General features: G+C 35.5%; 51 protein-coding genes (2 of these 51 only partly in view). 11 read left to right on the top strand and 40 right to left on the bottom strand.

The window, feature by feature from the left end; translation table 11 throughout:
• The 3 genes from BP17_RS02090 to BP17_RS02080 all read right to left on the bottom strand — a co-directional run.
• A protein-coding gene (locus BP17_RS02090; RefSeq protein WP_035051257.1) for an SOS response-associated peptidase crosses the window boundary here: on the bottom strand, nt 1–218 show its start. 343 nt of this gene lie to the left of the window's left edge; 218 of the gene's 561 nt are visible here — the first part of the coding sequence; the start codon lies at nt 216–218; its stop codon lies beyond the left edge, outside the window.
• Between the two features lie 180 nt (nt 219–398).
• Entirely contained in the window at nt 399–1,415 is a 1,017-nt protein-coding gene (locus BP17_RS02085) for a tRNA dihydrouridine synthase (protein WP_035051256.1), read from the bottom strand.
• Nucleotides 1,416–3,107: 1,692 nt separating this feature from the next.
• Nucleotides 3,108–4,541: a SulP family inorganic anion transporter gene (locus BP17_RS02080; protein ID WP_035051255.1), complete on the bottom strand. Its 1,434-nt coding sequence runs from the start codon at nt 4,539–4,541 to the stop codon at nt 3,108–3,110.
• Between the two features lie 191 nt (nt 4,542–4,732).
• Between BP17_RS02080 and BP17_RS02075 the strand changes: the two genes are divergently transcribed.
• Nucleotides 4,733–5,023 (top strand): helix-turn-helix domain-containing protein, encoded by a 291-nt coding sequence (locus tag BP17_RS02075; RefSeq protein ID WP_035051254.1) that lies wholly within the window; start codon nt 4,733–4,735, stop codon nt 5,021–5,023.
• 187 nt (nt 5,024–5,210) lie between these two features.
• On the opposite strand, the gene BP17_RS02070 is transcribed toward BP17_RS02075, so the two are convergent.
• The 25 genes from BP17_RS02070 to BP17_RS01950 all read right to left on the bottom strand — a co-directional run bounded on the left by BP17_RS02070 (nt 5,211) and on the right by BP17_RS01950 (nt 31,320).
• Nucleotides 5,211–6,875, bottom strand: a complete 1,665-nt coding sequence (locus tag BP17_RS02070; protein ID WP_035051253.1) for an FAD-dependent oxidoreductase — start codon at nt 6,873–6,875, stop codon at nt 5,211–5,213.
• 45 nt (nt 6,876–6,920) lie between these two features.
• Nucleotides 6,921–8,000 carry an ACR3 family arsenite efflux transporter gene (gene arsB / locus BP17_RS02065; protein WP_035051252.1) on the bottom strand — a complete coding sequence of 360 codons (1,080 nt, stop codon included), beginning with the start codon at nt 7,998–8,000 and terminating at the stop codon, nt 6,921–6,923.
• Nucleotides 8,001–8,024: 24 nt separating this feature from the next.
• Entirely contained in the window at nt 8,025–8,369 is a 345-nt protein-coding gene (locus tag BP17_RS02060) for an ArsR/SmtB family transcription factor (RefSeq protein ID WP_035051251.1), read from the bottom strand.
• Nucleotides 8,370–8,389: 20 nt separating this feature from the next.
• Nucleotides 8,390–8,725: an arsenite efflux transporter metallochaperone ArsD gene (gene arsD / locus BP17_RS02055; RefSeq protein ID WP_035051250.1), complete on the bottom strand. Its 336-nt coding sequence runs from the start codon at nt 8,723–8,725 to the stop codon at nt 8,390–8,392.
• 177 nt (nt 8,726–8,902) lie between these two features.
• A complete protein-coding gene (locus tag BP17_RS02050) occupies nt 8,903–9,139 on the bottom strand; it encodes a thioredoxin family protein (RefSeq protein ID WP_035051249.1) in 237 nt (78 codons plus the stop codon).
• A gap of 33 nt (nt 9,140–9,172) precedes the next feature.
• Nucleotides 9,173–10,177, bottom strand: coding sequence for a permease (locus BP17_RS02045; protein WP_035051248.1), 1,005 nt, complete (start codon nt 10,175–10,177; stop codon nt 9,173–9,175).
• Nucleotides 10,178–10,198: 21 nt separating this feature from the next.
• Nucleotides 10,199–10,486: an ArsR/SmtB family transcription factor gene (locus BP17_RS02040; protein WP_035051247.1), complete on the bottom strand. Its 288-nt coding sequence runs from the start codon at nt 10,484–10,486 to the stop codon at nt 10,199–10,201.
• Nucleotides 10,487–10,729: 243 nt separating this feature from the next.
• On the bottom strand, nt 10,730–11,332 hold the full coding sequence (locus tag BP17_RS02035; RefSeq protein ID WP_035051246.1) for a cob(I)yrinic acid a,c-diamide adenosyltransferase: 603 nt from the start codon (nt 11,330–11,332) through the stop codon (nt 10,730–10,732).
• 70 nt (nt 11,333–11,402) lie between these two features.
• On the bottom strand, nt 11,403–11,819 hold the full coding sequence (locus BP17_RS02030) for a pyridoxamine 5'-phosphate oxidase family protein (protein ID WP_035051245.1): 417 nt from the start codon (nt 11,817–11,819) through the stop codon (nt 11,403–11,405).
• Nucleotides 11,820–11,960: 141 nt separating this feature from the next.
• On the bottom strand, nt 11,961–12,464 hold the full coding sequence (gene lepB, locus BP17_RS02025; RefSeq protein ID WP_035051244.1) for a signal peptidase I: 504 nt from the start codon (nt 12,462–12,464) through the stop codon (nt 11,961–11,963).
• Between the two features lie 71 nt (nt 12,465–12,535).
• Nucleotides 12,536–13,279 (bottom strand): DUF6448 family protein, encoded by a 744-nt coding sequence (locus BP17_RS13615; RefSeq protein WP_232219586.1) that lies wholly within the window; start codon nt 13,277–13,279, stop codon nt 12,536–12,538.
• Nucleotides 13,272–13,859, bottom strand: a complete 588-nt coding sequence (locus BP17_RS02015) for a Dps family protein (protein WP_035051243.1) — start codon at nt 13,857–13,859, stop codon at nt 13,272–13,274. Before BP17_RS02015 ends, BP17_RS13615 begins: the two co-directional genes overlap by 8 nt.
• A 114-nt stretch (nt 13,860–13,973) precedes the next feature.
• The gene (locus BP17_RS02010; RefSeq protein ID WP_035051242.1) at nt 13,974–15,881 is read right to left on the bottom strand and encodes a heavy metal translocating P-type ATPase; all 1,908 of its coding nucleotides are present in this window, start codon (nt 15,879–15,881) and stop codon (nt 13,974–13,976) included.
• Nucleotides 15,882–15,901: 20 nt separating this feature from the next.
• A complete protein-coding gene (locus BP17_RS02005) occupies nt 15,902–16,123 on the bottom strand; it encodes a heavy-metal-associated domain-containing protein (RefSeq protein ID WP_035051241.1) in 222 nt (73 codons plus the stop codon).
• A 156-nt stretch (nt 16,124–16,279) separates the two neighbouring features.
• Complete coding sequence (locus BP17_RS02000; protein ID WP_035051239.1) at nt 16,280–16,501, bottom strand: heavy-metal-associated domain-containing protein; 222 nt, start codon at nt 16,499–16,501, stop codon at nt 16,280–16,282.
• A gap of 253 nt (nt 16,502–16,754) precedes the next feature.
• On the bottom strand, nt 16,755–18,545 hold the full coding sequence (locus BP17_RS01995; protein ID WP_035051237.1) for an ABC transporter ATP-binding protein: 1,791 nt from the start codon (nt 18,543–18,545) through the stop codon (nt 16,755–16,757).
• Nucleotides 18,545–20,299, bottom strand: coding sequence for an ABC transporter ATP-binding protein (locus tag BP17_RS01990; RefSeq protein ID WP_035051236.1), 1,755 nt, complete (start codon nt 20,297–20,299; stop codon nt 18,545–18,547). Before BP17_RS01990 ends, BP17_RS01995 begins: the two co-directional genes overlap by 1 nt.
• Before the next feature lie 410 nt (nt 20,300–20,709).
• A complete protein-coding gene (locus BP17_RS01985; RefSeq protein ID WP_035051234.1) occupies nt 20,710–22,830 on the bottom strand; it encodes a type IA DNA topoisomerase in 2,121 nt (706 codons plus the stop codon).
• A 582-nt stretch (nt 22,831–23,412) separates the two neighbouring features.
• Nucleotides 23,413–24,237 carry a MetQ/NlpA family ABC transporter substrate-binding protein gene (locus tag BP17_RS01980; protein WP_232219585.1) on the bottom strand — a complete coding sequence of 275 codons (825 nt, stop codon included), beginning with the start codon at nt 24,235–24,237 and terminating at the stop codon, nt 23,413–23,415.
• 119 nt (nt 24,238–24,356) lie between these two features.
• Entirely contained in the window at nt 24,357–25,475 is a 1,119-nt protein-coding gene (locus BP17_RS01975; protein ID WP_198022498.1) for a 5-methyltetrahydropteroyltriglutamate--homocysteine S-methyltransferase, read from the bottom strand.
• A 478-nt stretch (nt 25,476–25,953) separates the two neighbouring features.
• Complete coding sequence (locus BP17_RS01970) at nt 25,954–26,457, bottom strand: cupin domain-containing protein (protein ID WP_035051231.1); 504 nt, start codon at nt 26,455–26,457, stop codon at nt 25,954–25,956.
• Nucleotides 26,458–26,494: 37 nt separating this feature from the next.
• A complete protein-coding gene (locus BP17_RS01965) occupies nt 26,495–27,343 on the bottom strand; it encodes an aldo/keto reductase (protein ID WP_035051230.1) in 849 nt (282 codons plus the stop codon).
• A 724-nt stretch (nt 27,344–28,067) separates the two neighbouring features.
• On the bottom strand, nt 28,068–29,435 hold the full coding sequence (locus BP17_RS01960; protein ID WP_035051229.1) for a D-serine ammonia-lyase: 1,368 nt from the start codon (nt 29,433–29,435) through the stop codon (nt 28,068–28,070).
• Nucleotides 29,436–29,853: 418 nt separating this feature from the next.
• Nucleotides 29,854–30,909, bottom strand: coding sequence for a PTS sugar transporter subunit IIC (locus BP17_RS01955; RefSeq protein ID WP_035051228.1), 1,056 nt, complete (start codon nt 30,907–30,909; stop codon nt 29,854–29,856).
• 51 nt (nt 30,910–30,960) lie between these two features.
• Nucleotides 30,961–31,320, bottom strand: coding sequence for a RidA family protein (locus BP17_RS01950; protein WP_035051227.1), 360 nt, complete (start codon nt 31,318–31,320; stop codon nt 30,961–30,963).
• 184 nt (nt 31,321–31,504) lie between these two features.
• Here BP17_RS01950 and BP17_RS01945 point away from each other — a divergent pair, with 184 nt between their 5' ends.
• The gene (locus tag BP17_RS01945) at nt 31,505–32,209 is read left to right on the top strand and encodes a helix-turn-helix transcriptional regulator (protein WP_035051225.1); all 705 of its coding nucleotides are present in this window, start codon (nt 31,505–31,507) and stop codon (nt 32,207–32,209) included.
• 207 nt (nt 32,210–32,416) lie between these two features.
• Here the strand turns inward: BP17_RS01945 and BP17_RS01940 are convergent, their stop codons facing one another.
• Genes BP17_RS01940 through BP17_RS01930 form a run of 3 tightly spaced genes read right to left on the bottom strand, consistent with a single transcriptional unit; the run spans nt 32,417 to nt 37,627 of the window.
• Nucleotides 32,417–34,498 (bottom strand): DEAD/DEAH box helicase, encoded by a 2,082-nt coding sequence (locus tag BP17_RS01940; RefSeq protein WP_035051224.1) that lies wholly within the window; start codon nt 34,496–34,498, stop codon nt 32,417–32,419.
• On the bottom strand, nt 34,498–35,826 hold the full coding sequence (locus tag BP17_RS01935) for a BREX system ATP-binding domain-containing protein (protein WP_035051223.1): 1,329 nt from the start codon (nt 35,824–35,826) through the stop codon (nt 34,498–34,500). Before BP17_RS01935 ends, BP17_RS01940 begins: the two co-directional genes overlap by 1 nt.
• Nucleotides 35,819–37,627: a tellurite resistance TerB C-terminal domain-containing protein gene (locus tag BP17_RS01930; RefSeq protein ID WP_035051222.1), complete on the bottom strand. Its 1,809-nt coding sequence runs from the start codon at nt 37,625–37,627 to the stop codon at nt 35,819–35,821. The genes BP17_RS01935 and BP17_RS01930 overlap by 8 nt, the downstream gene beginning before the upstream one ends.
• A gap of 268 nt (nt 37,628–37,895) precedes the next feature.
• On the opposite strand from BP17_RS01930, the gene BP17_RS01925 reads away from it, so the two are divergent.
• From BP17_RS01925 to BP17_RS01885, 9 genes are all read left to right on the top strand, one after another.
• Nucleotides 37,896–38,750 carry a DegV family protein gene (locus tag BP17_RS01925; protein ID WP_035051221.1) on the top strand — a complete coding sequence of 285 codons (855 nt, stop codon included), beginning with the start codon at nt 37,896–37,898 and terminating at the stop codon, nt 38,748–38,750.
• A 220-nt stretch (nt 38,751–38,970) separates the two neighbouring features.
• Nucleotides 38,971–39,939 carry a metal-binding protein ZinT gene (locus tag BP17_RS01920; RefSeq protein WP_035051220.1) on the top strand — a complete coding sequence of 323 codons (969 nt, stop codon included), beginning with the start codon at nt 38,971–38,973 and terminating at the stop codon, nt 39,937–39,939.
• A 93-nt stretch (nt 39,940–40,032) separates the two neighbouring features.
• Nucleotides 40,033–41,283 (top strand): metal ABC transporter solute-binding protein, Zn/Mn family, encoded by a 1,251-nt coding sequence (locus tag BP17_RS01915; protein WP_035051219.1) that lies wholly within the window; start codon nt 40,033–40,035, stop codon nt 41,281–41,283.
• Nucleotides 41,284–41,450: 167 nt separating this feature from the next.
• On the top strand, nt 41,451–42,194 hold the full coding sequence (locus tag BP17_RS01910; protein WP_035051218.1) for a hypothetical protein: 744 nt from the start codon (nt 41,451–41,453) through the stop codon (nt 42,192–42,194).
• Nucleotides 42,195–42,362: 168 nt separating this feature from the next.
• On the top strand, nt 42,363–43,541 hold the full coding sequence (locus BP17_RS01905) for a galactokinase (protein WP_035051217.1): 1,179 nt from the start codon (nt 42,363–42,365) through the stop codon (nt 43,539–43,541).
• Nucleotides 43,538–44,539, top strand: coding sequence for a UDP-glucose 4-epimerase GalE (gene galE / locus BP17_RS01900; RefSeq protein WP_035051216.1), 1,002 nt, complete (start codon nt 43,538–43,540; stop codon nt 44,537–44,539). The genes BP17_RS01905 and galE overlap by 4 nt, the downstream gene beginning before the upstream one ends.
• A gap of 14 nt (nt 44,540–44,553) precedes the next feature.
• A complete protein-coding gene (gene galT, locus BP17_RS01895; RefSeq protein WP_035051215.1) occupies nt 44,554–46,074 on the top strand; it encodes a UDP-glucose--hexose-1-phosphate uridylyltransferase in 1,521 nt (506 codons plus the stop codon).
• On the top strand, nt 46,058–47,107 hold the full coding sequence (locus BP17_RS01890) for an aldose epimerase family protein (RefSeq protein WP_035051213.1): 1,050 nt from the start codon (nt 46,058–46,060) through the stop codon (nt 47,105–47,107). Before galT ends, BP17_RS01890 begins: the two co-directional genes overlap by 17 nt.
• Nucleotides 47,108–47,139: 32 nt before the next feature.
• Complete coding sequence (locus BP17_RS01885) at nt 47,140–48,141, top strand: LacI family DNA-binding transcriptional regulator (protein ID WP_035051212.1); 1,002 nt, start codon at nt 47,140–47,142, stop codon at nt 48,139–48,141.
• Nucleotides 48,142–48,202: 61 nt separating this feature from the next.
• Here BP17_RS01885 and BP17_RS01880 read toward each other — a convergent pair whose 3' ends face one another.
• The 9 genes from BP17_RS01880 to BP17_RS01840 all read right to left on the bottom strand — a co-directional run.
• Nucleotides 48,203–49,540 carry an acetyl-CoA hydrolase/transferase family protein gene (locus tag BP17_RS01880; RefSeq protein WP_084676229.1) on the bottom strand — a complete coding sequence of 446 codons (1,338 nt, stop codon included), beginning with the start codon at nt 49,538–49,540 and terminating at the stop codon, nt 48,203–48,205.
• 32 nt (nt 49,541–49,572) lie between these two features.
• Nucleotides 49,573–50,358: an enoyl-CoA hydratase-related protein gene (locus BP17_RS01875; protein WP_035051211.1), complete on the bottom strand. Its 786-nt coding sequence runs from the start codon at nt 50,356–50,358 to the stop codon at nt 49,573–49,575.
• Between the two features lie 15 nt (nt 50,359–50,373).
• Nucleotides 50,374–51,228: a 3-hydroxybutyryl-CoA dehydrogenase gene (locus BP17_RS01870; protein WP_035051210.1), complete on the bottom strand. Its 855-nt coding sequence runs from the start codon at nt 51,226–51,228 to the stop codon at nt 50,374–50,376.
• A 33-nt stretch (nt 51,229–51,261) separates the two neighbouring features.
• Nucleotides 51,262–52,395, bottom strand: coding sequence for an acyl-CoA dehydrogenase family protein (locus BP17_RS01865; protein ID WP_035051209.1), 1,134 nt, complete (start codon nt 52,393–52,395; stop codon nt 51,262–51,264).
• Between the two features lie 52 nt (nt 52,396–52,447).
• On the bottom strand, nt 52,448–53,626 hold the full coding sequence (locus tag BP17_RS01860; RefSeq protein ID WP_035051208.1) for an acetyl-CoA C-acetyltransferase: 1,179 nt from the start codon (nt 53,624–53,626) through the stop codon (nt 52,448–52,450).
• A gap of 250 nt (nt 53,627–53,876) precedes the next feature.
• Nucleotides 53,877–54,779, bottom strand: a complete 903-nt coding sequence (locus BP17_RS01855; protein ID WP_035051207.1) for a LysR family transcriptional regulator — start codon at nt 54,777–54,779, stop codon at nt 53,877–53,879.
• Between the two features lie 172 nt (nt 54,780–54,951).
• A complete protein-coding gene (gene fadE / locus BP17_RS01850) occupies nt 54,952–56,172 on the bottom strand; it encodes an acyl-CoA dehydrogenase FadE (RefSeq protein ID WP_035051206.1) in 1,221 nt (406 codons plus the stop codon).
• A 222-nt stretch (nt 56,173–56,394) separates the two neighbouring features.
• Nucleotides 56,395–57,261: a YtnP family quorum-quenching lactonase gene (locus tag BP17_RS01845; RefSeq protein ID WP_035051204.1), complete on the bottom strand. Its 867-nt coding sequence runs from the start codon at nt 57,259–57,261 to the stop codon at nt 56,395–56,397.
• 218 nt (nt 57,262–57,479) lie between these two features.
• A protein-coding gene (locus BP17_RS01840) for a 2-dehydropantoate 2-reductase (protein WP_035051203.1) crosses the window boundary here: on the bottom strand, nt 57,480–57,671 show its end. The gene runs 735 nt beyond the window's last position; only the last 192 of its 927 coding nucleotides appear in the window; the start codon falls outside the window, past its right edge — the gene reads right to left on this strand; it ends in the stop codon at nt 57,480–57,482.

Genomic DNA, 57,671 nt, shown 5'->3' with positions numbered 1-57,671 from the left:
CGCGCATTAATGATTAATTGACTAGACTTAAAACCAGGAAAACCCCATTTCATTCCTGTGACTTGTACCTTTTTTTGTTCATCCACTAAAATAATGGCCGTTGTATTAGATGGAAACACTTCACCCGTTTTTATATCCGGAGCGTCTTTTCTTGCTAGCTCATAAATACGTTTGATTTCATCATTTTCATTGGGTACAAATTGATAACGTCCGCACATAAGAATCCCTCCTATTAGCTTTATGGGTACAGTATATCCATAAAGCTAATAAAATTCTATTTTAAGACTTCATTGGTACTTTTTTAGCTACTTTTAAAATTTTCAAATAAAGTTTATTAACCAGTACAAGGCGAGCCCACTTATAAATAAACTCATAAGTGGGCTCGCCTTGTCTTATCATTAGTTATTAACAACTTGAGAATCCTTTTGTTCCTCTAACATGATATCTGAATTTTTTGCTTCAAATTCATCTAATAAAATTCGCGCTTGATCTGTTGTTTCTGTTTCCATTAATTGAACTCTTAAATCACTTGCTCCACGAATGCCGTGAACGTAGATTTTGAAAAAGCGACGTAGCGGTTTAAATGAATGAGGTTCATCTTCTTTGGCTGAGTGGTGGTCAAACAGATCCAAATGCAATCGGAATAAATCAAGTAACTCTTTACTGCTATGCTCTCTCGGTTCTTTTTCAAATGCATATGGATTTTTAAAAACGCCACGTCCAATCATAACGCCATCAATACCGTATTTTTCCACAAGCTTCATGCCTGTTTCACGATCTGGGATGTCTCCATTTATCGTTATCAACGTGTTCGGTGCTACTTCATCACGCAATTTTTTAATTTCTGGAATTAATTCCCAGTGAGCATCCCCTTTGCTCATTTCTCTTTTTGTTCGCAAATGAATGGAGAGGTTCGCAATATCCTGTTTCAACACATGCGTCAACCAATCACGCCATTCACTAATATTCGTGTAACCAAGTCTCGTCTTCACACTAACCGGCAAGCCCCCTGCTTTGGCCGCTTGGATTAATTCTGCAGCTACTTCTGGGTAATTGATAAGGCCGCTACCTTTTCCTTTTCCGGCTACATTGGGGACAGGGCAACCCATATTGATATCGATACCCTTAAACCCTTCTTCTGCCATACCAATACTCATTTGACGAAAGTGTTCCGGTTGATTCCCCCAAATGTGAGCGACAATCGGCTGTTCATCTTCCGTAAAAGTTAAACGCCCACGTAAACTGTCTCGCCCTTCTGGGTGGCAATAACTCACTGTGTTTGTAAATTCAGTGAAAAAGACATCTGGTCTGCCAGCTTCACTGACAACATGTCGAAAGACTACATCCGTAACATCTTCCATTGGTGCCAGCACAAAAAACGGACGCGGTAAATCTTGCCAAAAATTTTCTTTCATTTTTAAAAATCGTTCCTTCCCTAACAGGATGAAAGGTCTTGCCTTCCCCCAAAATTTAAAATAGCTAAATAATCTAGCCTACTCATACTATTTTTTCAATACATGAAAGTATACATGCTTTTATAAAGTAAGTCCAATCAGAATTTGCTGAATGTTGAGATTTTATATTTTTCACGCTACTAGAGTCGACTATTCTTCCTCTTTTGTTAAAAATTTCGGAATAAGTCTTTAGAAATAAAAAAAGAATGGTGGAGTTTATAATAGCTAATTTCTTTATAGTAGATTTAATCATTCCAATAGGTTTATTAATTCTTTTGGTTTCTGCTAACTTTTTTTTAGGTTTTTATATAAGCAGTTCAATCTAACAATAGATAGCTTACTATTTATGCTTACATTTAATTCGAGTATCATATTTCTAATTCAAATTTATTATACGTTTAAAAAAGTATAACTAAAAAGCCTACTTTGTTCCTTCAATCAATTTACTTCCTTGACACTTCAAAGTTACCCTAAAAATAAAACGCTACCAATTCATTCAGCTAATTATTCACATATTAATATTAAATATTCGTTTACTATTTTTTATGCTCAAACATCTTTGTAAAAAAACACAGTTGTTTTCTTACGCCTTCATTGAGTGCTAAATTAGTTAATATTATTCAACAATTTATTCGTTCTCTAAAAATTTGATAACAAAAAAAATAGCTAGTAGAATCCTACCAACTATTTTTATTGTTATAATCAGAGTCTCAATCGTTTGAGATTGAAAGACTCCTAAGAGTAGGTGGTCAAAACACCCCAAAATAATTTTTTGCCTCATTAGCTACTACTTGGCTAGTAAAAACTAATTAGGAATTTAGGATGTGTGTTACGAAAACACTGTTCTCTATTATTAATGAATGGAAACGGGAACTAAAAAATAACTAAACTACTCTGTCCAAGGTAGAACTAACTCAATTTTCTTTCATCAGAATGTTCCTATTTTAATAACCTTCACTAATAATTTTCAGAATATTTCCTACAATCATAACCTTCTATGATTGTAGCATAAATAGCAATTTAATTCTTATTTAAGTGATCACTAATGAGAAATTTGACACTTTATTTTATACAATTTTTATGTATCCCTCTATTTTCACCCTGAAATCGCTAGAATGCTTATTCAGTAGAGAATGCTTCATTAATAACATGCTTTATTTTACTGGTATCAAAATAGGATAACAAGTATAATTAATTTAAGAAATGACTAGTGGGGGCTCTGTTATTTGTACTTAATAAAGTGGTCTAAAATTATAAAAGAACTATACTCTTCTTAACGTTAATCTGTATCCGTTACTTACTGATTTTTTAGGCGCACCGCTTCTTATTCAATCAATTGATAAGAACACTTTAGTATATAAAGGCAAAACCATTTTTATATGCGTATCTGATGGTACAGTGAGGGAACCTAAAAATAAATCTTTATAAATGAAGTGAAATATTAGAGGTCCCCACTCTAATTTCCCATTAAGGAGTCTCATTTCACCAATATCGTTTAGTAAATAGCCAAAAATCAGATTTCTGAATTATTCTTAAAAATAAATTATTGAAGCTCACAAAAAAATCCAACTCTATTTACATAATAGAATCGGATTTTTTTGAAATTGCTCGATTTCATTAGAAAAAACGAAATAAGGAAAATTACTAGCGGATTTATTTCAAATCATGCGTTGAGTTCTTATTAAATAAATCTTTGCTTTGTTTATTAGCATTGATAAACGTTAAGCCAGATTTTTTATTTTTACTAATTAATTTATCAATAGCTTCAACAGCTGTTGAATCCCATAAGGTCATAGCACTAACGTCGATAATTAATTCACCTTCATGTTCAAAGTCATGAACAAAAAAATCTAAAAACTTTTCAGCTGATGCGAAGTAAAGATGTCCATGTGCCTTGTAGTGATATTCATCGTTCGCTGTCCCTTTTTCTACTTGGAAATGGGTCATTTTAAAGGCTGCAAAAACAGCACTTGTTAGAGTCCCAGCAACCACACCATAGGCTAAATTATGTGTAACTAAAACAATTCCAATTGTTAAAATCATAACAAAACTTTCATCTCTCGGCATGACATTTAATCGTTTAACAGATCTCCAGTCAATCGTTTCATAAGCTACGACTACCATTACCGCAGCCAATGCAACGATTGGAATTTGTACCACTACTTGATTGAATAATACTACAGACATTAACATAAAGAAGCCAGACAAAAATGTTGCTAAACGCCCAATTCCGCCATAATTAAGATTAATGATGGTTTGACCGATCATACCGCAACCAGCGATTCCACCAAAGAAACCAGCTACCATATTTCCAAGTCCTTGACTCATAGACTCCTGATTTTTATTACTTGGCTTGTCTGTCAGTTCATCTACCAATTGTGCTGTCAATAATGATTCTACTAATCCAACTATTGCTACAGAGAGTGATGTGGGTAAAATGATTTTTAATGTTTCTAGATTCATAGGCACACTTGGAATACCAAATTTAGGTAGGTCACTTGAAATAGCTCCTAAGTCACCTAATAATTGTGCATCTAGATTTAACCCTAAAACAAGAGCTGTAATGACTATAATTGAAATAATAGGTGCAGGAATTCTTTTTGTTAGCTTGGGAGCTAAAAATATAATAGCAATTCCAATAAACCCAAGTACAAGTAAGATGGAATTCCCTTTGAAATGATCCAATTGAGACAAGAACATCATAATACCTAATCCATTTACGAAACCAAGCATCACAGGTTTTGGTATGTAGCGCATTAACTTTCCTACCTTAAATAAACCCAATATGACTTGTATGATTCCGGCTAAAATAGTCGCAGCAAAAAGATATTCTACACCATACTCAGCTACTAGATACGCTAGTACTAAAGCGATTGATCCTGCAGCTCCTGAAATCAGTCCTGGTCGACTTCCAAAAAATGCAGATATTGCTGTAATGAAAAATGTTGCATAGATTCCAACAATTGGTGCCACACCAGCAACTAGCATAAAGCCAATCACCTCAGGAAATAAAGCTAAGCAAACAACAATTCCTGCTAGGATATCTCCTTTTATATTACCAAACCATTCATTTTGATACTTTTCCATAAATACCTTCCTTCTAAAACATTTAAGAAACAGCTCACAATAAAACATATTAACATATAAGTAAATAAAATTAAACAAAAATATATCTTAAGATATATTAAATAACTAAAAATTACTTTTATGATATAATTCCGGATAGAGTATGTTAATATAATCAAGTGAAAATAAATTTTCTATCTAAGGAGAATACAATGGAAACCGGTAATAGAATTCAAGACCTTCGCAAATTAAATAATATGACGGCTAAGGAGTTAGCAGAACAGATCAATGTTTCTCCCCCTTTTATTTCAGCAATTGAAAATAATGCAACCAAATTATCCCTAAAAACGCTCACTTCAATTTGTAACGTTTTAGGTGTGACGCTTTCTGAATTTTTCAATTCAGAAACAAGTCCAGTGGAAAAAAAACTTATTTCTCAAATTAAACACTTGCCTGAAGAAAAACAGTATGAATTACTGGCCTTTTTAACAGGCTTAGTCTAAAAAATAACTAGTAGACTTAAACAGTGCAATAAAAAAATTTTTGTACTTACGAGAAAGTAAGTTCAATTATGTTTATCTACTTTTACATTGATCTATCTCCATTAAATAGCAAACAAAAAGAGCAGTAAATCTATCAATAATAGATTTACTGCTCTTTTTGTTTTTAAACTACCTAACTGCATGACCTTTATTTTTGAGCTAACATTTTGACATAACTTTGATAGTTTTTATTTCCACCAGATAAATTATACACTTTTTCAAACCCATCATTGATCAATACGTTTTGAGCAGCATTTCCGGTGACACCTTTATTGCAATAAGTGATTGTCACAAGGGATTTATTCAACTCTTCATTTCTTTCTCGCAATTCTGCAAGTGGGATATGAACCGCACCTTCTAAATGAGCCTTTTCAAAGTCTTTTTTGGAGCGCGTATCAACGATTTGCAGTAATTCTCCATTATTTTGACGATTAACTAACTCAGCTGGTGTTAGTAACGGATTACGTTTTAAGGCGTTATCTAACGCCATCCCAGTATAGAGGATAGGATCTTTTGTTGTTGCAAATGGCGGAGCATACGCTAAATCTAAATGGAATAAATCTTCTGCTTTAGCTTTAAAAGTGATAGCTGTTGCGATAACGTCGATTCGTTTGTCTACCCCACCTTGACCAACTGCTTGTGCTCCAAGAATACGACCAGTCTTTTTATCGGCTAATGCCTTGATGATTAATTCTTTACCACCTAAATATTCAGCGTGATCAGATTTGATATTATGCAAAATTTCAACATCATATCCTTCTCTTTTAGCTTCTTTTTCCGTTAATCCTGTTTGTCCAACATCAAGGTCAAAAATTCTGAAGATTCCGGTTCCTAATACACCTCTGTGTTCTAAATCTCCACCAGTGATGACATCTCCAGCAATTCGACCCATTTTATTAGCAGTCGAACCTAGTGGACGATAGATTGGTTTGCCAGTAATTACAGAAAAACTCTCTGCCACATCTCCAACAGCATAGACATCAAGCAAATTCGTTTGCATTTTTTTGTTTACCGCAATCGCTCTTGAAGCCCCAAGTTCTACCCCAATTTCCTTAGCTAGTTCAGTATTTGGACGGACACCTGCAGAAAGAATCACGATATCTGGTTCGATGGTAACGCCATTTGTCGTGATAACTCTCTCAATCGAACTTTCTCCTTCAATTGTTTTTACAGTATCGCTCAAGAAAAGATTGACACCTTTTTCACGCATATGCTCTTCTACTCGGAAAGCCATATCTGCATCCATTGGCGGCATAACTTGATCCTCTAATTGAACAACAGTTACTTCCAAACCTTTATGCACTAATTGTTCTGTCATCTCTAGACCAATAAAACCAGCACCAATAATTAACGCTTTTTTAGGTTGTTTCGTTGTTGAAAAAGCTCCGATATCTCGTGCATCCTGGATATTACGGATTTGGAAAACATTATCATACTTTCTTTGGTTGAATGGAGGTGGTGTGAACGAAGAAGCACCTGTTGCAAATACCAATACATCATAGTGTTCTACTTTTTTTTCACCAGTAATAAGATTCATAACCTCTAATTGTTTGGCTTCATGATCAATTTTAATTACTTTATGTTCAGTAAATACTGAAACATTGTATCTCTTTTTAAACCATGCCGCATTTCTAGGTGTTAATTCACTCAACTCTTCAACTTCTCCACCAATTTGATAAGGAATGCCACAGACAGAATAAGAAATATCTTTTCCTTGATCATATACCACAATTTCAGCTTCCTCTGTGTTTCTTCTAGCTTTAGCTGCTACAGATGTACCTGAAGCAACGGATCCAATTACGATGATTTTCATATTTTCTCCTCTTTTCTTTTAATCGTCCCTACTGTCATTTTAAGTTTAATATTCATATCCTTTAAACCAATGCTTCGTTTTATTTGCGATTCTGACTAGTAATAACATAATGGGAACTTCTACTAAAACACCGACAACTGTTGCTAAAGTCGCTCCAGAGTTTAATCCGAACAGTGAAATTGAAACGGCTACAGCAAGTTCAAAAAAATTACTTGTTCCAACCATAGCTGCTGGTGCTGCAATTGAAAATGGTAATTTGCACGCTTTCGCGCCGCCATACCCAAGGAAAAAAATCACGAAACTTTGAATAATCAACGGAATGGCAATCAACAAAATATGGAACGGATTACTTATAATACGTCCGCCTTGGAAAGAAAAGATAATAACTAAGGTCAATAATAATCCTATTCGCGTCGTCCCATCAAATTTATTTACAAAATCTTTTTCAAAATAATTTGTTCCTTTTTTCTTAACGACATATTTTCTAACAATGATCCCCAACGCTAACGGAATCACAATGAACACAAAAATCGAAAGTAAAAGTGTATTTATAGGCACAGAGACATTGCCTATACCCAATAACAATGCAACAATTGGCGCATATAGAAAGAGAACAATGATATCGTTTATTGATACTTGCAATAAGGTGTAAGCTGGATCTCCTTTAGTTAGTTCACTCCATACAAATACCATGGCCGTACAAGGAGCTGCACCTAAGAGAATAGCACCAGCTATGTACTCACGAGCTAAATCTGGACTTAAAAACGGTCTGAATACAACTAAAAAGAAAAAGGCAGATATGGCGAACATGGTAAATGGTTTGATCAACCAATTAATGGTCGTCGTTAAAATAAGCCCTTTTGGTTTTTTTGTCGCATGGACTATACTACCAAAATCAATTTTTAACATCATGGGGAAAATCATTAGCCAAATCAATATTGCTGTTGGAATGGATACGTTATAATATTCAAATTGACTTAAAAATTCTGGAATTGCAGGTGTAAATTGCCCTAGCAATACACCTACAACCATTGAAAGGGCAACCCATAGGCTTAAGTAACGTTCCCACAATCCAATTCCGCTATTCTTTAGTATGACTTTTTCTTGTACTTCTGCTTCTTTCATGACTTTCCTCCATTAAAAAAATTTTCAACCTGAAATAACGGAAGACAAACTATCTGCCTCAACCTTATCTCCTTCTACTTTGCAGACACATTCTTCTGAGTGTATCAATAATTGAACGGTTTCTTGAATGTATTGATCCGCTACTTTTTTATTGATTGAATAATGCTGCCATGTTCCACTCTTGACAGATGTTACCAAACCAGCTTCTGCTAAAACTTTAATATGATGGGACAAAGTTGGTTGGGTGAAATCAAAATGTTCTAAAATATCACAAGCACACATTTCTCCGCACGACAACATATCTAGTATTTTCACACGTTTTGGTTCCGATAAAGCTTTGGCAATTTTCGCATACTCTTCATAACTCATTTCCATCTTCCTTTCTACTTTTAAAGTGAGACTTCTACTTCTTCCAAACGCAACTTAAGCCACTCAGAAATTTCTTTATTGGTTGGGTACTCTTTGCTTTTTACGATTGTCTCGTTATTTAATACTGTCACTGGCAAACAATCGATTCCCTCTTCTTGCATTAATTTTGTGATGCTTTGATTGCGTACGAAGGAGTTAGGATTCGAACTCAAATTGTAGCGCACCAATTGTTTTCCATCTAACGGACGTATTAGCTGCAAGACACTTGTGATCCGAATTAAGTCTGCATCAACAGATGGTCCACATACGCCTGTACTGCAGCACATTGCTGGTTCGAATAATGTCAATTCTGTCATTATTTATCTCTCCTTTTGGACTTAACCGATTTAAAACGCGCAGATAGTATATATATATAGATAGATACATATATATCTATATATACTATAAAACTTTATTCATATATAGTCAATTACAAATGTCAAAAATAAAAAAGTGCTATACAGGAGATTTTCCTGCACAGCACTTTTTTTACTTTATCTATTTTTTACTATCTCTACGATTTCTTCCGGTTTAGTTACTTTTCCGTAAGAAACAACTTTCTCATCGATGACAAGTGCGGGTGTCCTCATAACTCCGTAAGCTACTATTTCTTGCAAATCGGTCACTTTCGTGATAGTTGCTTCCATACCTAAAGTCTTCAACGCTTCTTCTGTATTTCCAGCCAATTTCACACAATTTTTACAACCTGAACCTAAAATTTTGATTTCCATGATAATATTCCTCCTAGTTAATAGTTGTATTTTTTACATAAAGAAAGGTGTAAAGAAATTAAATAAGTAGCCAATCAAGATAATTCCCAAAACGACGACTGAGAAGAAGACAGCCAATAGTTTCGTTTTTACAACTTGCTTTAGCATGATGAGTGACGGCAAAGACAAAGCTGTCACGCTCATCATAAAGGCTAAGACTGTACCTAAACCGACGCCTTTTACAGCTAGTGCTTCCGCGATTGGCAAAGTCCCAAAAATGTCTGCATACATAGGTACACCAATAATGGCTGCTACCAATACGGAGTACCATTTATCTTGACCTAGAATAGCGGTAATAATTGATTCTGGTATCCAATTATGAATAGCCGCACCAATTCCAACACCCACTAATATATAAACCCATACTTTTTTGACGACATCTTTTACTTGTTCTACACTAAAAGCAATTCGGTCTTTTCTGGTTAATTTCTCTTCAGGAATATCCCCATTGCTTTTACCATAAACAAAAGATGCCACCTGATCTTCTAAGTGTGCTTTTCCGATGATGGTTCCACCGACTACCGCCAAAAATAAACCGACAATTACATAAGCAAAGGCAATCCGCCAATTAAAGATACTTGCCAGCAAGATGACAGATGCCAAATCAACTAATGGGGAAGAAATCAAGAAGGAAAACGTTACTGCTAACGGCAATCCAGAACCGGTAAATCCGATAAACAACGGGATTGAGGAGCAAGAGCAAAAAGGCGTCACCGTACCAAGTAAAGCAGCCAATATACTAGCTGTCACCCCGCTAAAGTGACCCAAAATATTTTTCGTCCGTTCTGGTGGAAAATAACTCTGTATATAAGAAATCATGAAAATCAATACCGATAATAGGATAAAGATTTTTATAGTATCAAAAAGGAAAAATTGCAAGCTAGCTCCGCTACGGCTATTGAGGTCTAAGCTAAAAACATTTTCAACCAACTTGCCCATCAGATCATTTAACCATACCATTTTGAATAGCTGATTATTCAGCCAAGTAAATGCGTCCATTAGTTGCATCTCCTATATTTTTTATACAGGCATCCCACTAGACATGTGCTTAAAAAAAGCCTTCAAAGCATCTAAAGATTCGTGGTCGATGGTATATTTCACCATACTGCCGTCTTTTCTGCTGACAACCAAACCGCTGTCACACAAGGTTTTCATGTGGTAAGAAAGCGTAGGCTGCGTGATTGAAAATTCTCTCAATAAATCGCAAGCACATAATTCACCATCTCCTAACAAATCCATGATTTTTAGCCTTGTTTCATCTGATAAAACTTTTAAAGCTTTTGCATATACTTTATAATCTTGTTCCATCAAAATCACTCCTTCCGTCATTGTCGTCACAATAATTTTTATTTATTTAAAGATAACAATAGCATTGATGATTATCGATATCGAATTCCATCTATATGATTAGTATACTCTTATATAGATGAATATCAATTTATTTTTATTTTTTTAACTTACTATAAAATAAAGTTAAAAAAAAGAGTATTCTACTGCTTTTAAGCGGTAGAATACTCTTCAGTTCAAGCTATACTTATACTAAATCATCTGTCAGTCTTCTTTTTTCATTCTTTTATCAGCTGTTTTGAAACTTTCATGAAATACCGTTCCTCCACGTTCATAAAGCGGTTCTTTGATGCCCTCATTATGGTTTACGACTCGACCCAATGCAAAAAAGTAATCAGACAAACGGTTCACAAATATTAGTACGTGCCTATTTGTTTTTTCTTCTTCGTTAATAAAAGTTACAATTCTTCTTTCTGCTCTTCTAGTCACTGTTCTAGCCAATTGCATATGTGCAGCCAAAGGAGAACCCCCTGGAATAATAAATTTATCAACTTCTACAGGAATGGGTGTATAGTAATCGATTCGTTGTTCCAAAAATCTAGTTTCTTCTTCCGTAATCTTATAGGGTATTTTTTCATCAGGTACTGCTAAATCGGTGCCACAATCGAATAAGAAATGCTGAATCATAAGAAGTTCATCTTTTAATTCCCGATTTCCCCCATCGACCTGACTGATAATAAGCCCTATTAAGGAATTTAATTCATCAATCGTACCATAAGCTTCTACTCGAGAAGAGTCTTTCCGTACCGTTCTACCTGTTATAATATTCGTATTGCCTTGATCGCCTCTTTTTGTATAATACTGCATGCTGATTCCCCAATTCTTTCATCATTTGATTATGCTGGTTTATTTTTAAAAATCCACTTTGAAAGTCTTATTAGAACTTAACTGTTAAAGATGGACTAGTCGGGTTTATTGTAACAGATGCAGATTGGAAATGGATGGCAAAAAAGATAGTCCCATCTTTTTTTGCAACAAAGTTTGGCTCACGTTTTATAAATGCCATTTTTATTTCCTCTGACAATGGTTCTGTACACTGTTCAATAATGGCATTTTGCACACGAATATACTCGTACTTAGACTTGATGATAGTTGAAAAAGCCACGACCGGATTTGCAGTGAATTCAGCAACTTTTTGTTTATCTTTTTTTGTTCGAATGTATAAAACTCCTGGTATAACCGGATTTTCATAATAATTCACGACTCGCACATTGGCTCTTCCCTCAACAGATGTAGCCAAAGCTAAATAACTGCTTCCATTTAATATTTCATTATACGTTTCAATTTGATTCATGATTTTCCTTCTTTCTAAATGAGCAAATTTTTTATTTTTGGAAAGGATGGATTTAACTATGCTATTATCTTTTTATTTTTAGACTTACCTAAATTGATTCTATCTCTTATTTAGCTCGTGCATTAGTTAAATTTTGACATTTTATAATTCTCCTGATCGCTCCCATGGAGTAAGAATCCATTGGGCTTTTCCGAGAAGACTTTCTTCTGAAATATATGGATCATCCCATTTTCGGCTATCCAGCGAATGGATTCGGTAATCTCCTAAAAAGAAATAATGATTTTCAGGTACCGTGTATAACCCAGATTCGGTGCCATTGAACGCAACATATTCTTCATTTAGTATCGAACCATTCACCCATACTTCCCCATTCTCAAAAATTTCGATCCGATCGTTTGGAAGACCAATCACTCTTTTAACGAGTGTTTCATCTAGCTCTTGGGAATCAAACACAAGAATGTCTCCCCTATTGATTTTCTCTACTTGGTGAATGCGGGTTGTAACTATCCGATCCCCGATATCAATGGTCGGGTACATAGAGGGACTAGGAACGACTATCATAAAAAATAGAAATCCTCTTATGAATAAATAGATTATTACGGTAAGTATGATAAAAATAACATACTGTTTCAAGTTTTTTTTCATAATTTTCCCCTGTTCTTACTTAAATAAATACCCTTCTCGATTAAGTTACTCGAGATGGGTATTATTTTTACTTATTTTGCTTTTTTTTTACTGAATCCAATAATGGTGGTGATGAAGAATAGACCTGCTAGTCCCCAAGAAAGCCAATTTATTGTTGCTTTTTCGACTTCGGTCTCATCGACTTCAACAGCTTCTTCTTCTTCTACTTCTTCTTGTTCTGCTGCTTCATGACTTTCTTCAACATGTCCTCCTTCTAATTCCTCACCTTCTGCCATGTGGGTGAATGTCACATAGTTCATGACGTATTCTCTACCTGCATCTAGGTCATCCGTATCAAAATCTTTTGTTGCCAATACATCATTCAAGCTCTCTTCTAATTCTGGTATTTTTTCAGATTCTACTAAATCTTTCAATGGATCTAAGTTCCCTACTTTAATACTTTCATCCGCTGCCACTATTTCTTCAGCCATCGGAGTTCCTTCTGGTTTTACTCCACTATAAGGTGCTCCTTCTCCAGCACGATGAACTCGAACTAGATTTTCAAATAAGTATTGATCAGCTAGTTCTTGCGCTTCTGGGCTATCATCCCTTACTTCCATTGTTTGGTTAAAAATGTCTGTTAATTCGGATTCTTCTTCAGGTGTTACCCATTTAGCGATATAGTTGATATTGTTTTCTTTAATAGCTGTTTGCGCGTCCCCAATAACCGGACCGTCCATAGTGTCACAATGCGCACTCGCTGTAACAGGTGCGAAAAACATGACTCCTACTGCTGACAAAGTGGCTGCACTTGTTATCAAGAAGGGTTTATTCATCGTCTTCTTCCCCTTCAAGAGCTGATTTACCTAGAAAAGCTTGCAACATCCAAATTGTTTTATCCAAGTATTTTTTGTACCCGATCATAACATCTTCTAGCCCGTTGTCGCCTTCTTTTTGTGCCAAAAGAATTGTTCTCATTGTTAAATCTCTCGTCATGCGATAATCATCTACTAATTTTTCGACCATTTCTTCACCTGATAAATATTTATCTTTAGGCGATTCAGCGACCAAACTATATTTCGTATACTCTTCATTCGTTGATGCTGGTTTATCACCTGAGGCAATCAATCGTTCTGCAATTTCGTCATAATACTTACTATTTTCATCGTATAATTCTTCAAATTTTGCATGTAGCGTAAAGAAATGTGGACCTTTAACATACCAATGATATTGGTGTAATTTCACATGTAAGAAAGCTTGATTTGAAATAATGTGATTCGTCATAGCGGCAGCCGTTGGGTTGTGGTGATCGTGTTTTTCTTGAGTCATCTCCACTTGGTGCAGTTCTTCTGTTGTTTGTTCTTTGTGTTCGTGTTCTCCATGTTGTTGTGATTCGTGTGTGTGTTCTTCAGTCATTTTTAATTCCTCCTAATAATTTTTTGTTTCAATTAATATGGTTACCTTTTTAGCTGATCACCCCCTTAAATACTTTGATGATGACCTCTTTGTATACTTTATTTCCCCTTTTGATCAAGCCTTTACAGGGACTGCAGCTGGTTCTTTATCAGGCTGCATATTTTTACGGTTGAAGCGAATCAAACGCATAGCATTTAAAATAACGATCAATACGCTGGCCTCATGAATGAACATACCTGAAGCTAAATGAACACTTCCCATTAAAACTCCTGTTAGTAAGATAACCACAACACCGACTGCAATAAAGATATTTTGCTTCATATTTCTAGTCGTTACTTTAGCCAATGAGTAGGCATGAGAGAATTGCATTAATTTGTCTGCCATTAAAACAACATCTGCTGTTTCCATTGAGATATCTGTTCCACCTTCACCCATTGCTAAACCAATATCAGCTGTTGCAATTGCAGGGGCATCATTGATTCCATCTCCTGCCATAGCAACGATGTGACCCGAACTTTTCAATTTTTTCACGTATTCTACTTTATCTTCTGGCAATAATTCAGCATGAAATTCATCTAATCCAAGTTCAGTAGCGACTGCTTCAGCAGTATGTTTATTGTCACCAGTCAACATAACGATTTTTTTGATGCCGTTTCCTCTCATTTGAGTTAAGGCTCTTTTAGCGTCGTCACGAATCTGATCAGCAATGGAAATGATGCCATCAATATTTCCGTCAACAGCGATGAAGATAGCGGAGTTTCCGGCTTTTTCACGCGTCACTGCATAATGTTCAGCAGCAGATGATAATAAGATATTTTCGTTTTTCATTAATTTACGGTTTCCAGCAACAATTTTATGGTTGTTCACATTAGCCTTGATTCCGTTTCCTTTGATTGCTTCTCCATCAGATAATTCCATTGAAGCAAGATCCATATCACGGTTTTGGGCTGCTTTTACTATTGTTTGTCCTAAATGGTGTTCAGAAATCGTTTCTGCTTTAGCAACAAGTCCCAATAAAGTATCTTTATCAGCTTTGTTAAATACATGAATATCAGTTACTTCTGGTTTTCCTTTTGTTAAGGTCCCCGTTTTATCAAAAACTAATGTATCTACTTTAGAGAATTTATCCATGATTTCTCCACCTTTGATCAGAACACCGTTCTTCGCACCATTTCCAATACCTGCAACATTTGAAACTGGAGCTCCAATGACTAAAGCGCCTGGACATGCGATTACTAAGAAAGTGATGGCTAAATGCAGATCTCTGGTAAAGAGATACACAATAATCGATAGAATAACTACAGCTGGTGTGTAGATGTTAGCAAATTTATCCAAAAATTTCTCTGCTTTAGATTTTGATTCTTGCGCTTCTTCAACAAGTTCAATAATTTTAGCAAATGTCGTATCGTCACCAACTCTTTCAGCGATCATTTCGATGTAGCCATTGTCTAAAATCGTTCCACTGAATACTTTATCATTGGTAGCCTTTGAAGCTGGAACGGATTCACCAGTAATAGCTGCTTCATTAATAGAAGCCTTACCGGTAACGATTTTACCGTCAACAGGGATTTTTCCACCTGGATGAATGACCACACGGTCGCCTTCTTTAACGTCTTCAACTGGAATGATCTCTGTTTTACCATCAGCTCGCAAAACGGTAGCTTCTTGAGGTGCCATATCTACCAATTCTCTTAGTGATGAACGTGTTTTTTCTAATGTTCTCATTTCTAGATAATCTCCAAATAAGAACAAGAATGTTACAACAGATGATTCTGTGTATTCTCCGATGTATAAAGCACCTAAAACAGCGATACTAACTAACAGATCAATACTGAAAGCTTTCATCCGTAAAGCTTGAATAGCTTTAATAAAAATAGGAATACTGGCAATAATGGTTGCGCTAATTAAGGCAATATCCTTTAGTTCTCCGCTTCCTATAAACCCGGAAATGAATCCACTAATGATTAAAATACCTGCTAGAGCAGTAATGTGATTTTTATGGTGATTGATATGTGCAATCATTTTTCTTCCTCCTTATTTTTTCATGCAGTTTCTTTTGAATAGACAGAATAACCTGCCTGTAAAATGGCTTCTTCAATTTGTTGGATCGTTACTTTTTTGTTATCGAATGTTGTACGTATCTTCCCAAGTTGAGGAAAGACTTTTACAGACTCGATTCCATTTAATTCATTGACCTGATTTTCTATTTTCTTTGCACAGCCGGTACAATCGAGCGTGTCAATTTGAAATAAGATTTTAGTCATATAACTTTCTCCTTCCTTTCCTTGTTTCTTTGTATCTTTAGATTACCGCTCAAGAAGCGATTAAAAATTGACTAAGGTCAAGAATGGCTAAACTATTTTATTTTTGTTGGATAAAAGAAAGATTCAAACTCTTAAAGATCAGAATTTTTTCTTACGTTAGTTTTGTTTAGATGCCAACACTGGATAACCCAATTTTTGCATGGTCTCTTGAATTTTTTCAACTTTGATTTTAGATTCGTCAAATTCTGTTTTTACTTTGCTAGAGTTGAACATCACTTTAGCAGATTCAATACCGTCAGTTTTATTTAAGGTCGTCTCGATTTTTTTGATACATGACGGGCAAGTTAACGGTTCTAATTGATATACAGCTTTACTCATACTTGTTCTCCTCCTGTCCTTTGTTATCTTTAGTATAGGTAGTCCTGCTAATTAAAAAATTGATTGGAATCAATTTTTATAAAAACAGACCACAAAAAAAGAAGCAGCTAAATCAATCAGCTGCTTCTTTGGATAATTCAGTTTAATGGATTTATCATTTTTAGTGTGGCTAGAAATGCTTAGACCTGAATCATTCCAAAACAAATCTTTTTTAAAATACCACATTATTTGTTAAACAACCCATTTAATTCACTTATAGGTCGCCAGTTTTCTGTTGAAAAGTCTGCAATTGATACATATCATAGTACTTCCCTTGTTTATCGATCAATTCATCATGGCTACCTTGTTCAGCAATTTCACCATCATGCAATACTATAATCTTATCTGCATCTTTAATAGTAGACAATCGATGAGCGATAATCAAAGAAGTCCGATTTTTACGCATATTTGCTAAGCCTCTTTGGATTTTTTCTTCCGTTTCTGTATCAATATTAGCTGTTGCTTCATCAAGGATCAAAATGCGTGGTGACCGTAGGATCGTTCTAGCAAAACTGATCAGCTGCTTTTCTCCAGCAGATAAGCTTGCTCCTCGTTCAATAACTCTTGATGCATAACCATTCTTCATTTCAGATATGAACTCATCCGCATAAACAAATTCAGCCGCTTTCTTAACTTCTGCTTCTGTATAAGAAGCATTGTACATACGAATATTATCTGCAATCGTGCCATAGAATAAGAAACTATCCTGCAATACTAATCCCATTTCCTTTCGAAGTCCTTCTATCGGCATATCTTTCAAAGAATGACCATCAATAATGATTTCTCCTTCATTGTATTCATAAAAGCGCATCAATACATTGATGATCGAACTTTTTCCTGATCCAGTTTGTCCAACAAAGGCAACTGTTTGACCTGGTTTTACTTCAAAATTGATATTGCGCAATACTTGTTTCTTACCATCATATGAAAAATTCAGATTTTTCACTTGAATATGGCCTTCTGTAATCGCACCATTTTCTTCTAATGTAGATTGCGGTGCAAGCTCTTTGTTTTTCAACAACTCTTGAATGCGGTGTCCCGAAACAATCCCATCTTGTAAAGAACTTAAACTGTTCATCATTTGACTAATGGGTTGAAAGAACGAACGAGAATAAGCTGTAAACGCATATACTAAACCAATATCGACAGCACTTTGGTTCCATTCTTGATAACCAAATATAAGCAACACGGCTACTAGAGCGATTGATTCAATTACATTAATAGCTGGTGCTAGTAACAACGCGTTCATGCTGTACATTGAACGCCGAGAAGCTACATACTCTTTGTTGATATTACTGAACTCATTAATTAAACGCTCTTCTTGATTGTATTTCTGGATAATGCTCATCCCACTAATAGATTCACTTAAACTAGCATTCAATTGACCCAATACTGTTCTCATACGACTATAAACAAGGGTACTTTTCTTGCGGTAGATTCCTGCGATCCATACAATAAAAGGTATGAAGAAAAGAAATACTAATGCCATTCGCCAATTTAAAGCAAACATAGCAATCGTGATCGAAATAACATTAAATAGTCCATTAGAAATATTCAAAAAAACTGTCCAAAAATCTTTGATCGTTTCTGTATCATTAGTTACTCTAGAAACAACTGTACCTGCGGGTGTTTGGTCAAAATACCTCATTCCCAGTGAGACAACTTTTTCGTACAATTGATTTCGAATATTGGCTACCGTTCTTTCAGAAGCTGTGTTAAATAAAAAATCTTTTGCATAAGAAGATACCGCTCTAAGGATAGTCAACACTCCGTAAAAAATGACTATACGTACTGTGATTTCCATTGTTGCTGTTCCATTTGTTAAATACGTGTCAATGTAACGCTGAATGATGATGGGTAAATAGGCAGTAATTGCTGCACTTAATGCCAGAAACAGAAAAGAAAAGATGAAAATAAATTTATTTGGTTTTGCAAAACGAATCAGACTAAGTAAAACATGTCTCGATTCTTTAGCGGAAAAGGTTGTTTGTTTTTGTGTGGCCATTAAACTCCCTCCCCATCTAATTTTTTCTCAAGTTGTTGCTTGTGGTACATATCGTTGTACCAGCCTTTTGATTCGATTAATTGTTGATGAGAACCCCGTTCACTGATGCTTCCTTTTTCCATTACGATGATTTCATCTGCATTCATGATTGAGCTGATGCGATGCGCAGAAATAATCGTTGTTTTGTTACGTCTTTCTTGTTTCAATAAATGTAAAATCGTTTCTTCTGTCTGAGCATCTACTGCTGAGAGAGAGTCATCTAAAATCAAGCATTCCGGTTCTACAGCTAAAGCTCGAGCAATAGCGATCCGTTGTTTTTGTCCACCAGATAAAGAGACGCCTCGTTCGCCAACTTTTGTATCGTACCCTTCAGGAAATTCTAGAATATCTTCATGAATGTTAGCTAATATGGCATATTTTTCAACTGCTGCTTGAGATAAATTCGGATTCCCAAATCGGATATTTTCTCGAATTGTTGTTGAGAATAAAAAGTTTTCTTGCGGAACAATTGCTATGCCATTTTTCAAAGATTCTAATGCGTATTTTTTTATATCAATATCATCGTATGCGATTCTTCCATCATACTCATCATACTCCCGCATCAAAAGTTTATATATCGTGCTTTTTCCAGAACCCGTTCTTCCAACAACACCTAACATATTCCCTTTTTTTAGATGAAAAGAAACATTGGTTAAAACTGGATTTGCATCATCCGGAAAGGTAAAGGAATGCAGGTCAAAATTGATATCACCCGCTAATTCTTTACGGTAAGGATTTTTTATTTCTACAATAGAAGGCTCATAATTCAGTAGAATGTCTACTCTATCATAAGCTGCACTTCCTCGTTCCAAAGTATTGATCAAGCCTCCTACAGCTAACAGTGGCCATTGCATCATGCCGATATAGCTAATAAACGCTACTAAATCCCCAATAGAGATTCGTCCACTTTGAACATAGTTACCACCCACAAGTATAGCAATCACATAAGTCATTCCCATAATGATTTCTATGCTTGGGTTTAAGGCCGCTTTTAATTTATAAACAAGTTGATTTTTATTTACAACATGCTGTGTGTCTTTTTTAAATGCCGTAAAATCTTCTGCTTCTTCACCAAGTGTTTTTAAAACTTTCATACCTGTTACACTTTCTTGCACATGATCATTCATGGCAGAAAAAGCTTGTAATGCACCACGATAGCGTGCATGGATCAGTTTACCTAAATACGTTGAAACAAAAATCAAGATAGGCAATGGCAAAATAGACACAAGTGTCAGTTTCCAATCAATGAAAAAGAACATTGAAAAAAGTGTCACCCCACCTAACGACAAGGCATCTGTTAACGTTAAAACGCCATCAGCTGCAACAAACCGAATGGCTGCCAAATCATTTGTGGCATGGGCCATTAGATCTCCTGTACGGTATTTATGATAAAATTCAGAATCCATTCGTGTGAAAAATGAGAATAAACGGTTACGCAAAATAGATTCAATCAGCGTAGAATTTCCAAATAATGCTATTCTCCATCCATAACGTAGTCCATACATTACTAGTGAAAAGATTAGGATCAAAGAGACCCAAAAAAGCAAAATTTGCCAGTTTAATGTTCCAGCGATGAAATGATCAATAATGGTACCGATGATTTTTGGATTCATAACTTGTAAAATAGCACAAATAATTAAAGCGGTAACTCCAAGAGTATAACTTTTCCAACGTAATTTAAAAAACCAGCCATACTTTTTAAATGTATTAAACATTATTTCATTCCTTTCATTTTGTATTCCATCATACCCTATGTCGGAATACATCCACATACATAAAAAAACAAATAGAAAGAAAACTTCCTATTTGTTCCTAATAGTAGTTGTTTTTATTGTGCTATTTTTCTAAATCTATCATTTTCACACTAAAGTAATACCTCATCACTTTAATGTGAAATGTTATACTATCAATCTTCTCTTAACTTATCTATCCTTAATATAGACCATATTCTATCTATGTGCAACTAAAAAAAACTACATTTGAAAATTTTAATTTTTAAAGGCAATTTATAATAAAACAAAGCAAATAATTCACTACTGAACATAAAAAAATTTATATAACTTATCCTATTAAATTCATGCTATAAGAATGTTATTTTAATATTAGCTGCTTCCAATTTTCTGAATTAGTTAGAGAATGGTTTAAAGGTTAATTTGTAATCCTCTGTTAATAAAAGTGCAGCTGAAAAAGTTTGTCCAGTTTTTTTCTTAAACCCCTTTAACAACTGCGTTTCTTTTGTTATTAAGAGTTTTTTGATTGTTGCTTCAGATAATAATTTTCCAATATATCGTTTTGGCAACGTGAACTTACATCCGTTACTGTAGCCGCTGCAGCCATAAAATTTCCCTTTATCTACTATTGTTTGCCCACATATAGGGCACTTTCCAATCACCTGCTTGGTTTGATTCGGACTACTGGCATGCGTAGACCAATCTGTGCTCTCAATAACTTGAGTACTAGATTCTAACGTATGATGAATAAATTTTTGAATATTGTCTAAAAATGCTTGTTGCGTACCTTCTTCTTTTTTTATTTTCTTCAAATAAGTCTCCCATTTAGCGGTCATTTCAGGACTACTTAATAAGGTATCTCCTACTGCTTGGCACAATATCGTTCCTTTTTGAGTAACGGTCACATTATTTTTTTGAATTTCAATATACTGTTGTTTTTTAAGCGTCTCAAGAACATTGGCTCTAGTTGCCTCTGTTCCGATCCCTTCTGTTGCATTTAAAATTTCTTTTTCTTCTGCGTTTTCCATTTCTTTGCCACATGTTTTCATAGCTGTGATCAAAGTACCTTCTGTGTAAGCTTTCGGCGGTGAAGTGGATCCTTCTGAAGTAGAAAGAACCGCTTCAACTGTTTCATTTTTTTGTACTAAAGGCAGCTCTGTCCTTTCTTCTTTTTCCGGCTTCTTGCTCCCTGAATACTCCAGATTCCGCCACCCTTTGTCTAAAATAGTCTTTCCTTTGCTTATAAAAGATAATTCTTTAATATCCACCGTAATCGTTGTTTCGTCATACTTATAATCTGCTTCAAACATAGCCATCGTCCGCTTTAAAATGGTGAAATAAATTTCTTTTTGAATAGATGTCAGCTTACCTAAATCTTTTTGCGTAGGTATCTTTTTTGTTGGGATAATGGCGTAATGCTCTTGAACTTTTGAACCATCCACATATCGTTTTCGCTTACTTGTATTAGGCTGTTCAATAGTATAATTCAACACACTTTGATACTTGTCGATTCTTTCTAGCAAGTAACGGAACTCTGAATCAGTAATGTGTCGACAGTCACTTCGAGGATAACTCACTAATTTAGCTTCATAAAGCGATTGGACGTGTTTCAATGTATCTGCTGGGCTCACTTTATATTTCTTGTTTACAAGGCTTTGTAAATCACTTAAAGAAAATAAAGGCAGTGAGGGCTGTGAGATCCGTTTCGTTTCAACAGCCTTAATAACTCCAGGGTTACTAGCTAATAAGTGATGTTTTTTGATCAAATCCTGTAATTCTTTTTTTGTCGGAAATTTTTTATTGTACTTGGCTTTAAATACACCATTTTCGGCTGTCACTGTTGCCTGCATCTCAAAAAATGGTTTTGGAATAAAGTTTTCAATTTCATTTTGACGTGTATAAATCATGTAAAGGGTCGGGGTTTGGACACGTCCTACACTGAATACCCCTTCATTGATTCCTTTTTTTTGCAAAGACAGTGTGTACATACGAGACAAATTGATTCCCACCAACCAGTCACTGATTTGTCTTGTTTGAGCTTCAACATAAGAAGAATAGAATTCTTTTCCATCTCTTAAATTAGAGAACCCTTTTTGTATTTCATCTGCTTCGAGTGAATTGATCCATAAACGTTTGATTTCTTTGTTACTTGCTTTTGCTTGATTGATAATTGAACGTGCGATGCTTTCCCCTTCGCGGTCGCTATCAGTCGCAATCACGATTCGATCCGCTTCCTTCAACAATTTTTTCACTACATTAAATTGTTTTGCTTTCCCTTGTCCTACTTTAAATTTAAAGTTCTGCGGAATGATCGGTAATTCTTTTATACTCCATTTTTTCCATTCATCTTTGTACTCTTCTGGAGAAGCCAATTCAATCAAATGTCCGAATCCCCAAGTGATGATATCATTAGAGGGATTTAAAATAATGTACCCATCTTTTTTTGAGAATTTCCCGAAAGATTCAGCATACGCTTGCGCTTGAGAAGGTTTCTCTGCTAAAATAACCAGCTTCATATTTATCACTTCCCTTAATTCTCTATTTATTCTATAGATAGTTTTTATAAATGATATCTCATTCTAGTAACTATTTTACCATCTCGACACACTGTTTTTCTAGTACCAGTATTTCCCACTAATAACGGCTACATAAAAAGCAATCTCTTCTTTTTCCAACAAAATCTATGATCATTTTGATAAGCTCTGCCTGTTATTTTTTTGACAAATTCCTGCATTCTTTCATTGTTTTAAGTAATTAAACTATACGCGTAATGCGCTAGTTTGATTCACCAAAGTTGATCATATTTCATAATAATAGAAATCGATTTAATTGTTCAAACCTTTGTTGGCACATCCAACTGATATTTTTTTAAAAACTTTATGTCTTTTGAAAATAAATGGGTATGCTGAATTTTCTTTTTTTCATCAACAGCTTTCTTTTATCTTTTTATACCAAAAACAGCTCTCCTTTTCTTCCTAACTAATTGAACGATGCCTCACAGTCAGTTATACACGATCGTACCAATAAATTAGATAATTCATAAGTGAACAGCAAAAAATACAACCGACAATCAACTAATGATTATCTGTTGTACTTTTTCAATTTTCTAGATAAGTAATCCCTTTTTGAACAGGTACTTTTGTACCGTCAAATTGTTCCTCAATATAATCTTGTACTTCTTCACTATGGTACAGGTCTCCTAACTTCAAGATGTCATCATTGTCGGCATTCTCATTTTGAGTAACCAAAATATTAATGTTATCTTTTGTTTCATCATTGACCTCTTCATGGAATAGTGAATCCTTCAAGACATTCAATCCACTCTCCATCGCAATAGTATTTCCTATTAAAACCAGATCTACATCTTGCAAAATCCGTGGACCGGTCGTATCATCAATTTCAACGAATGTTAAATCTTTAGGGTTATTAATAATATCACTTGTTGTTCCTAGTGCGTCAAAATTGTCAGGTAGTGTAATTAGCCCTGCTGCTTCGAGCAATAACAAACCTCTTGAAGCGTTGGACGGGTTGTTAGCGATTGCTACAACCGATCCCTCGGTAACATCTTCCATAGAATCAAATTTATCTGAATAAATTCCCATTGGTTCTAAGTAAGTTGTTGCAAAAGCGGTTAAGTCTGATTTGCTTTCTTTATTAAATGAATTCAGATAAGCCCATGATTGAAAAGCATTAACATCCACTTCGCCTTCGTCTGTGGCGATGTTTAATTGCGGACCACCTATTATTTCTTCAACTTCTAAGGTAACTCCTGCTTCTTTTGCAGCATCAGATTGAGCAATGAATTTCCAAACCTGAAAATCTGATGCTTGTGCTCCGACAACTATTGATTGTATTTCATTTGAACCATCCTTTTTCGAAGAAGCGGTTTCCGAAGATCCTTCAATTGAACTGCAAGCAGCCAATAAGAGAGATGTTATGGTTAAAATGGATGATAGAATAATTCGCTTTTTTCTATGCCTAACTTTTTTTATTTGAACAATACTGCAGCCCCTCCTAATGTTTTTTCCAATTTTGTCTTATTTTAATTTCCCCAAACTTCTTGAGCAACTTCTAGCACCAATTTCACTTTGCTCCATTGCTCTTCTTCTGTTAAATGATTCCCCTCTTCCGTTGAAGCAAAACCGCATTGAGTACTTAAACACAGCTGATTTAAAGAAATGTATTTTGTAGCTTCTTGAATCCGCGCTTTAATGTTTTCTTTCGTTTCTAACTTACCTGATTTAGAGGTTACTAACCCTAAAACAATTTGGGCATCACCTGTATAAAAACGTAATGGTTCAAATCCACCAGAGCGTGCAGTATCGTATTCCAAGAAATATCCGTCATAATTTGTTTGGCCAAACAATTCTTTGGCCACTGGTTCGTAAGCCCCACTCCCAGCATAAGTAGAAGCATAATTCCCACGACAAATGTGTGTTGTAATGACCAAATCAGCTGGTTTATCTTTTAAAATAGCTTGTACATTTTTTGCGGATAATTCTTTCAAGTATGTTAATTCTTGTTCAGAAATATCTTCTACCACGTTGTCGTAACACAATACACCCCAGAAACAATCGTCAATTTGTAAATACCGACAGCCTAAACGATAAAATTCTTGGATTGTTTCGCGATAGGCTTGCTGGATATCTTCACAAAATGCTTCTACAGTTGGGTAGATGCTTTCATCACGAATCCCTTGGTGCAATAGTTGATTGGGACTAGGAATAGTTGCCTTAGGTAGTGCTCTATCTCCTACAGTTCTTTTTAAATAAACAAAATGTTCAAAAAAAGGATGATTTGGATTAAAGGCAACTTTTCCCACATTTCGGACATCATATTTTTCTGTTTCAACTCCTTCAAAGAAATAACCATGCTCTGGTACATACCCTTCAATTCCTGTTAATCCTTCTAGAAAATCTAAATGCCACCAGCGTCTGCGGAACTCACCATCAGTTATTGCTTTGAGTCCCACTTCTACTTGTTTATCAACTAACTTATTGATTTCTTTATCTTCCACTTTACGTAAGTCTTCTGAAGTAATATTGCCGGCTGTAAAAGCTTGACGGGCATTTTTCAATGCTTTGGGACGTAAGAAACTCCCTACTTGATCTCCTCTAAATGGTGCAGTTGTCCTGATTGATTCTTCTATCGTTACAGTCATTTTTCCTCCCTCTTTCTATTTAGTATTTATAAACAAATAAAAAATCCGCCCTCACACAAAAGAAAACTCTTTTGTGCAAGGACGGAATCATTGATTTCGTGTTACCACCTTGTTTTATGAAAACCTCACAGTTTCCACCTTTTCCAGTACTAAAGCAAAACTCTACTTGTCATACTGTAGCACTATAACGGGTGCACCCGTAACAATCTAAAATTCTGTAACAAATTCTCCAGAACACTTAATTGCTCCACTCAAAGACCATTTTCCATTCAGCTTTCTCTTCCCTTTTTCAGCTACCAGGGTTCTCTGTACAGATTCCACTTAAATGTACTTTTCTTATCGCTGCGTTTCATTAGATTCAAATGATTTTATAACCAAAATTTAATTTAACTAAATATATCATTTCTTATTTATCTTGTCAACACGTTTTTTAACTATTTTCTCAAACACCATTTCAACTCTTTTACTATTCATAACGCTAGGTCCAAGAGGTTACTAACGCTCCCTTTTCCCCTTCAAGTGGGTCTTTCGCTGGAATGTTAACCGTAGCGATGGTTTGTTTGATACTCTCGTAATGTTCCGTTCCACCTTTTTGTATATCCGGCTCAAGCCCATCAGGATAAGCACCTACTATTTTAAAATCGTTGCTGGCATCGATTCTTTTATGGGCTACACCTGCAGGAAGAAGCAACACATCTCCTTTGGCAAAAGAATACTTTTGTGCATCAGGACCGCCAAGCTGCACAGTCGCTTCGCCAGTAATACAGGCCAACACTTCATGGGTATTGGAATGAAAATGATGATACGAAAAAATACCGTTCGTCCAGCCATTTGAATAACCATTTTTCTCAAATAAAGCCAGTACACGCTGTGCTGCTTCAGGTCCATCCAATAAATTAACCACTGCTTTTGGGTAGTAGAGAATAGGCAGTGAATTATTAGGAAATGGCTTAGTTTCTTTGGTATACATCACCTCTACCATAACATTCCTTCCTTTCCGTTCTTGCTAATCAAAAAGCTCAGTCAAATTCTTCATATTCATTCGGGTGTTGTCCTTCTACTCTGCCGTCTTCCCCTTTATCTAAAGCATCAATTCTTTGACAATCTTCTTCAGTTAACTCAAAATCAAAGACATCAAGATTGGCTTTTTGATGGCTAAAAGACGATGCTTTTACAATTGGCATGACATTATTTTGTAAGTTCCACCGGATAATAATTTGAGCAGGTTCTTTGCCGTACTTTTCAGCAATTGCTACAATAGTTTCATTTTCCAAGACATCATTAATTTCGCGGCCAAATGGACTCCATGCTTCTGTCAAAATTCCCAACTCATTATTAGCCTTAACTAACTCCTTATTATTAAAATAAGGATGGCGTTCAATTTGATTTGTAGCAGGATTTACCCCTGTCTTTTCAATGATCCGTTCAAGGTGTTCAGGTAAAAAATTCGATACACCAATCGTTTTTATCAATCCAAATTTTTGTGCATCCACTAATGCTTGCCAAGCTTCTTCATATTTACCTTGTTTAGGCAACGGCCAGTGAATCAAATATTTATCAAAGAAATCAATACCAATACGATACAAAGATTCTTGAATCATTTTGATTGCTTTATCGTATCCATGCGCTTTTCCTGGTAGTTTTGAATTGATCATTATTTCTTCACGCGGAACAGAGGAACGTCGGATTGCTTCTCCTACCATTCCTTCGTTCATATAATTAGTTGAAGTATCAATCAGTCGATAACCCGCATCAATTGCTGTGAGAACACTGTTTACTCCTTGGGCTCCTTGAATGTTTACCGTCCCAAATCCAATCGCCGGCAAACTCGTCCCATCGTTTAATTCAAATTTTTCTATTTTTGTCATTTTACTTTCATCCTTCCTTACCCACCATCTTTTATATCATCCAGTATAGCTGAACAAGAAAGGACTATCATCTAATACGACCTCAACCATTAAATTGTTGGTCACAATCAATGCGTGAATTGCTTTTTTGATTTAATGGTTTTGTTGGTATTTCTTACTCATATATTTGTCAAATTTTTTTACAATACAAACAAGCTTTTATATTTTCAAGTTATTAATGGAATAGCATTGATTTTAGAGTAAGTGAACTACAAATTAATGCAAGAAGAAACAATCCATTTGATTAAACAAGGCAGTCAAATCCTTTAACTGATTAAAACCTACTGGAACTATTTGTAATATTAGGGTTTTAGGGTAAAAGAGATTTCAAAAAGATATAAGAACTACAGAAAGCTTAAAATTACTGACAACTCATTTTAAAAGACTCAATCGACTTGAACTTTAAAGAATACCATTATCATGGTTTATTAAAAAACACTTGGTAGACACAAAGATTATCAACTAACTACTTAAGCTTGATGAGAAGATTTAATCACCAAATGCATTACTTTTTAGTATCAAAATCCCCAAAATTTCAGATGTCATATCTTAATTAGTTTTAAAATAAAAAAAGTAGCGTAAGAAAATTAACTTACGCTACCTAAATAAAACTTTTTTAACTAAATTTAGCTTATCCATAACATTTGACGTAATTTACTTGCTCCTATTGTTTCGTCAAATCAGTCTAAACTTTACTTTTTTCTAATCCTTGTCGATAAAATTCTACCATATCTTCTTTAGGAACCATACTTCCTCCTGTAGCCCATGCAATATGTGTTGATTGATTCATTTTTTCAGTCAATCCTTTTTCTGTTAAATAACGTTTTCCTTCTAGTGTACCGAATAAACGAGCTACTCCTGGTACACCAGCTAAAGCTGCTGGTTCTAAGTAAATCTTTTCTTTATCAATCATGGCCGTCAAGAAATGTTGTGCTTCTTTTTCTTGTAATGTGAAACCACCATCAAAGAAGTTTTTCATCAGTTTTGAAACAAAACCTGATGTTCTCGGAACTGCTAATCCATCCATTCCTGTTTTACCATCAATATCAAAATCATTTATCGATACTCCGTCATACTCATCGGTAATTAATCCTAGCATCATTGAAGGCATATGTGCTGGCTCTGAAAAGAAACAATGAACATTGTCACCGTAAACTTGTTTTAATCCGAATGTGATTCCGCCTGGGCTGCCACCAATTCCACATGGCAAGTAAACAAACAATGGATGGTCTTTATCGACTTGTATTTTTTGTTCATCTAATTGTTTTTTAAGTCGACTTCCAGCTACTGTATAGCCTAAAAATAAATCCACGGAATGTTCATCATCAACAAAGTAACACAATGGATCTTGGTCTGATAGCATTCTTCCATTTTCTACTGCCTTTGTAAAATTTGTATTGTGTTCAACAACCGTTACACCATGGGATCTAAGTAACTCTTTTTTCCATTGCTTTGCTTCTACAGACATATGAACAGTGACTTCAAATCCTAATTTTGCTCCCATTACCCCTACACTGATTCCAAGATTCCCAGTTGTTCCTACCATAATTTTATGTTTAGCAAAAAAATTACGAAAATCACTGCTTGCGAAAACAACATAGTCTTCATCAATATTTTTTAACAAACCATTTTCTAACGCTAATGTCTCTGCATGTTTTAGTACTTCATAAATTGCTCCTCTTGCCTTGATCGTTCCTGCAATTGGTAATGTATCATCACGTTTTAATAATAGTTTCCCTTCAATAGTTGTATCATAATAGTTCTCCAGTTCTTCCTTGATTACTGGGATTGCCGATATTTTTGATTCAATAATACCTTTCGTTTTTTCGGTTTCTGGAAATGCCTTTTCAATATATGAAGCAAAACGGGTTAAACGGGCTTCAGCATCATCTACATCAGTTTTAGAAAGTTTCACTTTTTTTGAGGCCGGTACAAAATCACTTTTGAAACGATTAATCCAAAAAACATTTTTCATGTTCATGATATCTTTTAAAGCAGGAATCTCTTCTTTCCAATTTTTCAATGTTTTGCCTGCAATAACTTGTTCATTCATATTATTTCCTCCTAAAGTCACTTTAGTGGTATTTTTTACTATTTTCAAATTTTAGACCGACCATTATTTCTGATAAACCTTTTTGCCGTACCCATTTTTTATTAAAATATGAAATCTGATAATCAATGAAATGCTTCAATACCATTCATATAAGAAAAATGAGGATAGGTGGAACAAGATGGTAATTCTCGATAAGTATCTTGTGAAGGAAATCACGAATATATAACACGTGGTTTCTTCTCAGAAAAACCCATAGTCCCCTATACACAATACAATAGTCCTACATGAAAATCATAATAGCTGCAATACTTCTAGCTTCTGATCGAAATGAAGGACTTAATGCGGTAAAGTAAATAGGCAGCTTTTCGTATGCAATAATTTCATTAGAATAGAGCTTTTGCTTCTTTAAAGTTACCTGTTAAGTTGCCACTTCAACCGTTTTCTTTTTGGCCAAGCCATCGTCTGATCTAATTTCTTCAGCTGTTACGATCTTAGTATTTCTAAAGATATAAGATCCAAGGTAGCCGCCAGCTACACTTACGATAATAACTCCTAAAGCAGCGATCAATACCTTTCCTGCTGGATTGTATGCGAACATAACGGCAAAACCAGCAATTGGAGTAGCTGTACCTGGAGTATTATTTACCAATCCCATAAGGGCTACGATGATTCCACTTGCTGCTCCTCCAATAAAGTTTGTTCCATAAACAGGAAGAGGATTTGCAGAAATAATGTCTGCTTGAGTTAAGGGTTCTATAGCTACAGATATTGTATCTTTTTTACTTCCAAATTTTAATTTGCTAAATAGAATATAATTCATAAATGATGATCCAAACACTGCTAATGCTCCGATAGCCATTGGAACACCGGTTAAACCTAGCATTGCCGTCAACGCCATTGAACTTAAAGGAGCTGTTGCGACTACTGTAATAATTCCTCCTAAAATGATTCCCATCATTATGGGACTAGAGTTGGCAGTAGCAGTCAATATCTCACCAATTTGAAGTAGTGTAGCATCTACTAGAGGGGAACTGATTGCTCCAATCAGTCTAGCTAGAGGAGCAGCTACCACAATAATAACGATCAAATCTAATCCACCTGGTATCTTTTCTTCCATCTTCTTAATAACAAATGATATAAGATATCCAGCTATAAACCCAGGTAATATTCCCATACCCGATAAAGAAAGACCTACCAAAACAGCATATACCGGTGAAACCCCTAAAGCTAAAGGAACTAATATCGCTGCTGCTACTCCTCCCAGGCTTCCATTAGCTGCACCCACTTCTCCTAGAAACTTCAAATTCAGTACATTTCCAAAAAAAGCATAATGAAAGGCTTCTACTAAAAAACTTGCACAAGCTGCACTAGCTAACGCTCCCATTGCTTTCGATCCGTGTGGTGCTTTGTAATTGAATATCGTGAAAAAAGACAGTACCGCTAATAGTAAAACCGTTCCAATTAATATATCCATTATATTCCCTCATTTTTCGTTTTTAGTAAAACTACTTTTCTATATTATGAATTATTTTAAAACGGCAATAGCTTCAATTTCGATCATAGCATTCTTTGGGAGCTTCGAAACTTCAAAAGCAGTACGCGCTGGATAAGGTTCTTCAAAAAATTCTGCAAACAATCTATTTACTTCATCAAAATTTGACAAATTCTTCAATAGAACCGTTGTTTTAATAATATCTTCCATTTTCAAATTTTCTTTTTCTAAAATAGATTGAATATTCATTAGCGATCTTTTACATTGATCTGTAAAAGTATCTTCTAGCTCATTTGTTTCAGGATTTATAGGTAATTGCCCAGAAGTAAAAAGTAGGTTTCCTGCTTTTCGGTATGTAGAATAAGGACCAATAGCTTGTGGTACATTGTACATATATGTCACCTCCTCGTATTTATATTTTTACTATACCCCTAAAAGAAAACGGTGTCAATAATTTTTTATTATCATTTAAATAAATTATAATCATTATTAAAATATAAAGTTAAGATACACATTTTTTATCATTGTGGTATAATCTTTTTAACTTACTTCTATTAAAAAAAAGAGGGCTTGTAAAATGAAAAAAGAGATATTCGACCAATACGTGAATTTAGTTTATTTTTTAGGTAAAACATTAGGTACTAATTATGAAATTGTGTTTCATTTAATTGAAGAAGAACATTCTTATATTGCTGCAATTGCAAATAACTCTATCAGTGGAAGAACAAAAAATTCTCCGCTTACTGGTTTTGCCTTAGAACTTATGAAGAAAAAAGAATACTTGAAAAGTGACTACGTAACAAATTATAAAGCAAAATCAAGTGGGGTAAATCACATTCAAGGCTCTACTTTTTTTATCAAAGATGATTTAGGCAATTTGGACGGTATGCTTTGCATTAATACAGATTATACAAAGTACAAAGACATTGCTAACGACATTCTTCAGCTTATAAATATAAAAGATGATGACTCAGATAGTCAAAACAATGCAGTAAAACCAAATCAGTTATCTTCAAGTACTTCTCAGGAAAATGGCGATGAATTTGTAGAAGTCCTTTCCAGCAACATAAAAGATATTATTTTTGAGGTGATTGGTCCTGCTGTTTTGAATAAAAACTTTTTATTAAATCAGGATGCAAAAATCCATATCGTAGAACAGTTAGAAAAGAAAGGTATCTTCCAATTAAAAGGGGCGGTTTCACAGGTAGCAGAGGTTTTAAATGTATCAGAACCAAGTGTTTATCGTTATTTAAAAATCATTGCAAAAACAAATCAAGTTTAGATCGCTTTTAATGAATCCTCATTGGACAAATTACTTAACACAGTTAGTTTAGTTTTCAAAATAATTTTCCTCAAAAAAATAATCAAACAGGCTGGGTTCCTTAAGAAACTTGGCCTGTTTGATTATTTTTTATCTTTCTTACTTACTGATTCACATTCTAAGCCCTAAATATCAGAATCTAGAAATCAACTTGGCACTAAGCATCTGTTACGTTCTCATCGAAAAAAAGTTTTTTAAAATCCACTTTATTTTCAATGATTTGGGGACTAACTGCATGAACTTTTGCTGGGCTATTAATTCATCAATAGTTTTCTCATTTTTCTCTAGATAGGCTACGACTCTATCCAAAGAACTTTCATCTTTGTTTAAGCGCTCCATTTTCTTTTTCATATTTGGACCTGTGATCAAGGCGTGCTTATCATTCAATTGGTAAGTTTCTCCCACTTTTGCAATACTCTTGATAAGCAGCAACAATGCGATATTAAACCGAGTCCCTTTAAAGGTCACGATTCCTATATTCGCTTGATCATCTTCATACCAATAATTGCCTTCATCGTAAACTAATTCACTCTTCAAGTACTCAAGATCTTCTGTAATTTTTTCATTGTTTAAGTTTAAATAACTTTTATTTCTTAGCAGCATTTCCATATTTTCCCGCACTTCATTAGAAACAAATCCTGCACCGCTGATAAATTTAGGGGCTTTTCCTTCTTTTGTCCTTTCAACCATGATGCGCTTGGCTTTGATATCGATATCTTTCACATTCCATACCCTACCTGCCAGTAATATCTTACTTTCAATTTGGATGTCAGGTGTAAAGGGAAGGCTGCCGATACGTTCATGCTGGAAATGAACTGAGAAATCACTGGTTGTCAAAAACAGGGCATAGAATTCTCTGAATTTTAGCAGTTTCTCCCCTTCTAATCCCACAATTGCTTCTTCACCCATGATTTCAATGAACTCTTTTTCTACCATGTAATCAATCAATGTGGCTAGATCTGTGTCTGAAATTGCTGTCCATACTGGAAAAATCTTGTTCATTTGCATCAATTGTTTCATGGGTACACTTGTTTTTTGGAAAAGAATGGCCATTACTTGATGGGCTAATGCATTGTATGGCATCTCAATCATTTCAGTAGCATCCATTTCTTTTCTTTCCAACAAGTCTAGGGCTGAATAAGTCTGAAGCATTTCCCAAGGATCATCTTCCACAATATGCAAGATACTTTGGTGCGTTCTGCGACCACTACGTCCTAACCGTTGACTGAGAGATGAAGTGGAAGGCGGTGAGCCATACTGCACTACGCTATCAACTGATCCAATGTCTATCCCTAATTCTAAAGTTGAGGTACACGTAATTGTAAATAAATCTTTTTCATTGTTTTTAGCAAAAAATTCGACTTCTTCCCGCAATACCTTATCCACTGATGAGTGATGGGCAAAGTATTGTATAGGAAGATTATCATTTATTGCCATTTTTTCCAATTTATGGGTAATTTCTTCTACTTTATTCCTTGAGTTTGGAAATACTAACATCGTTTCGCTTTGGGAATACTGGTAAATAGCCGCTAAAGATTCCCTTGAAATAAAGGGTCCCATTTCGCCGCTGGTATAATCGATTGTAACGATCAGGTCATTTTTGTCAGCATCTAAGAGAATATCCGTATGTCGAGTGCTTCCAAAAGAAGCTTTCGCGTAACCGAAATCGATTTTACTTAAGGTCGCACTCATTGCAATGAACCTCGGATTCTGCATGAATTGACTGATGCGCTGAATCAAAGATTGAAGATGGATCCCTCGTTCTGTCCCTAGAAAACTGTGTAGTTCATCAATGATGATCCACTCTACGCCTTTAAATAAGTGCTCCGCTTCGCCCGGACGATTCACTAGCATGCCCTCAATGGATTCAGGCGTGATCAACAAAATACCTTTTGGCTGTCTCACTACCTTCTTTTTTTGTGATTGAGATGCTTCACCGTGCCACCTAGTAATCGGAACATCTAAATATTGGCATAGTTCATTAACACGCTGAAATTGATCATTTATCAAAGCCTTTAAGGGGGAGATATACAAAATTTTAAGTCCCGTGTCCCAATCTTCCACACTGTTTATCGCCGGAATAAAAGCCGCTTCTGTTTTCCCCGAGGCGGTTGGTGCAGATAAAATAAGATTGTGATTAGTTTGAGCAACTTGTTTGATCGATGCGCTTTGGATTCTGGTTAATTTTGACCAGCCTTGATCGTATATATAGTGTTGAATACCCATTTTCAAGCTATCAAATGCTTGCATCAATAAACCTCTATTTCATCATGGTCATCTGTGTCTTTCTCTACCAAGAAAGTCTTTCTGCCAAAGCGTTCAGCGAGGATCTGAGTGAAGGAATAATCTTGATTTTGACGTAATAAAGATAAAATTTCAATATAATCTTTAATTACCGCACGCGGAGTCAAAAAGGCCTCAGCTCCGGGGCGATTCAACTGTGCTTCCATGTATTCTTCAATTACGCGATCATTAACGACTAAACTCGTTTGATTAGCACTGTTGTAAACTTCTAATAGCTTTTTCAAAAGAATAAAAATTTCTTCCGGAGTTAATGGCTTCAAATCGATAACGGTACTATTGACATTGATATAGGTTTTATTTTTCAGTATTTCATTGCCAAATCGCGTTTTTAAAGCACCATAACTCGCTAACCCTCTTCGCTCATCGTATACGGTATTTTTCGTTGCGCCAAAATTAATGAATAAACCTTTTGCTTCATTTGTTTTTGTTTCATTGTACAAATTAAGAATCATCTCATAATTTTTTTCGCGAGTCAGCGATCGTGGCAATTTATACAAATTGACGGATTCATCAAAATTGATGACAAATCCTTTGTACCCAATTTTTAAAAATAATTCGGCCAAATTTTTTATAGCAATCAGATAATTTGAATCATTGATAACACTTTTTATGCCTAATTCTTTGGAAGCTTCTGTTTTAGTCGTAATATCCCCACGAATCCAACGAATAGCTTCAATTTGAAGAGAAACATTGTCTTCTGCAATTCCTTCAAAATATTTCATCAATGCTTGGCCAAATTCATAGGATAGGCCCGACGAATAAAATGAATGAGTTGTTTTCAAAATAATATTTTCTACTAATTTCCAATTAGACTTTTCTAATAACTCAGAGACAGCGAGCTTATTTTCTGTAGCAATCTGCTCGAGCAACCCTTGAATCCATTGCTGGACAATCGTTTCGATAGCATTCCCATTGCGGTTATTCTTAATCGTTATCTTATTGACGACTTCGTTATAAAGCGCCAAAGCTTTACCTGAAGAGTCATAAAAACGTCTTGTCGGAGTCAAATCAATTGTGGATACAACAAAATTCTTTTGCAACGCCAACGACTCGATTGTCCGTAAAACAAAACTTTTTCCAGAACCGAAATCCCCAACCCAAAAACGCAAATCACTCGTACCCTCTTCTAATTTTTGTAAAGTGGCAATAATTTCCTCAACTTCATTGCTTCTTCCTACCAAAACGTGTTGCACTCCTTTGATAGGCACAACGCCAGCTTCTAGGGAATCAATAATTGCTTGAGCATCCTTCTTTCTCACTTTCTTTTCAACCATCGATCCATTCCCTCATTTCTTCCATAAAATCCTCTTCAATTCTAACTTGCTGTTGCTGAATCTCCAGTACTTGATCATCAAATACTTCATATAAAATTTCATTCAACTCACTCAGATAGGCTTGATAAAGCTTACCTTTGCTAGCGGCTTGTTTCTTAAACTCAGCTAAAGACATTCCATTGTTTAACACTAAATGTTTAAAAAATGCCATTTGATCGACTGGTTGTTCTACCTCTTGTTCCTTTTCTGTTGTTAAAACAGAACTATCCACAGCCTTCATGGATTCCACCTGCTTCGCTATTTCTTGGTGAACCAGGTCGTTTGAAGCACTATCCAGCTTACCATCTTCTCCAGCCAAATAGTCGTCGACCATGTCAATGATCGTATACAGTGCCGAATTAGAAGCCGTAATCAATTCATTATTCAACTTAATTTTTCTTCGTATTGGCTGCATTAATTCTTTCAAAGTTATTAGTAGTTTTCCATAAGTTAATTCTTTATCAACCATTAACTTTTGATAGTCTTCCTGTCGCGTTACATGAATAAAACTATCACGTTGCTTTTTTATTTCTTTTGATAGTGGGAATGTTCTCATTTCCATTAAGAAAATGAACAGCCTGTGTTTATCCAAATCATTACTGGTCTTGATTACCTTAGTGGCTATTTTTTTCAAATCTGGGTCTTTGGCTATTTCTTCAAGCAACTCACTAACGATTTCTATTGGTTGGTCAACAATAAAATTTGCCGTTTCATTCCACGCTGTTTTATATACGGCTCTTAAACTTAATACAGTTGGGTAATCAAATTCTAAAACGGTTTTTTGATCTAAATAGTCTTGAATTTTTTGAATGGTTTCATTTGGCAAATATTTTTTTAAATTTTCCTGGCTCTCTTCAGCAGCTAACAGGCGAAATCCTTCGACTTCTTGCCGAATGCTGTTTTCAGCAAGAAGATAAAGATCTGCTGTTAGACGCTTGGTTTCATTCCAAATACGTGAATCATACAAAGGTAGTTGAAAATAGTCTCTGAAATAATTAGTGGGTTTTATTTTCCATCTAATTGTTTCATCTTCTAGATCCTCTAATATAATATGCAACAAATCTGTGTACTTATTTAAAGAGAATGTCATAAGCGCTGGTACTTCCGCAAACTTAGAAGCTCTTTTAGATAATTTATTGAAATAATTCATTTCAGTACTGTCAAATATCTGTTCATTTCGCAATTTTCCTACGGGGTCCCACCAGATAATTTTTGTGCCAAATGAGGTCAATCTAAATTGTACTCTCGTTTCTTCATTCGGAAAGGGAAGTTCTTCGCGATACTTATCCATTTCTTTTATAAGTAGGAAACGGATATTACCAGATAACATAGATTCCAGCATGTAAGAAATAAAATCAGCTGGCTCTTTATTCTCTTGTCTATAGAATGAGCAGACTAAACTTTTGGCAAAACGATAAACTTCATCAAAAATAGATTCACGGTAATAGGAGTATTCCGACTTCACACGTTTAATACTTTTGTGTTTCTTTTTCAATTCTACATCAATGAAATCACATATTTTATTAAAGAGCGCATCAATTTCATGTTCAACTTGTGGCGTAAATTCATTGTTCATTCGCATATAGGGCGTAATATAGTTGAGCCATTTTCGCTCTTCATCTTTTTTAGGCTGGCTTTTTCCTGCCATAAGATCTCTTGGATTGATAAATGACTCTTCCTTATCGATCAGTTCAATAATAGATATTTTTTGTTGTTCCGTTAATTGCTTTTTTTGAAGTAATTTGTTTAGAAATTCAAACATTTAAAGCCCTCCCTTCCAAGTTCTTAGCAGAATGTGTGTTCTCAGTATACGTCTATTGGTAGGTAGATTCAAGGACACAAATCTCATTTTCCAGGGAATACCTATTTTTATATTCATGTCGTAACAGGAAAATTGAAAGTGAGATTTTATAGGGCTAATACATCTATCATAAATCGAAAGAAAAGCTTAATATCATTATACCTTCAACGATACTTATGATATGATTATCATAAGTATCTATACTAGAAAATAAAAGCAGGAGGTAATTATGACCAAATTTATTATCACGACCGAAAGCGGTTCTGACTTGTCAGCAGAACTAATTGAGCGTTACAATATTCACGTTATTCCAATGCATGTAACGATGGGTTCTGAAACCTTCGACGATGGTAGCTTTGATGTTGAAGATATTTATCGTTTTTATGATCAAACAGGAACCTTACCTAAGACTGCTGGTTCTACTCCACAAGATAATAGTATTGTTTTTGAACGAATCTTTGCACAATATCCTGAAGCGCAGATTATTCACATTGCTTATTCAGCTGTGACAACTGTTTCTTATAATTCATGTAATATTGCAGCTCAAGACTTTAAAAACATTCATCTTGTAGATAGCAAGAATGTTTCAGGCGGATTAACAGCTGTGGTTGTAGCAACCGCAAAATTTATTGAAAACAATCCAACTAGTACTGCAGAAGAAATTGTAGCTTTTGTAGAGGACGTCCGCGAACGCACTCGTTTCGTTTTCCTGCCTCAGTCTCTTCTTTATCTTAAAGCTGGAGGACGTGTCTCGAATGCCGCTTTCCTTGGCGCTTCTCTTTTGAATCTCCATCCTACTATTGTACTTAAAGAAGGCTATTTGGTGGCTTCGAAAAAGTACCGTGGATCATTTGAACGCTGTTTAAAAAATGCCGTTAAAGATTTTATCAAGAACTATGAAATTGATCCAGATACGTTAATTATCGGTGGTACAAAAAGATTGAGTGAAGACCATAAACAAATTGCTGAATCCACGCTACAAGAAGCTGGTTACACTAATCCTTCTTATTTCTCAGCTGGTGCAGTTATCTCAAGTCATGGTGGGCCAGGAGCCTTCGGAATTATTGGGATCGAAAAAAGCTAGCATACAGAACTTTCTTTATATAAAAAGTAAACTACTTATAGTTGTTGAGGCATCCGGATCTCTTTTTAGAGATCCGGATGCCTCAACTTTTTTTGGGTTTATTTTTTGGATTGAAATCATTTTGCTCTTTGATTTGTTTTTTTCTTGACAACTCTTGAATAAAAATGTTAGATTATAAAACGTAACGATTACGATTTATAAAAATTGGAGGATGAAATAAATGAAAAAAAGGTTAAGTCAGTACATAGGACTGGTTGCAGTTAGTATTTTGTTAGTGGCATGTGGAAATGATGCTTCTTCAGATCAAGAATCAAAAAGTAGTGTGAATAATCAAGCTACGGAAAATTATGAAAATCAATCGATTAAAATAGAAGGTTTAGCTGAACATTACCATACAGGCGATCCTCTAGAATTAAGTGCAGCGCTAGAAGAAGAAACTGAGACAACTCAGTGGCAATGGTATGCAAGAGAAAGTCAAGAAAGCGAATGGAAAGTTGTTTCTGGTCAAAGAACTCAAAATTTCATTGGAGAAGCTACCACTAATGGATTAGAAATCAAAGCTACATTAGTTGATGATAATGACGAACCTTATGCCGAATCAGAACCTCTTCAAATTGTTATTGATGATCATCATGGTACTGATGAAGCGAGCAAACAAATATATGCAGGCTATTTTGAAGATACTCAAGTAGAAAATCGAGAATTAGCCGATTTTGTAGGAGATTGGCAATCTGTCTTTCCTTACCTTCAATCTGGTGATTTAGATGAGGTTTTTGAACACAAAGCAGCAGAAAGTGATGATATGACGGCTGAAGAATATAAAGACTATTATACTGTTGGATATGAAACAGCTGTTGATCAAGTTATTATCGAAGGCGACAAAGTGACATTTTACGAAGATGGAAAAGATTATTCAGGAACTTATGAGAATGACGGCTATGAAATTCTTAATTACGAAAAAGGAAATAGAGGTGTACGATTCGTCTTCAAATTGGTTGATGGTTCAAATGAAATGCCTGAATACATTCAATTCAGCGATCATAATATCTTCCCTAAAGAATCTTCTCATTATCATTTATTCTGGGGAAATAACAGAAATACCGTATTAGAAGAGATGGACAATTGGCCAACCTATTATTCTGCTGACTTAGATGCAACTGGACTCGTTCGAGATATGTTGGCTCACTAAGCTCCTTAGAAGTATTAATACTAAATAAATTTAAATAAAATGATAATGATCTATTTGTTCACTTTATTTAGCAAATAGATTCAGGAGGAAATTATGAGAAAGAAATGGTTTGTTTCAATTATGCTCAGTTTGGTTGCAGGTGTAACCCTTTTTGCATGTGGACAAGTGCAATCTGACAATGGGGCAAAGGATAACGAAGAATTATCTGTTGTTACCACTTTTTACCCCGTTTACGAATTCACAAAAAAAGTCGCCGGTGACCGAGCAGATGTCTCCATGATTATAAAAGCTGGCACAGATGCTCATGGTTTTGAACCAAGTGCTCGAGATGTTGCTGCGATAAATGATGCGGATGTTTTTGCTTATAGTAGTGGTGAAATGGAGCCTTGGGTTGGAGGTTTAATGGACTCTCTTGATAGTGAAGACCTTATAACTGTTCGAACAGCTGATGCTGATAGTTTTATCAGTACTGACGTTCACGAACATGACCATCAAGAAAGCAATGAGTCGAATGAAAGTTCACTGGAAGTGGCTGAAGACATACCCACTTCCATCGAAATTAACGGACTAGCTGGTCACTACCATACTGGTGATCATGTTCAACTTACCTCTGCCACAACTCAAATAGAAGATTCATCAAGCATCCAATGGTATATCCGTGAAGCTAGCGCAGACTGGGAAGCCATCTCAGATCAAACAAAGGAAACGTTTGAGTATGAAACAACTGGGGTTAATTTCGACGTAAAAGTTGTTTATTCTGACGATGCTGGCACTGCTTATGCTCAATCAGTTCCTATTGAGATTGTTATCGATGATCACGAAGGTTTGGATCCTCACATTTGGTTAGATCCAGTATTAGCTCAAGACCAAGTGACGGTCATCAAAGAAGCCTTGATTCAAGCTGATCCAGCTGGAAAAGCCTATTATGAAGAAAATGCTGAAAAATTCATTTTAGAACTCAAAAAATTGGATGCAGACTATGAAGCAGCTTTCTCTTCTGCAACTAATCGTGTGTTTGTCGTTCAACACCAAGCATTCGGCTATATTGCTCAGCGTTACGACTTAGAACAAATTGCCGTAGGAGGTATTTCTACTGAAGTAGAGCCAAGTCCATCACGAATCGCCGAAATTAGTGAGTTAGTTAAGGAACATGCTGCTCCCGTAATTTATTACCAACAAGGAGCAGACTCCTCTATTGCACAAACAGTAGGCCAAGAAACTGCAACAGAAATAGAAGTGTTGTATGACCTTGAAAGTGTCTCTCAAGAAATGCAAGATGATGGCATGGATTATATAACTTTAATGCGAAAAAACTTAAAAGCGTTACAGTTGAGTATTCAATAATTGTCGATTAGACCAATATTTATTCAGTCAACATTCACTGTTCTGATTGACAGAACGTCTAATTTTTTGTTACCATGACTAAAATTGATAACGTTTGGTTTGCTGCCGAGTAAACCTAAGATATACGTATTTTTTACTCCGATAGGCCGTGAAGGAGTAAAGATTGCGTGTATCTTTTTTATTTTGAGGAGGAGATCATTATTTTTTCACTAATTAGTTTAACTGTTGTTACTAGTTTCTTAGATTCTTTCAACCCATTTGCCATTGCCCAACAATTTACATTACAAGGTTTATTAAAAAAAACACATCATATTTGGTACTATATCGTAACCCTTTTTCTAACAAATTATTTGGCTAGTCTTGTTTTCTATTTAAGTGTAACGCTATTAAATGAACAGTTTCTAACAAAATACTGGACTATATTAGCTACACCAACTGCCTTGTTAGCTTTCATAGCTGGTAGTGCACTTATTTGGTATAGTATTCGTTCTTTTTTAATCAATTGGAGATTAAGAAAGTCTCTTATGGCTATGAGTGATAAAGAAGCAAAAGACTTAGAAATAAAATTTTCTGAAAAAACAATGACTCCTGCTTATCTAGTTGGTATCGGCTTTACAACTACAGTCGTTGAATTTTCAACAGCTGCTCCTTTTATTGCTTACCTGACAATTGTTCAGCAGTTCCAACCGACACTTAGTCAATTATTATTGCTATTGCTGATTTATAATCTTATTTTTTCTTGGCCGTTATTTGCACTGTATTTTTTGTTTATAAATTTTCAATCAACTTTTGAAAAGATCTATACGCGTATCAAGTTTATATTACAAATGGTTTCATCTTTCCTATTGCCAATCTTATTTTTTCTGATTGCTCTTTTCTTAATCGTTTTTGCGGGAAATACAATTTTTTAATGTAGCATATTTTGTTCTAAAAAATAACTTTTCATAGTACTAGATACATCGATTGACATGAGTTGTTTTCTATCTCATATCAATTTTTTTATTTACTAAATTTTACTTGTATTTATTTACTAAATTAACTACACTTACTTTAATAATACTTTAAGGAGGAGATTTAAAATGAATTTAATTGAAATGAAAAAACGTTTTAACACTTTATTTGGACAAACTGATATGAAAGCGTTCTTTTCTCCAGGAAGAATCAATTTGATTGGGGAACATACAGATTATAACGGCGGTAATGTCTTTCCTTGTGCGATCACCTTAGGAACATATGGTTTGGCATCAAAAAGAGAGGATAAACTGATCAATTTTTATTCTGAGAACTTTTCTGAATTGGGTGTGATCACAATTGATTTAGATAACTTGGAGTATGATTCAGCTGATAAATGGACAAATTATCCTAAAGGAATGATTAAATTCTTAAAAGAGTCTGGCTATTTGATTGAACAAGGTTTAAATATTTTGTATTACGGAAATATACCTAATGGAGCGGGTCTTTCTTCTTCTGCTTCAATTGAATTGCTAACAGGATATATAGTCCAAATCCTCTTTGATTTAGAAATAGATCGTTTAGAGTTGATTAAAATTGGGCAACGAGTTGAAAATGAATTTATTGGCGTTAATTCAGGTATTATGGATCAATTTGCAGTCGGAAAAGGTGAAAAAGATACTGCAATTTTATTGGACTGTAACACTTTAGAGTACGAACTGATTCCTGTAGTTCTTGAAAATCATTCTATTGTTATTATGAATACGAAGAAAAGACGTGAATTAGCTGAATCTAAATACAATGAGAGACGTAGCGAATGTGATCAAGCATTAAAAGAATTACAAAAAGAACTTAACATCTCTTCATTAGGTGAATTAGATGAACAAACTTTTTCTGATCATCAATCTATTCTTTCTAATAAAATCATTCTAAAAAGAGCACGTCACGCAGTAACCGAAAATCAACGGACTCTTACAGCTGCTTCAGCCTTAAAAGCTGGAAATTTAGCAGAATTCGGGAAATTAATGAACGAGTCCCATATTTCTCTAAAAGATGATTATGAGGTAACTGGACCCGAATTGGATGCTATGGTGCAAGCAGCTTGGGACCAACCTGGTGTATTAGGTGCTCGAATGACTGGTGCTGGTTTTGGCGGATGCGCCATTGCAATAGTTGAGAATAACACCATTGATGCTTTTATTGGCCAAGTTGGAAAACAATATCAAGAAAAAATTGGTTATCCTGGGGAATTTTATATTGCCCAAATCAGTGACGGACTTACAGTCCTTGAGGAGGAATTAGTATGACTGTCTTAGTGTTAGGAGGAGCCGGCTATATTGGTTCTCATGCCGTCGATCAATTGATTGAACAGCACTATGATGTTGCCGTAGTCGATAATTTGCAGACTGGTCACCGTGACTCTCTCCACAAAAAAGCTCGATTTTATCAAGGAGACATTCGGGATAAAACTTTTATGGAATCTGTTTTTAAAAAAGAGTCCATTGAAGGAGTTCTTCACTTTGCGGCCAACTCTCTGGTGGGTGAATCGATGCAACAGCCTTTACAATATTTTAATAACAACGTTTATGGTACTCAAATAACCTTAGAAGTGATGCAGCAATTTGGAATCAAAACGATCGTATTTTCTTCCTCTGCTGCTACTTATGGTGAACCAAAAGAGATTCCAATTAAAGAAACAGCAGAAACGAACCCTGAAAGTCCATACGGAGAGACAAAATTAATGATGGAAAAGATATTAAAGTGGTGTGATCAGTCCTATGACATGAAATTTGTTGCCTTGCGTTATTTTAACGTAGCTGGAGCAAAATTAGATGGCCGCATTGGAGAAGATCATTCACCCGAATCCCATTTAGTGCCAATCATCTTACAAACGGCTTTAGGTCAAAAAGAAGAATTACTGATTTTCGGCGATGATTATAATACACCGGATGGTACCTGTGTCCGTGATTATGTCCACGTCGTCGATTTAGTTGAAGCCCATATTCTTGCATTAAATTACCTTAAAACTGGAAATCAAAGTGCCGTTTTTAATTTGGGCAGCAGTACCGGTTTTTCGGTAAAAGAGATGTTAGACACTGCACGAGATATTACTGGAAAAGAAATTCCTGCAAAAGTAGTTTCACGTCGCGCTGGTGATCCTAGCACTTTAATTGCTTCAAGTGAAAAGGCTAAAATGATTTTAGGCTGGAAACCTCAGTATACCGATATAAAAAAAATCATAGCCTCAGCATGGAATTGGCACAAAACCTCTCCTCTTGGTTACAATGACATTAAAAAGAATTAGAAAGGATGAATAGCGTGATCGATCAAGCAATAACAGACTTCATTCAAATCGGTTATCAACAGCAAGAAATTCATCCGTTAGATTTACTGATCAAACAAAATCAGCTTATCGCTTTGATTGGAAAAACAGCATTAGATACAAACCTATCAGCATCTACTCCTTTACCAAATCGGTTAGAAATTTTGGACAGCATCGTTAATTACGTTGTCCGAGAAAAAGTAATCGACGATAACAAAGCAGAAAGAGACATTCTAGCCGCTAAAATCATGAATCTTATAACGCCCTTACCTTCTGAAGTAAATCGTACTTTCTGGGAACTTTATCAAAAAAGTCCTCTAACAGCTACAAACTATTTCTACCATTTGAGCCAAGCAAATGACTACATCCAGACCAGAGCCATCAAAAAGAATATTAAATTTACAAAATCAACACGATATGGTGAATTGGAAATCACGATTAATTTATCTAAACCAGAAAAAGACCCTAAACAGATATCTTTAGCTAAAATAGCTTCACCTTCTCTCGGTTACCCTACTTGTCCTTTATGTATGGAAAATGAAGGGTATGAAGGACATTTGGACCATCCTGCTAGGAGCAATCACCGTATCATTCGTCTTGCACTAAATCAGGAAAAATGGGGTCTACAATACTCACCTTATGCTTACTATGAAGAACACTGCATTTTCTTATCTGAAGAGCATAAACCAATGAAATTAGAAAAAGCTACGTTTGCAAAACTGTTAACGATTGTTGAACAATTCCCACATTATTTTGTTGGGTCTAATGCTGATTTACCAATAGTTGGTGGATCAATTCTTTCTCATGATCATTTCCAAGGTGGTCGTCATACTTTTGCAATGGCAGACGCTCCTATAGTATTTCCATTTACACTAAGCGCTTATCCTTCCATTGAAGCTGGTATTGTCAAATGGCCAATGTCTGTTATTCGGCTACAAGGCACTGACCAAACTGAACTAGTTGAAGCCGCAAATCTTATTTTAAAGCAATGGCGTCTCTATTCAGATGAATCAGCAGCTGTTTTAGCTGAAACAAATGGAGAATCTCACAACACGATTACCCCTATTGCCAGATATAAAGAAGGCCAGTATGAATTAGACCTTGTCCTACGCAATAATCGTACTACGCCACAGTACCCTGAAGGGATTTTTCACCCTCATCAGGATGTTCAGCATATCAAAAAAGAAAATATTGGCTTGATTGAAGTTATGGGTTTAGCGATTCTTCCACCAAGACTAAAAAAAGAATTAGCTGAAGTGAGGCATTATTTATTGGAAGAACCCAATCAATTAGATCCTTCTCACAAACAATGGGCCGATGACTTAAAAAGAACACAGACGATTAAAAAAGACACAATCGGTATGATTATTGAAGAAGCTATTGGTTCTGTTTTTCTAAGAGTCTTGGAAGACGCTGGTGTATACAAACAAACGATTGAGGGAAAAACTGCTTTCAAACAATTTATAACTAGTTTCGCTCATTTAAAAGGAGGAGAAAATTTTGGAAATTTCAACTAACGTTTTTGGAGAATTCTCAGGAAATATCATTCAAGAATTCACATTAACAAATCATCAGAGGGTATCTCTTTCCGCAATTACTTACGGCGCTGCTGTCACGGCTATTCAAGTACCTGATAAGGAAGGACTTTTACAAAATATTGTCTTGGGCTATGACTCACTAGATGAATACTTATCTTACCGTCCTTTTTATGGTGCAACTGTTGGAAGGGTTGCAGGACGAATCGATAAAGGCAGATTTACATTAGTAGGAAAAAGCTATCAACTTGAAACAAACCAAAAAGGCAATCATTTGCACGGAGGTAAAAATAGTCTAGATACAAAAATTTGGACAGCTGAAACAAATTCCTCAGAAGATGAAGCGCAATTAATTTTTACGTACACGAGTCCACGTAATGAGAACGGATATCCTGGCACTTTAGTTGTCCAAGTTACCTATACTTTGACGGAATCAAATGAGTGGAGAATCAATTACAAAGCCACAACAGACGAATCAACTTTATTTAATCCAACAAATCATGTTTATTTCAATTTATCAGGAAATCCTACAAAACCCATTAATCAGCATACACTGGCGTTAACTAGTAATTATTTTGGTGAACTCCGAGAAGACTCCATCCCAACGGGAAACTTACTGCCCGTAAATGGAACACCATTTGATTTTTTAACAGCAGATACTATAAATAAAGGTTTTGAAAGTGCACATCCTCAAAACAAATTGGTTTCTGGGTATGATCATCCTTTTGTACTTGAACATATTTCTGGAAAACCTGAAGCGACTTTATCTGATATTGCCAGTGGCCGACGTGTTCAAATGTTTACGGATCGAGACTCTGTTGTGATTTACGCTACCAATACTTTAGATGGAAAACACTCTGAAGAAGGAAAAGTGATGGAACACTTTGCCGGTATTACTTTAGAAACTCAACAATTACCTGATGCAATCAACCAAGAAGCATTTGGAAATATAATCCTTCATCCTAATGAAGTTTTCCGTTCTGAAACAACTTACCGCTTTGATACAATGCTATAATAAATAGAGCAGGAAAAGAAAGTGGTGAGAAAATGGCAACAATTAAAGATATTGCCGAACAAGCAGGCGTTTCAAGCGCAACAGTCTCTCGTGTATTAAACTATGACGAAACTTTATCTGTAGGCGATGAAACAAAAAAACGTATTTTCAAAGTTGCCGAAGCTTTGGACTACACCAAATACCAAACGAAAAAAATTAAAAAGCAAGGCAAACTAGCAATCGTTCAATGGTACACAGAAAAAGAAGAACTGGATGACTTGTTTTATTTATCAATCCGTTTAGGGGTAGAAAAAAGAGCGGAAGAATTAAACTATGATATTATCCGTATTTTTCAGAACACCGATTTTGAAATGAATTCTGATATAGAAGGCATCATAGCGATTGGGAAATTTAGTGATTCACAAATAAATAAGCTTACTTCATGGACAAGATATATTTGTTTTATTGATTTTGATCAACTTCATCGCAAATTAGATTCCGTTGTCATTGATTTTGAACAAGCAGTAAATTCTGTTCTGGATCACTTTCTTGCAAATGGTTACCAAAACATTGGTTTGATTGCTGGACAAGAACATTTTGGTGACAAATCAAAGCCCATTATTGATAAAAGAACTACTATTTTTGAAAATTACATGAAAAAAGCTGAAATATACAATGAAAAATATGTGTTTACAGGATCTTTTAATGTCTCGTCCGGCCAAGAACTGATGAAAAGAGCTATCGAAAATTTAAAAGATGATTTACCTGATGCTTTTTTTGTTTCCAATGATTCCATGGCTATCGGTTGCTTGAGAGCTTTACAAGAAGCAGGTATATCTGTCCCTAATCGTGTTAGTCTAATTGGTTTTAACGACATAAGTGTAGCAAAATATATTTATCCCACACTGAGTACAGTAAGAGTCTATACAGAATTAATGGGTGAAACTGGCTTTGACTTATGGCTTGACAAGTTGACTACTGAAAGAATAGTCGCAAAAAAAGTCACCTTATCTACAGATTTAATTTTACGAGAAAGTACTAAGCCTACTTCATAAAAAAGTGAAAAAGCACCTTTTTATTGTTCAAAAACCGAACAATAAGAAAGTGCTTTTTAATTTAGCCTTCCATAATGATTGTGCTTTCCTCTTGGTTTTCCACTTCTTCTGCAATAAAATGCTTTTCAATTGCTTTTTGTCGTAATTCTTCACGAAACTTAGGATGCGCTACTTCAATCAAAGCCTCCGCCCGTTCTTGTATCGTTTTTCCAATCAATTCAGCTTTTCCATACTCCGTCACAATTGTATCAATATCATTTTTTGAAGTCGAAACAGCAGATCCCAAAGCTAGCTCAGGAACAATTGTAGAAATGCTATCGTTTTTAGCTGTTGAATACAAGCATATAATTCCGCAGCCGTTCTTCGCTAATCTGACCCCTTTTGTAAAGTCAGCTTGCCCGCCTGTTGATGAGTAATACAACCCCCTCACCGTTTCTGAATTACATTGACCTAAAAAGTCTACTTCAACTGTCGAATTGATGGCTTTTAAATTATCAATTTTAGCTATTTCACGGATGTCATTTGTCATATCACACGGCAGCATTAATATATCTCTGTTGTTATCCATAAAGTCATACAATCGTTTTGATCCAATTGCGAATGTAGAAACTGTTTTTGTTGGATAAGTGGCTTTGTATTTATTGTTGACCACCCCTTTTTCATAGAGTTCTACTATTTTATCTGGCAGCATCTCACTATGAACCCCTAAATTACGTTTATCCATCAAGTAGTCCATTACTGCATTCGGCATCGAACCAAAGCCAATTTGTACGGTATCTCCATCTTTAACGGTCTCTGCGATAATTTTACCAATCATTAAGTCCTTCTCACTCAGTTTGGGACTTGGTAAAGTTGGCAAGTCAAAGTCATGTTCAATTAATGCTGTCACTTCACTAATATGAATGGTGTTTTTTTCACCAAATGTTCGCGGCATGTGTTTGTTCACTTCAAGAATAATCGTTTTAGCATCTTCAATCAGTGATGCTACGTAAGAGGGACTCGTTCCTAATGAGAAGTTACCATCTTCATCCATTGGCGATACTGTTGCCATAATCACTGGATGATTTGTGCGTCTTTTAAGTAATGCAGGTATATCGGAAAAGTGATTTGGCAGTAAATCGATGTTCCCTTGATTAAAGCCTTTTCGGTCCATACCAGATAAAAATATCGATACTTGCTTTAGCTTAGTTGCCGAAATATCCACTGTTGGAAAACTGGGTAGCATACGGTACAAAGTATTTCCATTCAACCTTTGATTATTAGGTAGCGCTTCCAAAAGTTCTGGCGGTTCACCTGGCATAATAGGGAAAATGATTCCATCTCCTGGTTCAATCAATTGAACCGCTTTTTGTGCTGTTGTTTTTTTCTTTTCATACATTTTTTCATATAATTTTATCATGTTTAAATCCCCCAATCAGAGTAGTTTAATTTTTAGTTGTTTTCAAATTGAGCTTTACGCTTTTCAACGAAAGCTGTCATGCCTTCTTTTTGATCTTCAGTAGCAAATAATGCTCCAAAAATTTCTGATTCCAATACCAATCCTTGCTGTAAACTCATTTGCATCCCTTGATTGATAGCTTTTTTACTGCCTTCTACACCTAAAGGCGAATTTCTCATTATTTTTTTAGCAACTGTTTTTGTTTCTTCTAATAACGCTTCAACCGCTACAACTTTATTCAACAATCCAATTCGGTAAGCTTCTTCAGCTGCAACATTGGTTCCGGTATAGATCAATTCTTTTGCTTTACCTATTCCAACTAGGCGCGGCAAACGTTGTGTTCCACCAAATCCTGGAACAATTCCCAATCCAACTTCTGGCTGGCCAAATTTTGCATTCTCAGCTCCAATTCTAATGTCACATGCTAAAGCAAGTTCGCACCCTCCGCCTAATGCAAATCCATTAACTGCAGCAATGGTAGGTTGACGCAATTGTTCTAATTTTAAAAAGACTGTATTTCCTAATGAAGAAAAAATTCTTCCCTCAACCGCATTTTTTTCTTTCATTTCTTTAATATCCGCACCCGCTACAAACGCCTTAGTACCTGAGCCCGTCACAATCAGTACGCGGATCGAGAAATCTGTCTCCACTTCATCAAGTGCAAAAGACAATTCTTCTAACACTTCTTGATTCAATGCATTCAACATCTTTGGACGATTGATGGTTAAGATTCCGATTCCTTCGTTTTTTTCTAAAGTAAGTGTGTTGTATGTTGTCATTTCTGCATTCTCTCCTTATGAGGCATAATCATAAAATCCTTTGCCTGTTTTTTTACCTAACCAACCAGCCTCGACATATTTTTTTAATAGTGGACAAGGACGGTATTTTGAATCATTAAATCCTGTATATAAAACTTCCATGATTGCTAAGCAAACATCTAGTCCAATATAGTCCGCCAAAGCGATTGGTCCCATAGGATGATTTGCGCCAAGCTTCATAGCTTGATCTACTTCTTCGGGTGTGGCTACTCCTTCTTGTACCGTGAAAATTGCTTCATTGATCATTGGAATCAAAATACGATTAACAGCAAATCCCGGAGAATCTTTGATATCGATCGTGATTTTTCCGATTTTTTCACTGAGTTCCTTAACAATGGCTGTTGTCTTATCACTCGTTGCCATTCCTCGATTGATCTCAACCAATTTCATGACTGGAACAGGATTAAAAAAATGTAGTCCAATAACTTTTTCAGGACGATTCGTTGCTGCAGCAATTTCTGTGATTGAAAGCGAAGATGTATTGCTGGCTAAAATTGTTTCTTTATCAGTGATTTCATCTAATTCTTTGAAAATAGCTAACTTGATTTTTTTATTTTCTGTTGCTGCTTCCACAACTAATTGAGCGTCTTTTGCATCTTGAATATTTGTTGAAAGTGTAAAATGAGCCAGAATACTCTCTTTTTCAGCTTCTGTTTTACGACCTTTTTCAACATCACGCGTTAGCCCTTTCTCAATTTTAGCGAACCCTCGTTGTACAAATTCTTCTTTGATATCATTCAGGATGACACCATATCCGGCTTGCGCCATAACTTGGGCAATACCGCTGCCCATTTGTCCTGATCCAATGACCATAATTTTTTTGATTTCCATTTTTTCCACTCCTCTAAATAAGTGATAAGCAAGCTAAACTTGTGTTTGATTTACCCATTTTTTTGAAATTATTTCGTGTTGCGTTTCTATAGAACCGCCATAAATAGTTGTTAATTTAGCGTCTCTTGCATAGCGCTCAATATCATTGTTCCGCATATAACCATATCCTCCAGTCACCTGGATAGCCATTTCTGTTACTTCTACAGCAGTATTAGCGGCTTTCAATTTAACCATGGCGATCATCGTCGAATCAGCATGATGACTGCTGACGATTTGGTTTAATAAAGCGGCTGTTGCTTGCAATTCAGTATACGTTTCAGCTAGTTTAAATTGCGTATTGCGTAAATCAATCAATCTTTGGCCAAATTTACGATCTTGACTAACATAATTTAATGCTCGATCAAAAGCACCTTCAGCGATTCCGACAGCTTGAGCAGCAATGGATAATCGTATACGATCATTAATTGCTTGGGATTGTTCCGCCCCATTACATTGACCACCTAACAAATTTTCTTTTGGGATACGAATATTTTCAAATTCAAGTGAAGCGACTGGAAGAGCTCGCATCCCCATTTTTTCTTCGATATTCCCTATCGTCAGCCCCCACATTTCAGCATCCAAAATAAAATTGCCGTATCCTTTTGTTCCATTTTCAGCAATTGTCTTACTTCCTACCAAATAGATATTGGCTTTTCCCGCCTGTGAAACAAAAGTTTTAGCTCCATTTAATTCCCAATAGTCTTCTCTTTCAACTGCAAGAGTTTCCATATTTTCAAGATCATTATTCATACCTAGCTCATTCAAACCATATGCGCAAAGTAATTCTCCACTTAACGTACTAGGCAGATAAGTTTGTTTTTGGTATTCTGTACCGTATTGATATATTGGCCAAATTCCCATTGAAGATTGAGTCAGCAAAATGCTAGCTGTTGATGCACAATCCCTTGAAACAATTCGAATGACATCCAAAAAATCTTTAAATGATCCTCCAAGTCCACCATACAACCCATCAAACGGCATCCTCAAAACATCCATATCGCTTAATTGTTTCAGTTGTTCTTCAGGATAAGCTTCTGTTTTATCATATTCAGCAGCGACGGGTTGAATAACTTTCTTTGAAAAGTCGGCAACCTGGCTGATTAATTGATCCATTGTTGCATTCGTCATGTTTTCTTATTCCTCTCTGGTATTGGTAGGTAGTGGGCAGATCAATCCATGGTTAACGTTCGACAATCAGTGACATTCCTTGGCCTCCACCGATACATAAAGTTGCTAAACCGCGTTTTGCATCGCGTTTTTCCATTTCGTGAAGTAAGGTGACCAATATACGAGCACCACTGGCTCCAATTGGATGCCCTAAGGCAATTGCTCCACCATTAACATTTACGATATCTGTATTGAATTTCAAGTCAGTGATCACACTTAAGGCCTGCGCGGCAAAAGCTTCATTTGCTTCGATTAAATCTAAATCATCTACTGTCATACCTGCTTTTTGCAAAGCCTTTTGAGTAGCCGGAATCGGGCCGCAACCCATGATTTTAGGATCTACACCTGCACTTGCATATGACTTGATGGTAGCTAGTGGTTTCAATCCTAATTCATCTGCTTTTTCTCGACTCATTACGATCAGAACAGCTGCACCATCATTCAACCCTGAAGCATTTCCGGCTGTAACTGAACCATCTTTTTTAAAGGCTGGCTTCAACTTAGTCATCGATTCTATTGTAGTGCCAAACCGAGGATGCTCATCTGTATCAACTATTTTAGGATCTCCTCTGCGTTGTGGCACTTCGATTGGTACGATTTCTTCCTTGAAGCGGCCAGATGTTATGGCTTTCTCAGCATTATTTTGACTACGAACAGCTAATTCATCTTGTTGCTCACGCGTAAATTGATACTTTTCAACAATGTTTTCAGCTGTTACTCCCATATGAATATCGTGGAACGCATCTGTTAATCCGTCAGTCAACATCGTATCGATCATTTGACCATTTCCCATTCGTTTCCCCCAACGGGCATCCGGCAATACATATGGCGCTTGACTCATACTTTCTGTTCCTCCAGCAATAACGATTTCATTGTCCCCTGAAAGGATCGATTGAGCTGCCAACGCTACCGTTTTTAGTCCTGAACCACAAACTTTGTTGATGGCAAAAGAAGGTACATGTTTTGGAATACCTGCTTTTACGGCTACTTGTCGAGCAACATTTTGCCCTAATCCAGCACTTAAAACGTTCCCAAAAATCAGTTCATCAATCGTTGCTGGATCTAAGTTGATGCTTTCAATAGCTTTTTTTACCACAGCTGCTCCTAAGTCTACTGCTGTTACATCTTTAAGAGCACCTCCAAATGTTCCTACTGGTGTTCTCAATGCTGATACAATTACGGCTTCTGTCATGTGAATTTCCTCCAAGTAGTGATTTATTTTTTCATACTATCTTTTACGTTAAGCGTTTACATTGTTATCATATAGGCCTTTACACTAAAGGTCTAACAAGTATAAATTACAGATTCCATAAGTATTGTTAATAGATTTGTGAAATATCGTACATAAAATACCAAAAAAAGAAAGAATCAGACAAAAATGTCGATTCTTTCTTTCTCTTACCCTAAAAAAGTTTGTACAATATTTAACTATTTTTGCTTATTTATTCCATCGGCTGATAGAAATAACTTAAAACAGATTCATGTAAAGCTGTTTCGACAGCTGAATAATTATTCTTTATAGGACGACACAATAGAACATTAAACGGAATAGGATTTTTAAATGATTTTTCAACGTACTCATCGCTACTTAAATAACGACGGATCGGTGAAGGTAAAATAGCAATCGTATCACTATGGCGGGTTGTTTCAATTAAGAAATCCCATGAAGAAGAAGTGAAAATAATTTCTGCATTTAACTGGTTTTCCTTGAATGCCGTTTTGACTAAATCATTTGTCACAAAAGATTCATTGAAAGTCGCAATTGGGTACTCATTGATATCTTTCCAATTGATTTTATTCTTCTTACCCAATGGATGGGTAGGCGACATGAAGGCTGTCATCTCATCAATTTGAATAACGTGCTCTTCAAATGATTTTGGATCTAAATTAGTTGGTTCAATCAATACGACGTAATCTAAGTCTTTTTGCAGAAACATCCTTCTGAGTTCGTGACTGCCATCTTCTACAATTTCAATTTTGATCTCAGGATTTTCAACAATAAATTTAGAAAAGAATTTAGAAAATAAGACGCGTAAAATTAAGGAGGGCAAACCAATACGGATGGTTCCTTTTTGTTTGGATGATTCTTTTCGGAGCATACCCTTCATCTCGCCATGCAATTTCAACATATCTAACGCATATCGATATAACATAGTTCCACTTGGTGTTAGTTCTTCAAGCCGTCCATTTTTACGGTAAAAAAGATTTAATTCTTCTTCTTTTTCAAAATTAGTTATCATCTGACTCAAAGCAGACTGAGAGATATGAATTTTCTTTGCAGCTAACGATAAATTGCAACCGCATTCAACAATGTTAATAAAGTAATTTAATTGTGTAATATCCAATTTCTGCTATTCTCCTTTATATTTCCTTACTTCTAAATGAAACCTTTTTTCTGCTCCATCATTTATATATATGTTTAGCATAACACGGTTTTCTTTATTTGTGTAATGAGAGCACAAATAAAAAGACTAAGAAAACGGAATACTTGATTCCATTTTCTTAGTCCTTCATCTTTTAAACAAAAGCACCTACGCCTGTCAAATATCTTCCAACAATTAAAGCATTGATTTCATGTGTTCCTTCGTAAGAATAGATGGCCTCTGCATCTGCAAAGAATCGAGCAACATCAGTTTCCAACGTGATTCCATTTCCCCCTACCACTTCACGAGCCAATGCAACGGTTTCTCTCATCCGTAAGGCATTATGCATTTTTGCCATTGAAGAATTTACTTCACGGTAATTTCCTTGTTCTTGCATTTGAGCCAAACGGACAGAAAATGCTAAATTAGCAGTCACATTTGCTTGCATGATAGACAGTTTTTCTTGAACCAATTGGAAAGATCCTAGATTTTTACCAAATTGTTGACGATTTTTTACGTAGCGCAAAGCTGCTTCAAAAGCACCTGCAGTCAATCCTGTTGCTAAATGTGAAATATCCGCACGAGTGATACGTAAAATACTCGCTACATCTCTAAATGAATTCACTTTTTGCAATCGACGATCTTCTCCAACCTTTACATCCGTAAAGGTGATATGCCCATTTTGGGTCATACGAAGCGAAATTTTTCCTTCGATTTTTTGAACATGGACCCCTTCAGCTTTACCTGGGATCACAAATGCTTTTACGTTTCCGTCAGCTTCATCGCGAGCAAAAACAGTCATTTCATCTGCTGATCCAGCTCCACCGATCCAACGTTTTTCACCATTAATGATCCATGTATCGCCTTCTTTACGTGCACTTGTTGCCAATCCCCCAGCAATATCTGATCCATGCTCTGGTTCTGTTAAAGCAAAACAGCCTTGAATTTGAAAAGAAGCCGTTTTTTTAGCCCATCGTTCAATTTGTTCTTCGCTCCCACCTTCAAGCAGAGTAGCATAGAACAACCCACCATGAACGGTATAGAATGTTGCAATAGAAGCATCTAGTTTAGCTAACTCAAAATATCTAAACACATTGTACAATTCACTCGGTTTGCGTTTATCCAAACGGTTTTCGAACAATAATGGATTATCCATCATTCGGACTTTTCCCACCTTTTTGAATGCTTCAAATGGAAATTCAGCTTTTTCCCAATACTCGCTTAATAGTGGTCGTAATTCTGTTTCTAGTGCTTCACGCAATTCTTTTAGAACTATTAATTCTCCGTCGGTTAATGCACTTGAATACTCATATAGATCTGATGGATAAAAAGTAGCTAAATCAACTGGTCTTTCCTTCGTCATTGTGTTCATCATATTAATCGCCCCTTAATTTTTTTTAATTAGTATTATATATATGAACCGCTTACAAAGCTTAATTTAAGCCATTTCAAGATTTTCGTCTACTTATCTATAATTATAGAAGCTATAAGTAAAGCTTAACATCACTCAATGATCCTTGATTGATATTGCTTTTCTACTCATTAGCTTGATCAAAAAAACATTATTTGGAATACTGATCCAAATAATGTTTTTAATTTATTCAATTACGATCTGTGCTTGTTTACTTCTGCTTAATGAATCGATAACATTTTTCCCCGTTTCATCCCATTCGATCATCCGATAATAAGCATCATGATAAAAAATAAATTTATATTGATTTTCATAAGCCTCTTTCATCCATCTCTCTTTACTAAATACCGATGTCATCGGGTAGTCATCATAAGCTAAAACCCATAATGGATTTTGATGGGCATGTGTAGGCATAATATCTGCCATGTGCAGCAAAGTTTCATTTGCTTGTGTTAATTTTATAATCGCATGCCCCTCGCTATGTCCCCCAGTATGGATCATATCGATACCCGGGACTACTTCAAGGGAACCTTGATAAGTAATGAATTGATCTTGGATTGGTTCCCAATTTTCTTTCCAGTAGGTACTTTTGGAACGTACATTTGGACTTCTCATTTCATCCCATTCAATCTTATTCACATAAATATCGGCATTAGGAAAAGTTGAAACTAGTTTCTTGTTCTCAAAATGTGTCAGCCCACCTGCGTGGTCAAAATGGAGATGTGTCATTAAAACTGCATCAATATCTTCTACACTTAATCCTAATTCTGCTAAACTTTCTTGCATTCTCGTTTCTTCTGTTACCCCGTAATTACGTCGTTGTTTATCAGATAATTTCCCTTGCCCTACTCCAGCATCAATCAAATAATTTTTATTTTGGTACTGAATCAGTATTGCATCCGTCGGCAATTCAATTTGATTTTTATCATTGACCGGATATTTACGCGACCAAAGTGGTTTCGGCACAACGCCAAACATCGCACCTCCATCCATCGATGTAATTCCACCATCCATCCACGTTAAGTTCATGTCGTGAAATAATAAGCTGTCCATCTCCATCCTCCTTTTTTCAAAAAAAGCGTTTCCACTCATTTGCAATTGATTATACTCATTTTTTAAATTTATTCAAAGCAAAGCGGTAATTCATTCTGCTATTTTATTTTTTTAGCCACTAATGCTTGTTATCAAAAACAATCAAATAAAAGGTGCGCAAAAAAAGCAAATCTAAAGTTATTAGCTTCAGGTTTGCCTCTTGTAAGTCTAAAAATAGTTTAACGTTTGATTCCTAATATATCTTCTTTCGCATGGATCAATTGCGTGATTTGCTTGCAATAAGGTGCTTCAAATCCTTTGATTTCTGATTCTTTTGCTACCACACCATTTAGAAAATCAATCTCAGTTGGGCGCTTATTTTTTAAATCTTGGTGCATTGAAGGGTAATGTTCCCCAACCTTGTTAGCCGT

This window comes from Carnobacterium pleistocenium FTR1, from assembly GCF_000744285.1.
Classification (GTDB): domain Bacteria; phylum Bacillota; class Bacilli; order Lactobacillales; family Carnobacteriaceae; genus Carnobacterium_B; species Carnobacterium_B pleistocenium.
Note: the sequence above shows the minus strand (reverse complement) of the source record. Positions and strands in the feature narration are given on the sequence as shown.

What these genes read in the sequence shown, in the direction of transcription:
- BP17_RS02040 (WP_035051247.1), bottom strand. Translation starts at nt 10,486, where the DNA reads ATGGAACAAGATTATAAAGTATATGCAAAAGCTTTAAAAGTTTTATCA.
- BP17_RS02015 (WP_035051243.1), bottom strand. Translation starts at nt 13,859, where the DNA reads ATGACTGAAGAACACACACACGAATCACAACAACATGGAGAACACGAA.
- BP17_RS02060 (WP_035051251.1), bottom strand. Translation starts at nt 8,369, where the DNA reads ATGAGTTATGAAGAGTATGCGAAAATTGCCAAAGCTTTATCGGAACCA.
- BP17_RS01935 (WP_035051223.1), bottom strand. Translation starts at nt 35,826, where the DNA reads ATGGTTGAAAAGAAAGTGAGAAAGAAGGATGCTCAAGCAATTATTGAT.
- BP17_RS02080 (WP_035051255.1), bottom strand. Translation starts at nt 4,541, where the DNA reads ATGGAAAAGTATCAAAATGAATGGTTTGGTAATATAAAAGGAGATATC.
- BP17_RS01975 (WP_198022498.1), bottom strand. Translation starts at nt 25,475, where the DNA reads ATGACTGTAACGATAGAAGAATCAATCAGGACAACTGCACCATTTAGA.
- BP17_RS01845 (WP_035051204.1), bottom strand. Translation starts at nt 57,261, where the DNA reads ATGGACAGCTTATTATTTCACGACATGAACTTAACGTGGATGGATGGT.
- BP17_RS01915 (WP_035051219.1), top strand. Translation starts at nt 40,033, where the DNA reads ATGAGAAAGAAATGGTTTGTTTCAATTATGCTCAGTTTGGTTGCAGGT.
- galE (WP_035051216.1), top strand. Translation starts at nt 43,538, where the DNA reads ATGACTGTCTTAGTGTTAGGAGGAGCCGGCTATATTGGTTCTCATGCC.
- BP17_RS01885 (WP_035051212.1), top strand. Translation starts at nt 47,140, where the DNA reads ATGGCAACAATTAAAGATATTGCCGAACAAGCAGGCGTTTCAAGCGCA.
- BP17_RS02000 (WP_035051239.1), bottom strand. Translation starts at nt 16,501, where the DNA reads ATGAGTAAAGCTGTATATCAATTAGAACCGTTAACTTGCCCGTCATGT.
- BP17_RS01880 (WP_084676229.1), bottom strand. Translation starts at nt 49,540, where the DNA reads ATGATAAAATTATATGAAAAAATGTATGAAAAGAAAAAAACAACAGCA.
- BP17_RS01970 (WP_035051231.1), bottom strand. Translation starts at nt 26,457, where the DNA reads ATGGTAGAGGTGATGTATACCAAAGAAACTAAGCCATTTCCTAATAAT.
- lepB (WP_035051244.1), bottom strand. Translation starts at nt 12,464, where the DNA reads ATGAAAAAAAACTTGAAACAGTATGTTATTTTTATCATACTTACCGTA.
- BP17_RS01965 (WP_035051230.1), bottom strand. Translation starts at nt 27,343, where the DNA reads ATGACAAAAATAGAAAAATTTGAATTAAACGATGGGACGAGTTTGCCG.
- BP17_RS01930 (WP_035051222.1), bottom strand. Translation starts at nt 37,627, where the DNA reads ATGTTTGAATTTCTAAACAAATTACTTCAAAAAAAGCAATTAACGGAA.
- BP17_RS02030 (WP_035051245.1), bottom strand. Translation starts at nt 11,819, where the DNA reads ATGAATCAAATTGAAACGTATAATGAAATATTAAATGGAAGCAGTTAT.
- BP17_RS01945 (WP_035051225.1), top strand. Translation starts at nt 31,505, where the DNA reads ATGAAAAAAGAGATATTCGACCAATACGTGAATTTAGTTTATTTTTTA.
- BP17_RS01940 (WP_035051224.1), bottom strand. Translation starts at nt 34,498, where the DNA reads ATGCAAGCATTTGATAGCTTGAAAATGGGTATTCAACACTATATATAC.
- BP17_RS02035 (WP_035051246.1), bottom strand. Translation starts at nt 11,332, where the DNA reads ATGCAGTATTATACAAAAAGAGGCGATCAAGGCAATACGAATATTATA.
- BP17_RS01995 (WP_035051237.1), bottom strand. Translation starts at nt 18,545, where the DNA reads ATGGCCACACAAAAACAAACAACCTTTTCCGCTAAAGAATCGAGACAT.
- BP17_RS01990 (WP_035051236.1), bottom strand. Translation starts at nt 20,299, where the DNA reads ATGTTTAATACATTTAAAAAGTATGGCTGGTTTTTTAAATTACGTTGG.
- BP17_RS01870 (WP_035051210.1), bottom strand. Translation starts at nt 51,228, where the DNA reads ATGGAAATCAAAAAAATTATGGTCATTGGATCAGGACAAATGGGCAGC.
- arsD (WP_035051250.1), bottom strand. Translation starts at nt 8,725, where the DNA reads ATGACAGAATTGACATTATTCGAACCAGCAATGTGCTGCAGTACAGGC.
- BP17_RS01925 (WP_035051221.1), top strand. Translation starts at nt 37,896, where the DNA reads ATGACCAAATTTATTATCACGACCGAAAGCGGTTCTGACTTGTCAGCA.
- BP17_RS02045 (WP_035051248.1), bottom strand. Translation starts at nt 10,177, where the DNA reads ATGGACGCATTTACTTGGCTGAATAATCAGCTATTCAAAATGGTATGG.
- BP17_RS01875 (WP_035051211.1), bottom strand. Translation starts at nt 50,358, where the DNA reads ATGACAACATACAACACACTTACTTTAGAAAAAAACGAAGGAATCGGA.
- BP17_RS01950 (WP_035051227.1), bottom strand. Translation starts at nt 31,320, where the DNA reads ATGTACAATGTACCACAAGCTATTGGTCCTTATTCTACATACCGAAAA.
- BP17_RS02085 (WP_035051256.1), bottom strand. Translation starts at nt 1,415, where the DNA reads ATGAAAGAAAATTTTTGGCAAGATTTACCGCGTCCGTTTTTTGTGCTG.
- BP17_RS01865 (WP_035051209.1), bottom strand. Translation starts at nt 52,395, where the DNA reads ATGACGAATGCAACAATGGATCAATTAATCAGCCAGGTTGCCGACTTT.
- BP17_RS13615 (WP_232219586.1), bottom strand. Translation starts at nt 13,279, where the DNA reads ATGAATAAACCCTTCTTGATAACAAGTGCAGCCACTTTGTCAGCAGTA.
- arsB (WP_035051252.1), bottom strand. Translation starts at nt 8,000, where the DNA reads ATGAAAGAAGCAGAAGTACAAGAAAAAGTCATACTAAAGAATAGCGGA.
- BP17_RS01955 (WP_035051228.1), bottom strand. Translation starts at nt 30,909, where the DNA reads ATGGATATATTAATTGGAACGGTTTTACTATTAGCGGTACTGTCTTTT.
- BP17_RS01985 (WP_035051234.1), bottom strand. Translation starts at nt 22,830, where the DNA reads ATGAAGCTGGTTATTTTAGCAGAGAAACCTTCTCAAGCGCAAGCGTAT.
- BP17_RS02050 (WP_035051249.1), bottom strand. Translation starts at nt 9,139, where the DNA reads ATGGAAATCAAAATTTTAGGTTCAGGTTGTAAAAATTGTGTGAAATTG.
- BP17_RS01960 (WP_035051229.1), bottom strand. Translation starts at nt 29,435, where the DNA reads ATGAATGAACAAGTTATTGCAGGCAAAACATTGAAAAATTGGAAAGAA.
- BP17_RS01920 (WP_035051220.1), top strand. Translation starts at nt 38,971, where the DNA reads ATGAAAAAAAGGTTAAGTCAGTACATAGGACTGGTTGCAGTTAGTATT.
- BP17_RS02070 (WP_035051253.1), bottom strand. Translation starts at nt 6,875, where the DNA reads ATGAAAATCATCGTAATTGGATCCGTTGCTTCAGGTACATCTGTAGCA.
- fadE (WP_035051206.1), bottom strand. Translation starts at nt 56,172, where the DNA reads ATGATGAACACAATGACGAAGGAAAGACCAGTTGATTTAGCTACTTTT.
- BP17_RS02010 (WP_035051242.1), bottom strand. Translation starts at nt 15,881, where the DNA reads ATGATTGCACATATCAATCACCATAAAAATCACATTACTGCTCTAGCA.
- BP17_RS01905 (WP_035051217.1), top strand. Translation starts at nt 42,363, where the DNA reads ATGAATTTAATTGAAATGAAAAAACGTTTTAACACTTTATTTGGACAA.
- BP17_RS01860 (WP_035051208.1), bottom strand. Translation starts at nt 53,626, where the DNA reads ATGACAGAAGCCGTAATTGTATCAGCATTGAGAACACCAGTAGGAACA.
- BP17_RS02075 (WP_035051254.1), top strand. Translation starts at nt 4,733, where the DNA reads ATGGAAACCGGTAATAGAATTCAAGACCTTCGCAAATTAAATAATATG.
- BP17_RS02005 (WP_035051241.1), bottom strand. Translation starts at nt 16,123, where the DNA reads ATGACTAAAATCTTATTTCAAATTGACACGCTCGATTGTACCGGCTGT.